At 39.0% G+C, this 56091-nt stretch carries 62 protein-coding genes (2 of these 62 running past the window's edge); 33 read left to right on the top strand and 29 right to left on the bottom strand.

Features of this window, described 5'->3' with window-relative positions; translation table 11 throughout:
- Positions 1-871 carry the 3' portion of a hypothetical protein gene (locus MMH89_RS00235; RefSeq protein WP_258568378.1) on the top strand. It extends 17 nt beyond the left edge of the window, so only the last 871 of its 888 coding nucleotides appear in the window; the start codon falls outside the window, past its left edge; its stop codon occupies positions 869-871.
- Positions 872-888: 17 nt separating this feature from the next.
- Positions 889-1725 (top strand): hypothetical protein, encoded by an 837-nt coding sequence (locus MMH89_RS00240; RefSeq protein ID WP_258568379.1) that lies wholly within the window; start codon positions 889-891, stop codon positions 1723-1725.
- An 85-nt stretch (positions 1726-1810) separates the two neighbouring features.
- On the opposite strand, the gene MMH89_RS00245 is transcribed toward MMH89_RS00240, so the two are convergent.
- From MMH89_RS00245 to MMH89_RS00255, 3 genes are all read right to left on the bottom strand, one after another.
- Positions 1811-2617, bottom strand: coding sequence for a hypothetical protein (locus MMH89_RS00245; RefSeq protein ID WP_258568380.1), 807 nt, complete (start codon positions 2615-2617; stop codon positions 1811-1813).
- A gap of 87 nt (positions 2618-2704) precedes the next feature.
- Positions 2705-3454, bottom strand: a complete 750-nt coding sequence (locus MMH89_RS00250; RefSeq protein WP_258568381.1) for a hypothetical protein — start codon at positions 3452-3454, stop codon at positions 2705-2707.
- A complete protein-coding gene (locus MMH89_RS00255; protein ID WP_258568382.1) occupies positions 3451-4350 on the bottom strand; it encodes a hypothetical protein in 900 nt (299 codons plus the stop codon). The genes MMH89_RS00250 and MMH89_RS00255 overlap by 4 nt, the downstream gene beginning before the upstream one ends.
- A gap of 332 nt (positions 4351-4682) precedes the next feature.
- Here MMH89_RS00255 and MMH89_RS00260 point away from each other — a divergent pair, with 332 nt between their 5' ends.
- Positions 4683-5273 carry a leucine-rich repeat protein gene (locus tag MMH89_RS00260; RefSeq protein WP_258568383.1) on the top strand — a complete coding sequence of 197 codons (591 nt, stop codon included), beginning with the start codon at positions 4683-4685 and terminating at the stop codon, positions 5271-5273.
- 81 nt (positions 5274-5354) lie between these two features.
- Here MMH89_RS00260 and MMH89_RS00265 read toward each other — a convergent pair whose 3' ends face one another.
- The 5 genes from MMH89_RS00265 to MMH89_RS00285 form a co-directional block, all read right to left on the bottom strand.
- Positions 5355-6005, bottom strand: a complete 651-nt coding sequence (locus MMH89_RS00265; protein ID WP_258568384.1) for a hypothetical protein — start codon at positions 6003-6005, stop codon at positions 5355-5357.
- 28 nt (positions 6006-6033) lie between these two features.
- Positions 6034-7281 carry a transcription termination factor Rho gene (gene rho, locus MMH89_RS00270; protein WP_425491990.1) on the bottom strand — a complete coding sequence of 416 codons (1248 nt, stop codon included), beginning with the start codon at positions 7279-7281 and terminating at the stop codon, positions 6034-6036.
- A 155-nt stretch (positions 7282-7436) separates the two neighbouring features.
- Complete coding sequence (gene trxA, locus MMH89_RS00275) at positions 7437-7775, bottom strand: thioredoxin (RefSeq protein ID WP_258568386.1); 339 nt, start codon at positions 7773-7775, stop codon at positions 7437-7439.
- 111 nt (positions 7776-7886) lie between these two features.
- Complete coding sequence (locus MMH89_RS00280; RefSeq protein ID WP_258568387.1) at positions 7887-8747, bottom strand: ParB/RepB/Spo0J family partition protein; 861 nt, start codon at positions 8745-8747, stop codon at positions 7887-7889.
- Positions 8740-9513 (bottom strand): ParA family protein, encoded by a 774-nt coding sequence (locus MMH89_RS00285; RefSeq protein WP_258568388.1) that lies wholly within the window; start codon positions 9511-9513, stop codon positions 8740-8742. Before MMH89_RS00285 ends, MMH89_RS00280 begins: the two co-directional genes overlap by 8 nt.
- A gap of 301 nt (positions 9514-9814) precedes the next feature.
- Here MMH89_RS00285 and ftsY point away from each other — a divergent pair, with 301 nt between their 5' ends.
- Positions 9815-10723, top strand: a complete 909-nt coding sequence (gene ftsY / locus MMH89_RS00290) for a signal recognition particle-docking protein FtsY (RefSeq protein ID WP_258568389.1) — start codon at positions 9815-9817, stop codon at positions 10721-10723.
- A gap of 55 nt (positions 10724-10778) precedes the next feature.
- Entirely contained in the window at positions 10779-11711 is a 933-nt protein-coding gene (locus MMH89_RS00295; protein ID WP_258568390.1) for an RNA polymerase factor sigma-32, read from the top strand.
- Here MMH89_RS00295 and MMH89_RS00300 read toward each other — a convergent pair.
- The 4 genes from MMH89_RS00300 to MMH89_RS00315 form a co-directional block, all read right to left on the bottom strand.
- A complete protein-coding gene (locus MMH89_RS00300; RefSeq protein WP_258568391.1) occupies positions 11708-13081 on the bottom strand; it encodes a glycine--tRNA ligase in 1374 nt (457 codons plus the stop codon). The genes MMH89_RS00295 and MMH89_RS00300 overlap by 4 nt on opposite strands.
- 221 nt (positions 13082-13302) lie before the next feature.
- Positions 13303-14280 (bottom strand): hypothetical protein, encoded by a 978-nt coding sequence (locus tag MMH89_RS00305; protein ID WP_258568392.1) that lies wholly within the window; start codon positions 14278-14280, stop codon positions 13303-13305.
- A 15-nt stretch (positions 14281-14295) separates the two neighbouring features.
- Positions 14296-15156 (bottom strand): hypothetical protein, encoded by an 861-nt coding sequence (locus MMH89_RS00310; RefSeq protein WP_258568393.1) that lies wholly within the window; start codon positions 15154-15156, stop codon positions 14296-14298.
- A 182-nt stretch (positions 15157-15338) separates the two neighbouring features.
- The gene (locus MMH89_RS00315; protein WP_258568394.1) at positions 15339-16289 is read right to left on the bottom strand and encodes a hypothetical protein; all 951 of its coding nucleotides are present in this window, start codon (positions 16287-16289) and stop codon (positions 15339-15341) included.
- Positions 16290-16484: 195 nt separating this feature from the next.
- Here MMH89_RS00315 and MMH89_RS00320 point away from each other — a divergent pair, with 195 nt between their 5' ends.
- Both MMH89_RS00320 and MMH89_RS00325 read left to right on the top strand, forming a co-directional pair.
- A complete protein-coding gene (locus MMH89_RS00320) occupies positions 16485-18269 on the top strand; it encodes a hypothetical protein (protein ID WP_258568395.1) in 1785 nt (594 codons plus the stop codon).
- Between the two features lie 107 nt (positions 18270-18376).
- Complete coding sequence (locus MMH89_RS00325; protein WP_258568396.1) at positions 18377-20479, top strand: hypothetical protein; 2103 nt, start codon at positions 18377-18379, stop codon at positions 20477-20479.
- A 35-nt stretch (positions 20480-20514) separates the two neighbouring features.
- Here the strand turns inward: MMH89_RS00325 and MMH89_RS00330 are convergent, their stop codons facing one another.
- On the bottom strand, positions 20515-20790 hold the full coding sequence (locus MMH89_RS00330; protein WP_258568397.1) for a hypothetical protein: 276 nt from the start codon (positions 20788-20790) through the stop codon (positions 20515-20517).
- 88 nt (positions 20791-20878) lie between these two features.
- On the opposite strand from MMH89_RS00330, the gene MMH89_RS00335 reads away from it, so the two are divergent.
- On the top strand, positions 20879-22594 hold the full coding sequence (locus MMH89_RS00335) for an ABC transporter permease (RefSeq protein ID WP_258568398.1): 1716 nt from the start codon (positions 20879-20881) through the stop codon (positions 22592-22594).
- Positions 22591-23889: an ABC transporter ATP-binding protein gene (locus tag MMH89_RS00340; protein ID WP_258568399.1), complete on the top strand. Its 1299-nt coding sequence runs from the start codon at positions 22591-22593 to the stop codon at positions 23887-23889. The genes MMH89_RS00335 and MMH89_RS00340 overlap by 4 nt, the downstream gene beginning before the upstream one ends.
- Here MMH89_RS00340 and MMH89_RS00345 read toward each other — a convergent pair.
- Both MMH89_RS00345 and MMH89_RS00350 read right to left on the bottom strand, forming a co-directional pair.
- Complete coding sequence (locus MMH89_RS00345) at positions 23870-24499, bottom strand: beta/alpha barrel domain-containing protein (RefSeq protein ID WP_258568400.1); 630 nt, start codon at positions 24497-24499, stop codon at positions 23870-23872. The two genes, MMH89_RS00340 and MMH89_RS00345, sit on opposite strands and share 20 nt — an antisense overlap.
- On the bottom strand, positions 24496-25260 hold the full coding sequence (locus MMH89_RS00350) for a DnaJ domain-containing protein (protein WP_258568401.1): 765 nt from the start codon (positions 25258-25260) through the stop codon (positions 24496-24498). Before MMH89_RS00350 ends, MMH89_RS00345 begins: the two co-directional genes overlap by 4 nt.
- Before the next feature lie 93 nt (positions 25261-25353).
- Between MMH89_RS00350 and MMH89_RS00355 the strand changes: the two genes are divergently transcribed.
- Complete coding sequence (locus tag MMH89_RS00355) at positions 25354-25527, top strand: rubredoxin (protein WP_258568402.1); 174 nt, start codon at positions 25354-25356, stop codon at positions 25525-25527.
- On the opposite strand, the gene MMH89_RS00360 is transcribed toward MMH89_RS00355, so the two are convergent.
- Positions 25519-25878, bottom strand: a complete 360-nt coding sequence (locus MMH89_RS00360) for a response regulator (protein WP_258568403.1) — start codon at positions 25876-25878, stop codon at positions 25519-25521. The two genes, MMH89_RS00355 and MMH89_RS00360, sit on opposite strands and share 9 nt — an antisense overlap.
- 169 nt (positions 25879-26047) lie before the next feature.
- Between MMH89_RS00360 and metK the strand changes: the two genes are divergently transcribed.
- The 4 genes from metK to MMH89_RS00380 are packed head-to-tail and all read left to right on the top strand — an operon-like array spanning position 26048 to position 28785.
- Complete coding sequence (metK, locus tag MMH89_RS00365; protein WP_258568404.1) at positions 26048-27169, top strand: methionine adenosyltransferase; 1122 nt, start codon at positions 26048-26050, stop codon at positions 27167-27169.
- The gene (locus MMH89_RS00370; RefSeq protein WP_258568405.1) at positions 27169-27381 is read left to right on the top strand and encodes a YfhL family 4Fe-4S dicluster ferredoxin; all 213 of its coding nucleotides are present in this window, start codon (positions 27169-27171) and stop codon (positions 27379-27381) included. The genes metK and MMH89_RS00370 overlap by 1 nt, the downstream gene beginning before the upstream one ends.
- A 43-nt stretch (positions 27382-27424) precedes the next feature.
- On the top strand, positions 27425-28585 hold the full coding sequence (locus MMH89_RS00375; RefSeq protein WP_258568406.1) for a DesA family fatty acid desaturase: 1161 nt from the start codon (positions 27425-27427) through the stop codon (positions 28583-28585).
- A complete protein-coding gene (locus tag MMH89_RS00380; RefSeq protein WP_258568407.1) occupies positions 28567-28785 on the top strand; it encodes a hypothetical protein in 219 nt (72 codons plus the stop codon). Before MMH89_RS00375 ends, MMH89_RS00380 begins: the two co-directional genes overlap by 19 nt.
- Here MMH89_RS00380 and MMH89_RS00385 read toward each other — a convergent pair.
- Positions 28765-29151, bottom strand: a complete 387-nt coding sequence (locus MMH89_RS00385; RefSeq protein WP_258568408.1) for a hypothetical protein — start codon at positions 29149-29151, stop codon at positions 28765-28767. The two genes, MMH89_RS00380 and MMH89_RS00385, sit on opposite strands and share 21 nt — an antisense overlap.
- A 327-nt stretch (positions 29152-29478) precedes the next feature.
- On the opposite strand from MMH89_RS00385, the gene MMH89_RS00390 reads away from it, so the two are divergent.
- Positions 29479-30798, top strand: coding sequence for a CPBP family intramembrane glutamic endopeptidase (locus MMH89_RS00390; protein WP_258568409.1), 1320 nt, complete (start codon positions 29479-29481; stop codon positions 30796-30798).
- 18 nt (positions 30799-30816) lie between these two features.
- Positions 30817-31494: an RsmE family RNA methyltransferase gene (locus tag MMH89_RS00395; protein WP_258568410.1), complete on the top strand. Its 678-nt coding sequence runs from the start codon at positions 30817-30819 to the stop codon at positions 31492-31494.
- On the opposite strand, the gene rpmG is transcribed toward MMH89_RS00395, so the two are convergent.
- The 3 genes from rpmG to MMH89_RS00410 form a co-directional block, all read right to left on the bottom strand.
- Positions 31491-31691 carry a 50S ribosomal protein L33 gene (rpmG, locus tag MMH89_RS00400; RefSeq protein ID WP_258568411.1) on the bottom strand — a complete coding sequence of 67 codons (201 nt, stop codon included), beginning with the start codon at positions 31689-31691 and terminating at the stop codon, positions 31491-31493. The genes MMH89_RS00395 and rpmG overlap by 4 nt on opposite strands.
- 13 nt (positions 31692-31704) lie before the next feature.
- Positions 31705-31926, bottom strand: a complete 222-nt coding sequence (gene rpmB / locus MMH89_RS00405; RefSeq protein ID WP_258568412.1) for a 50S ribosomal protein L28 — start codon at positions 31924-31926, stop codon at positions 31705-31707.
- Between the two features lie 166 nt (positions 31927-32092).
- Positions 32093-32962, bottom strand: a complete 870-nt coding sequence (locus MMH89_RS00410; RefSeq protein ID WP_258568413.1) for a DMT family transporter — start codon at positions 32960-32962, stop codon at positions 32093-32095.
- A gap of 320 nt (positions 32963-33282) precedes the next feature.
- Here MMH89_RS00410 and MMH89_RS00415 point away from each other — a divergent pair, with 320 nt between their 5' ends.
- The 3 genes from MMH89_RS00415 (at position 33283) to MMH89_RS00425 (ending at position 36298) form a co-directional block, all read left to right on the top strand.
- Positions 33283-33834 carry a DUF4116 domain-containing protein gene (locus MMH89_RS00415; RefSeq protein WP_258568414.1) on the top strand — a complete coding sequence of 184 codons (552 nt, stop codon included), beginning with the start codon at positions 33283-33285 and terminating at the stop codon, positions 33832-33834.
- 104 nt (positions 33835-33938) lie between these two features.
- Complete coding sequence (gene trpS / locus MMH89_RS00420) at positions 33939-34910, top strand: tryptophan--tRNA ligase (RefSeq protein ID WP_258568415.1); 972 nt, start codon at positions 33939-33941, stop codon at positions 34908-34910.
- A complete protein-coding gene (locus MMH89_RS00425; protein ID WP_258568416.1) occupies positions 34907-36298 on the top strand; it encodes an exonuclease domain-containing protein in 1392 nt (463 codons plus the stop codon). The genes trpS and MMH89_RS00425 overlap by 4 nt, the downstream gene beginning before the upstream one ends.
- Here MMH89_RS00425 and greA read toward each other — a convergent pair.
- On the bottom strand, positions 36276-36752 hold the full coding sequence (greA, locus tag MMH89_RS00430; RefSeq protein ID WP_258568417.1) for a transcription elongation factor GreA: 477 nt from the start codon (positions 36750-36752) through the stop codon (positions 36276-36278). The two genes, MMH89_RS00425 and greA, sit on opposite strands and share 23 nt — an antisense overlap.
- 125 nt (positions 36753-36877) lie before the next feature.
- Here greA and MMH89_RS00435 point away from each other — a divergent pair, with 125 nt between their 5' ends.
- The 9 genes from MMH89_RS00435 (at position 36878) to MMH89_RS00475 (ending at position 44895) form a co-directional block, all read left to right on the top strand.
- Complete coding sequence (locus tag MMH89_RS00435) at positions 36878-37153, top strand: SCP2 sterol-binding domain-containing protein (protein WP_258568418.1); 276 nt, start codon at positions 36878-36880, stop codon at positions 37151-37153.
- A gap of 522 nt (positions 37154-37675) precedes the next feature.
- Positions 37676-38107, top strand: a complete 432-nt coding sequence (locus MMH89_RS00440) for a hypothetical protein (protein ID WP_258568419.1) — start codon at positions 37676-37678, stop codon at positions 38105-38107.
- Positions 38097-38243: a hypothetical protein gene (locus MMH89_RS00445; RefSeq protein WP_258568420.1), complete on the top strand. Its 147-nt coding sequence runs from the start codon at positions 38097-38099 to the stop codon at positions 38241-38243. The genes MMH89_RS00440 and MMH89_RS00445 overlap by 11 nt, the downstream gene beginning before the upstream one ends.
- A gap of 3 nt (positions 38244-38246) precedes the next feature.
- A complete protein-coding gene (locus MMH89_RS00450; protein WP_258568421.1) occupies positions 38247-39086 on the top strand; it encodes an ATP-grasp domain-containing protein in 840 nt (279 codons plus the stop codon).
- On the top strand, positions 39079-39843 hold the full coding sequence (locus MMH89_RS00455; protein WP_258568422.1) for a hypothetical protein: 765 nt from the start codon (positions 39079-39081) through the stop codon (positions 39841-39843). The genes MMH89_RS00450 and MMH89_RS00455 overlap by 8 nt, the downstream gene beginning before the upstream one ends.
- Before the next feature lie 173 nt (positions 39844-40016).
- Positions 40017-41411 carry a hypothetical protein gene (locus MMH89_RS00460; RefSeq protein WP_258568423.1) on the top strand — a complete coding sequence of 465 codons (1395 nt, stop codon included), beginning with the start codon at positions 40017-40019 and terminating at the stop codon, positions 41409-41411.
- A 166-nt stretch (positions 41412-41577) separates the two neighbouring features.
- Positions 41578-43011, top strand: coding sequence for a hypothetical protein (locus MMH89_RS00465; protein WP_258568424.1), 1434 nt, complete (start codon positions 41578-41580; stop codon positions 43009-43011).
- Between the two features lie 58 nt (positions 43012-43069).
- Positions 43070-43870, top strand: coding sequence for a hypothetical protein (locus MMH89_RS00470; protein WP_258568425.1), 801 nt, complete (start codon positions 43070-43072; stop codon positions 43868-43870).
- A gap of 251 nt (positions 43871-44121) precedes the next feature.
- Complete coding sequence (locus MMH89_RS00475) at positions 44122-44895, top strand: hypothetical protein (RefSeq protein WP_258568426.1); 774 nt, start codon at positions 44122-44124, stop codon at positions 44893-44895.
- Positions 44896-44945: 50 nt separating this feature from the next.
- On the opposite strand, the gene eirA is transcribed toward MMH89_RS00475, so the two are convergent.
- Positions 44946-45500: a T4SS-associated protein EirA gene (gene eirA, locus MMH89_RS00480; protein WP_258568427.1), complete on the bottom strand. Its 555-nt coding sequence runs from the start codon at positions 45498-45500 to the stop codon at positions 44946-44948.
- A 260-nt stretch (positions 45501-45760) separates the two neighbouring features.
- Here eirA and MMH89_RS00485 point away from each other — a divergent pair, with 260 nt between their 5' ends.
- Entirely contained in the window at positions 45761-46480 is a 720-nt protein-coding gene (locus MMH89_RS00485) for a hypothetical protein (protein WP_258568428.1), read from the top strand.
- An 86-nt stretch (positions 46481-46566) separates the two neighbouring features.
- Here the strand turns inward: MMH89_RS00485 and MMH89_RS00490 are convergent, their stop codons facing one another.
- Genes MMH89_RS00490 through MMH89_RS00505 form a run of 4 tightly spaced genes read right to left on the bottom strand, consistent with a single transcriptional unit; the run spans position 46567 to position 49279 of the window.
- Positions 46567-47088 carry a spore maturation protein gene (locus tag MMH89_RS00490; protein ID WP_258568429.1) on the bottom strand — a complete coding sequence of 174 codons (522 nt, stop codon included), beginning with the start codon at positions 47086-47088 and terminating at the stop codon, positions 46567-46569.
- Positions 47085-47681, bottom strand: coding sequence for a nucleoside recognition domain-containing protein (locus MMH89_RS00495; RefSeq protein WP_258568430.1), 597 nt, complete (start codon positions 47679-47681; stop codon positions 47085-47087). The genes MMH89_RS00490 and MMH89_RS00495 overlap by 4 nt, the downstream gene beginning before the upstream one ends.
- An 18-nt stretch (positions 47682-47699) precedes the next feature.
- Positions 47700-48686, bottom strand: a complete 987-nt coding sequence (locus MMH89_RS00500) for a M23 family metallopeptidase (protein WP_258568431.1) — start codon at positions 48684-48686, stop codon at positions 47700-47702.
- Positions 48683-49279, bottom strand: coding sequence for a superoxide dismutase (locus tag MMH89_RS00505; protein ID WP_258568432.1), 597 nt, complete (start codon positions 49277-49279; stop codon positions 48683-48685). The genes MMH89_RS00500 and MMH89_RS00505 overlap by 4 nt, the downstream gene beginning before the upstream one ends.
- 125 nt (positions 49280-49404) lie before the next feature.
- Between MMH89_RS00505 and MMH89_RS00510 the strand changes: the two genes are divergently transcribed.
- The 4 genes from MMH89_RS00510 to MMH89_RS00525 are packed head-to-tail and all read left to right on the top strand — an operon-like array spanning position 49405 to position 53692.
- On the top strand, positions 49405-49998 hold the full coding sequence (locus tag MMH89_RS00510) for a peroxiredoxin (RefSeq protein ID WP_258568433.1): 594 nt from the start codon (positions 49405-49407) through the stop codon (positions 49996-49998).
- Entirely contained in the window at positions 49999-50613 is a 615-nt protein-coding gene (locus tag MMH89_RS00515) for an RlmE family RNA methyltransferase (RefSeq protein ID WP_258568434.1), read from the top strand.
- A gap of 27 nt (positions 50614-50640) precedes the next feature.
- Complete coding sequence (gene ftsH / locus MMH89_RS00520; protein ID WP_309477196.1) at positions 50641-52518, top strand: ATP-dependent zinc metalloprotease FtsH; 1878 nt, start codon at positions 50641-50643, stop codon at positions 52516-52518.
- On the top strand, positions 52481-53692 hold the full coding sequence (locus tag MMH89_RS00525) for a hypothetical protein (protein ID WP_258568435.1): 1212 nt from the start codon (positions 52481-52483) through the stop codon (positions 53690-53692). Before ftsH ends, MMH89_RS00525 begins: the two co-directional genes overlap by 38 nt.
- Here the strand turns inward: MMH89_RS00525 and MMH89_RS00530 are convergent.
- From MMH89_RS00530 to MMH89_RS00540, 3 genes are all read right to left on the bottom strand, one after another.
- Entirely contained in the window at positions 53652-54044 is a 393-nt protein-coding gene (locus MMH89_RS00530; protein WP_258568436.1) for a helix-turn-helix transcriptional regulator, read from the bottom strand. The genes MMH89_RS00525 and MMH89_RS00530 overlap by 41 nt on opposite strands.
- 99 nt (positions 54045-54143) lie before the next feature.
- Positions 54144-55211, bottom strand: coding sequence for an FAD-dependent monooxygenase (locus tag MMH89_RS00535; RefSeq protein ID WP_258568437.1), 1068 nt, complete (start codon positions 55209-55211; stop codon positions 54144-54146).
- A protein-coding gene (locus MMH89_RS00540; protein ID WP_258568438.1) for an FAD-dependent monooxygenase crosses the window boundary here: on the bottom strand, positions 55204-56091 show its 3' portion. 132 nt of this gene lie beyond the right edge of the window; 888 of the gene's 1020 nt are visible here — the last part of the coding sequence; its start codon lies beyond the right edge, outside the window — the gene reads right to left on this strand; its stop codon occupies positions 55204-55206. The genes MMH89_RS00535 and MMH89_RS00540 overlap by 8 nt, the downstream gene beginning before the upstream one ends.

Below are 56091 nucleotides of genomic sequence, written 5' to 3' on the forward strand. Positions count from 1 at the left end.
GTTTGTTGACTGTAGGGTTCTGTATAGAAATGGCCTCGCTAGTGATGGTGTTGATGGATTTGTCGGAATAGATTTAGATCTTTCGGGAGATGGAAGTGCGCTAGCTTTTTGGTTGGGGTTTTACAGCAATGATTTCTTAAATAGGGTATACGGAAATAGTAGAGACGCTGCTCTGACAATGAGCATGAATACTAGCATTAATGGTCTATTTTTTGGATCAGTAAAGAGAGAATCAATTCGATCTACTAGTTTGTTTTTAGTTTATTGTTTATTAGCCATGATATTTCGTTTATTGGTTGTTCCGATTTTTTATCTACTTAAAGCAATTCGATATCCAATTATGCTGATAGGCTCTTTATATTTCATTCCTAAGACTATGAGTTTTAGACAGATCGGGTTTTGGTTTGAAGAGCTGGCAGATATTGTGAGGGGGCTTGTAGACTCGCTGACTTATCTCCCTAGGCTATTAATAGGTGCTGCCTATATAGAATCCAAGCTTAAGGGAAGTATTTCTACTAAGATGATCAATGATTCAAATGATGAAACAGTGAGCTCATGGTGGTATCTGTTGTCTCCAGTATTGTTATTGAGTGCGCTACCACAAATTGTTCTTTCCCCATTACATGTACTGGCTCTGCTCTTTTATAATCACCGAGCAGTTCCTAGGTTTTTACTTCAAACGCTTCATTTATTGTTCTCTGTGGTATGTGGACCTTTTCAAGTGCTCTTTAACATTCATCCATTATCTTATAATAACGATTTTGGGCCACCTCCGTATGCTGATAGGCCACCTCCTTATGCCCCTTCTGCAGAAGATGCTGGTAATCTAGAAGATCGTGCAGAGCCAACAGCTAGAATCTTCGCAATTTAAGCGATAGGTAAAATACTATGAATGATTTATTAAAAATGTTTTACGGGCTCTTGCCCGGAAAAAGTGATGAAAGGGTGAGCCGTTTAAATGTATGGGGCTTATATACAAACAGTAGTTTAAAAAGACTCTACTGTGATTATGCTTTTTCTGCATATGCAATGTATTCTAATATTGCATATATTTTACCGTTCTTGATCCATAAGCGTGGTTGGGCACCATTTATAGCTGCATTCTTTATGATGCAGGTTTTATTTGTCCCGTATTTATTGAAGATACTTCGTTACCCTATAATGGTTATCGCTTCTTTGTTTTACATGCCTATAACTGGAAACTTCAGAATGCTTGGGTTGTGGTTTGAAGATATTGCTGAGATAATTGTTGTTCAAGTAGAATATGTAACAATTATTCCAAGGTTACTAACAGGTATTTACTTTTTAGAGGGAGTCGTGGATAGATACGCATCATCGATGAATAGAAACCAATCCTTTCAGTTAGAGTATGTGTGGTTGCTTTTATCCCCATTAACACTGATTAAAAGTGGCGTTCAACTAGCAGTTAGTCCACTCTATATGTTGGCACTGTTGTTTTATAACTATTCTGCTATACCGTTTTTCTTACAGCTAACTATTAAAAATGTTTATGTATCCTTGTTTGGACCTGTTCTTTTCTTATTAGAAGGCCTAAAGGCGTTATTTGAGGGTAAGCAAACAGTTCCTGTCTATTCCTCTAAACCTTACCGAATAGATGAGCTCGTGAGGATTGCTCAGCATACCATCAACCAGCTAAGTGGCTTGATCTCATTTGATCATCTTAGTTCTGAGATGAGTGTAGGCAAATCAGGGCCTGTTGCTTGATCTAGTTATTAGGTTTCAATAGAGGTGAGGTAGCAGCATAAAAAAAAGCAGCCTAGATGGCTGCTTCTTTCAAAGATGTTCGTAATTAAAATTTGAAATTGACACCCGCTGAAAAAATGGTACCGTCTTGATCTAAAGAATTTCCGTTTGATGAAACATCTGGCTCTGCAGTATAATTAAAGACTTTTGTAAGTGAAGTCTTAAATGAGTAATGGTCTGATAAACTTACGCTTGATGATAATCCAAAATAAACCCCAGCGCCATTTTCTTTATAGGTTACCCCGTCTGCCTTTATCGTGTCTTGGTTGTTTGCATAACCCACAACTAATCCCATCGTAGCTTCTTCGGAATTCAAGGCATAGTATGTAAATTCAGCACCGTATCCTAGACCATCAGTTACCTCAGTTTTATCAGCAAAAGCAGAAGTAATTGTAATGTCAGCATTACCACCGGCATCTTTGACATTAATTTTATTTCCACTGCCTGCAGCTGCTGTATAGCCTACACTTAGCGTTTGGTCAGCTACTGCTGCTCCTGATGAAACCTCGTCATTTGTTCCTACTGTGTAGTTTGTAATATTCGTATCACCTTTCACAGGCGTATCAACCAACAAGTTTGCCTTTCCTTTACACAATACGTAGTCATTCGTTGATCCTGAATTTACGTAAGCTGTTACTGCAAATTTCTCTCCTACATTAGTTGATACCCCGAATGTAAGGTAATCATTAGCGTTTCTAGAGTGGTTTCCTACGATAGTTGTAATGCTCTTAGTTTCTGACTTGCTTGAGTTTCCTAAATCGTATTTTGTGATTCCTCCAAAAACACTTATCTCCGCATTTGCAAATGGCATTGCAGCAGTTAATGCTAATAATCCTAATCTTAATGTCTTCATCACTCTCTCCATGTGTATAAAATCCTATTTCCAAATTAACATTAAAAAAATGCGTTGTCACTACTAGATTTCAGTTTTTTTTAAAATTTAGAACATTATGCTAATAAGTGCATAATATGCCTGCTCAATATTTACAGTAGCCGTATCTTTTCTAGAGAGTGAACCTAGCACTGATGCGCCAGCTTCAACTGCAGCTTTTATGCCGTAAGGTGTATTGCTTATGGTGGCCCTAGAGTATAAAAACAATAGATGTGCATCATAAGTCTTGAGAGTAGAACAACTGGTTTCAATAAGCTCTGTTTCACTAAATCGGTACATAGCGCCGAGACTGACTTCATTATTGTCTTGTTGAGCGATACTATATTCAACCCCTAAACCATAATTTAGGGTTTCTTTGGTCTCTATTTTTCGACTATCTGTTTTTAAGTTGATAGTTAGTTCAGGGTTTACGTTAGAGATTTCAATATCATAACCATCAGCACACTCAATATGTTTCGTTGGTGTATTATTCACAATATTCAGCGCTGGGTCAGTATTATTTGTAGATGTTTCAATTTTGGCGGTGCCATAGTTATGCCCATAAGTAATTTTATCACCTATATTTGTCTCTACCAGGCCTCTGAGTTTGAATTTAGAGGATGCCTTGAATTGCAGCTCTACCCCCGCATTTTGAAAATATAGGTCAGGGTAAGCATCGAGTTTTGTGATTAAAGTCCCATTACGAAGGTATCCACCAGCATTAAAGTGAGTGATGTCAAAGCGCTTGGCCTGCGGTAACGTGCACAGGCTGGTGAGGAAGATAATGCCTAGAAGGGTGCGTTTGTTCCAATAAATCATAACTTTTGATGGTTGATGTTGTACATAGCACTGAGCTTGGTGCTCATGCTCCATTGAATATCGTGTTCAGTATTTTCTTTCTTTACAGTGCCCTGGATTGGGTAGCCTATGCTTGCTTCTATAGCAAGACCGCCTGATGTTTTAAAAAGTGCTGAAGCTGTTGCTTCTATTCCTCTATGTAGATAAATGTTTTCTGTTGCACAGGACCCTTCTTCAGTTGTTGTTTCATCATATGCATAGTGAACCCCGAGTGATGCAGTGCCATATTGGTTGTTGATCACGGCTAAATCAATGCCGCAATGCGCATACGTTGCATGTTTGATTGTGAGGTGCTTGTCACTAGACGTCACCTTTAGTTGTAGGTTATTATTGGTATTGCCTCCACTGGGTGTAATGGCTAGAATCTTTCCATCACAATCTGAATTGACTGTTTGCGTTGTATATGTAGTAGTAGATAGTAAGTCCTTGCCGTCTATGGTTACGGATCCAGTGCCTGCGGTGTCACCATTGGTGTCCCAGCTAGTAGTAGCAGGGGCTGTAACTTTGTAGGTTATGTTACCAGCACTTTGATTGTACTTTAGGTCATTAATCGATGCTCCTACCCCTAACGATATTCGAATGATACTGATGGGGCTGACGTTAATTTGTAAGCCAGCGGTATTGGTATTTAATCGTGGGAACTGATCTAACTCAACCAAGGTGGATTTTCCCATAGCAAAACCGCCTAAAAAGACTTCTGGTTTGGGTTTTGGGGGTGGCTCTCTAAAAGCATGGCTGTTAAATGTTAAAAAGAGTAGGGCAACATAAGGTAAATGACTCATGACCTGCTGAATTGCAGTATGATTGAAGTTGTTGTGATGACAACTCGTATTTAGCGGGTTAGCTTCCATGGTCATGTTAAGGCTCCTTGCACTTATAAGATACTATAGCGTTTTGCTACAATTAAGTCATTAGTAATTTACGTCAGCATTAAACTTAATTAAATTATTTTAAGAGAGATTCAGCAGAATAAAGGCTTTAGTCTTATATGGCTTTGTAAGAAAAGTGATGTAAGTTTAATCATGCTACCATGCCTAGCGCTTGGGGGGGGTAAGGTTATACTTGACATGTTAGGAGAATTGTACTATCTTGCTGATAATAATAACAATATTTAGGTGAAGTTATGATGAGTAATAATATATAAGTAAGTGGCTTTCTGGACGAATATGTTGCTACACAAGTAGAAATGATGAGGCAAGAAAGTCCTCAGTTGAATACTCTTGTATTGCAGCGCAGTGCTTACTTGGAGGATGCTTCTTTTTCTGATTTAGAGGGGTTTGACTATTTACAGTCTCAATCGCGAGTGAGAATTGGACATGGTACCTTTGAGGCTAGTTCCTTTAGATCGGTGACGATTGGTCCGCGCTCATTTGTAGGCCAGAAAGCTTTTGCGGGTTTACAGAACCTATCCTTATTAACCCTAAATGCAAATGTTGGTTTGAGCACTGAGGCTTTTCATGGATGTTCGCGGTTGCGTATGTTGGTGTTAAAGGGTGCTATTGGTCGTATTGCTATAAGTGCTTTTTCAGGGTGTGATAACCTACGTTTGGTAGCACTGAGTTATGAATGCTTTACTTGGCTGAGGGCGTCTTCAGTGAATGTTAGGAGATTGATTAGGCTTCGGATAATGTTGCCAAGATGCCGCTTTGTGTTGGTGCCCCCGAGGCCTTCTAGATGTATAGATCTTAAAGCCTTTCGACGATTTGGTGGACAGGGAGCAATTGGTTTAAAGGTTGTGCAGGGTCAGTCATCGCGTCCTCTTGCTTCGCTGAGTATATAGTGAGTGATTGAGTTTGTTTAACATCAATAAAAAAAGCCACCTAGTAGTAAACAGGGTGGCTTTTCTTTGTTAGTCTGGATGTTAAATACTCCGGCCAGCACTAACTTTGACGATGCCTCCTGAGCGAGGGCTTGAGCCCGTGGTCGTTCCGCTTTCAGTGGCTGCTAGATCATTATTAAGGGTTGTACCGACTGTGGCGCTCACTGTGAAACCCCTTCCAGATTCACTATCTGCTGAGTGATTGTCTGTTGCAACTGTTATGCCAACAAAAAGTCCATTTACTTCCTTTTTGTATGCGCCCGCTGTGTCTTCTGCTGCTACGTTGTAGTGCCCTGCTGTAAGACCAGCTTTTACGCATTCCTGTTCAAGGAAAGCGGGGAATACTGATGCTGAAATTAAGTACTGGATCCCGTCAGGTTCCGTATGAGTGCCGTCAACGTAGTCCCCTAAATGGTCGATATTAGTGATTATGCTTCCATCAAGACTAACAGCCAGGTCTTCAGAAAGTTGATAGTTAGCATTTAGAGCAGGGCCTGCGCCTATTACTGTAACAGCGCCTGTGTCAGTTGCACCAGCATTAATAATTACAGTCTCAATTGATGCGGTAAGGTCTATATTACTTAAGCCCTTAGCCGCTGAGACTGTTAATAGTGACGATAATCCAAGAAGTGCGATGTGTGATTTATTTATAAGAGTGTGCTCCATGCTCATTTGCTCTATAGAAGTTAGCATTTTTTTAAAATAAAGTCACCTTTAAAGTTTAGCTGTCTTTCATCGCATCAAAGAATTTGCTGTTGGTTTTGGTCGCTCTAATTCGTTTGATTAGGAACTCAGTAGCTTGCCCATCTTCCATTGTGTGCAGGTACTTTCTCAAAATCCAGCAATAATTAAGCTCTTCAGGGCTGAGTAGTAGCTCTTCTTTACGGGTTCCAGACAGTTTTACATTAATGGCTGGATAAACACGTTTCTGTGCGAGATTTCTATCTAAGTGGATTTCGTGGTTTCCAGTTCCTTTGAACTCTTCGTAAATCACTTCATCTGCTTTAGATCCAGTATCAATAAGCGTGGTTGCAATAATGGTTAAACTACCACCTTCCATAATATTACGTGCTGCACCAAAGAATCGCTTTGGGCGCTGCAGGGCTGCTGCAGAAACACCACCTGATAATATTTTACTATCAGAGGCTGCAACATGGTTGTATGCTCTTGCTAGTCGTGTGATTGAGTCTAGAACAATCACGACGTCTTCACCGTTTTCAGCTAATCGTTTAGCCTTTGCTAGCACCATTTCAGCAACTTGGATATGACGCTGAGGTGGGTTATCAAAAGGACTGGCAATGATTTCAGCAGGGATGTCCCTAGCGTTGTCAGTGACCTCTTCAGGCCGCTCATCAATTAATAGTACAAATAGCTTACAATCGGGTTTTTTCTTTAAAATGCTGTTTGCAATGCCTTTGAGTAATACGGTCTTACCTGCTTTTGGAGGTGCTACAATTAAACAACGACTTCCTTCACCGATGGGTGCAACAATATCAATAATTCTGTTCATGGCATCATTACTGCTGCCTGAGCCATCCTCAAGCGTAATACGCTTGGTCGGGAATTCAGCTTTTCTATCACCAAATGGGACAATGTGTGCTTGTTCTTTTGAAGGTCGCATATTAATTTCAGTGACATCTTCCACTGCAAAATAACGCTCACGCGGCTTTGGCACTCTGATCTTTGCTTTTGAGAAGATAGCACCTGTTTTTAAACGATACTGTTTAATGAGTTGGGGTGATACATACAAATCATCTGGCCCAGCAAGGTAGCTGGTTTGTGGTGATCTTAAGAAACCGTAGCCATCTTGTACAATCTCTAAAACACCTGCATCGTTACCTTCCATAATCAGTTGAAAGCCTTTCTTTACCAACAGTTTTTGTATGCTAAATAAAAGCTCTTGTCTGGATTGTCGATGATACTCAAGTCCAATTTCTTTTGCTTTCTTATAGAGCTCTTTAATATCCATGTTGCGTAATTCAATGATATTAAATTTAGGTCTGGGCTGGGGTGTGTGTTGTGCATCAGGCTTGGGATGAGCATTAGGCTTCTGGGCTAAAGGTGCGCCAGGTTTTGTATTTTGTGGTGCATTTGGGTTGCTTTTTGTATTGCTTTCTGTGCTCATTATTCGCTCTGTTGAGATTGTGTGGTGGATTGTGTGATAAAGTCTAGTATTTGTGCTTTCGATAACGCGCCAACTTTTCTGCCAACGATAGAACCGTTAACAAAGAATAGCAGCGTTGGGAGTCCTTTTACGTCATAAGTGCGCATGCACTCAGGGTTGGCAACAATATCTATTTTACAGACGGATATATCCGTGATCTCGTTAGCAATTTCATCAAGAATAGGAGATATTCGTTTACATGGAGGACACCAGTCTGCCCAAAAGTCAACCAAAACTGGTTTTGATGCTTCTAGAACATCTTTTTGAAAAGATTGATCAGTCGTATGGATTGTATTCATAGTATAATTACCTGTTAATCAGGGAGGGTAAATTACAATAGCAGAAGCGCTATTTTTACAAGTCTATGCCATGATTTACGTGCTGTCAACAATTTTGGTAATATTTATTGTTTATGCTTCTGTAAATACTTTGGTGTCGCTGAGTTGCTCAATCATTGATTGTAATTCGGATTGGCTCTTGTAGGACAAGATGAGTTTACCCTTGTGCTCTGACCCTGTAACTTTTGCGGTTATGGGGAGCGTAGTGAGCAAGGGTTGCGCCCAGTCGTTGTTTGTTGCGGGTGTGCTTTTAGGTTTATTCATTCGCATGATCAATGCTTCTACCTGTCTGACGGATAGTGATTGGGCAACTGCTTTTTGCGCAAACTCAGGTTGACGCTCTGAGGGAATGGCTAAAATAGCTCTAGCATGACCCATAGATAAAGATTGGTTTCTGACCAAGGCTTTTACTTCTGGGTGGAGCTGGTTAAGCCTGAGTATATTTGTGACACTTGACCTTGATTTTGATACTTGCTCTGCTAGTGCCTCATGAGACATATTATGTGTATCAATTAAACGTGCAAATGCTTCTGCTTGATCAATCACGTTGAGTGACTCGCGCTGGATGTTTTCAATCAGAGCAATAGCTTCATACTCGAGTTCAGATGCTTGTTTAATAATGGCTGGGATATGGGTAAGACCAATCATTTTTGCAGCTCTATACCGTCGCTCTCCAGCAATAATTTGGTATTGGTTGTTTTTTTCTTGAACGACTAAGGGCTGGATAATGCCATGTATTTTAATCGATGCGGCCAGTTCTTCGATAGAAGCTTGAGAAAATGTTTTTCGAGGTTGATCATTATTAGGGCTGACCTCAGAAAGCGCTAAGCTTTGGATCTGGAGTGCTTGGTCAGATTGTTTAATATCGCTGAGCAGTTCATTTAGCCCCATGTCACTTAAAGCGCGACCAAGTCTTCTGTTTTTACTAGGCATCTTGCTGCTCCAATTGTTTAGTTAATCGGTTCAATTCTCCTGCTAAGGCTAGATATGCAATGGCACCTTGAGAACTTTTATCATAAGTGAATATACTTTCACCAAAACTAGGGGCTTCAGCAAGCCTGATATTTCGGGGGATAACCGTTTGTAGGAGTTGACCCGTAAAGTGTTTACTCAACTCATTGGATACGTCAACCGCAAGTCGGTTTCTCCCATCATACATCGTTCTTAATAGGTAAAGCTTATGTGAGACTTGTAACTGCTTAGAAACGGAGTCAATGGTTTGTAGTAACTTGGCTAACCCCTCTAGTGCATAATACTCACATTGTATTGGGATAAGTATGTTTTGTGCGCTGACTAATGCATTGATGGTTAGAATGTTCAAGCTAGGAGAGCAATCAATCAGAATAAAGTCATAGGATCGATTCAGTGTAGCCAGTGCTTGTTTAAGCTTGGACTCTTTGTCTTGTGTTTTAAGTAATTTTAGCTCAGTTGACGTTAAGTGATAGTCTGCTGGTAGCACATCAAACCCCTCTGGGCTTTGGTAAATGGCATCATTAATGGGGATGTTGCCTTCAAGAACAGAACCGACAGAATGAGACCACTGGTCCAGCGTTGCTGTAGATGCATTGGTTTGGGGGTCAAAGTCAATGAGTAAAACAGAGCGTTTCATTCTCGCATATGCTGCTGCTAGGGATACTGCAGTTGTTGTTTTTCCAACGCCCCCTTTTTGGTTGATGATTGCAAAGATTTTTTGACTCATGGTTCCTCGAATTCATAACTTTTTTTATCTTAGCATAATCATGAGGAGTAATGGAGCAGTTGCTACAATCAAATACAGAACTGTATGGTTTTCAGCATATTTAATGCCGGCATTAAAAAGTTACTAACATTATGTAGGCTAAATCAAGGTCGGGGCGGCAATTAATCTTTTATCCACAGTATACTTATATGTTATATATAGCTTATTACAGTTGATTATCACTCGTTTTTTAGGGGGTGTTTTGGGCAAGGCCTTGATAAAAAGTGTTGAGTCGGTAGATTGTAAGTAAAGGAGAGTTTAAATGATACGTTCAATAACACAGCGCGTACAGCGTGCACTGGGCAACACACAGCGGTCTCTTTCTAGGGCTGTTGGTGTGTTACGTGGCTTGAAAGCGTTAGATGAAGACAGTTTAGCGCTGTTTAAGAAAAAAATGATTGAAGCGGATATGGGGGGAGCATTAACAGATCAGTTGATTGCTCATCTAAGAAAAAACTTTGCTCAGGGCATAGAAAATGATGCTGCGGTTGTAAATTGTTTAAAGACTTTTTTAGTCAATCTCTTTGTGCCAGGGCAGGCATTGTTTGAGGATAAGACGAATGTCGTCATGATGCTAGGTGTGAATGGTGTAGGAAAAACAACAACGATCGGAAAGTTATCTGCATACTATAAGAAAAAAGGCATGTTGGTTGGGGTGGCTCCAGGGGATACATACAGAGCAGCGGCTTTTGAGCAGCTACAACATTGGGCGAATGCTACCGAGGCGGTGATGTTTCATCAGCCTGGTGTGAGCGATCCTGCTGCAGTCATGTATGATGCGCTGCAGTGTGCACAGGATAAGGTAGATGTGTTGCTTGCGGATACAGCGGGCAGAATGCATGGTGCGCATAATTTAATGGATCAGCTGAATAAAATGAAGCGTGTAATGGGTAAAATTGATGCACATGCACCACATCATGTATGGTTGGTAGTCGATGGCAGTTTAGGGCAAAACAGTATCATACAGGCGCAAACCTTTCATGAAAAGGTAGGGTTGACGGGGGTTGTTATTACTAAGTTAGATGGTTCAGCAAAGGGTGGTGCGTTATTTTCGATTGCGCAATCGCTGAAAGTACCCGTTTATTTTGTTGGGCTGGGTGAGCAGGTTGAGGACTTACAGCCATTTGATCCAGAGGCATTTGTTTCAAGCGTATTGGATCTGGCTGAGTGAAGGGTGTACATTTTATTAAAAAAGTGTTATAATTCAGTATAAATTACGAGTTTTTATGAGCAAAGATAAGCAAAATAATACGACAATAAAAAGCACTTACCCCGCGAGCACTTCAGGTCTTGTGGTATCTTCTCAGTTGGCTTATGGCTCATATGAGGATAGTTTAGATGCTTATTTGCATAGAATTGCACAAATTCCATTATTAAGTGCTGAAGAAGAGTATGCTTATGCAAAGCAGTATCAAGAGACAGGGGATGTTGATGCGGCGCAGTATTTAGTGATGTCTAATTTACGTTTTGTGGTATATATTGCAAAAGGGTTTAAAGGCTATGGGTTGCCATTAGCCGATATTATTCAAGAAGGTAATCTAGGGTTAATGAAAGCGGTTAAACGTTTCGATCCAGATAAAAGTGTGCGCTTTTTGTCCTATGCTGTGTATTGGATTCGTTGTGATATTAATGAGTATATTATTAAAAATATGCGCATGGTTAAAGCCGTTACCAGTAAAAACAAGCGTAAAATATTATTTAATTTAGGGAAGCACTTAAGAGAAAAGCAAGGTGTTTTAAGTGCGAGTGATAGAGCTGATATTGCTCAAGAGTATGGTGTGAAGGTCACGGATATAGAAGCAGTAGAGTCTGCGCTTACTGCAGCGGATGCATCGATTGATGCGCGTAATGAGCAGGGGGTCAGTATGTCAGAGCAGCTTCCTGATCACAGTCAAAGCCCAGCTGCATTAATTGAGTCAAAAAACACACAGGATTTTCAGGATAAGGCGATTGCCTCTGTGCTGGGGCAACTGAATGATCGACAAAGAGAAATCATAGAGCGGCGATGGTTGGCTGAGAAAAAGTGCTCATTAGAATCTTTAGCGGAAGAGTATGGTATTTCAATGCAGCGTGTTAGCCAAATTGAAAAGCAAGCGCTAGCTAAGTGCTATCAGTTACTACAAGGACAAGGATCACTATTGCTTGCGGAAGAGGCTTAGTTGTTTAGGCCAATCAATTGACCAAACTGATTGATTAAGTCTTCAATTAATATACGCTTTTGTTCCCGAGAGTCACGGTAACGAATGGTGACGCTAGGCTCTGAGGATTCAATAGACTCAAAGTCGACAGTGATACAAATAGGCGTACCAATTTCATCATGACGTCGGTATGCTTTCCCAATGTTCCCGGTATCTTCATATTTAATACGTCCCAGCCCTATTTTTTGTAATTTTTGTTTAATTGACTGAGCCAACTCCACAATTTCAGCTTTGTTTTTAGCGAGTGGAATAACCGCTGCTTTAATCGGAGCTAGAGCTGGTTTGATTTTTAAAAATACACGTTTTTGACCGTCATCGAGTGTCTCTTCCTGGTATGCATCAACAAGTATAGCAAGGACACCACGTTCGAGTCCTGCAGAGGGTTCAATAACATAGGGTACTAAAGGTTGCGGGTCCTGTGGTGATTTAATCGCCAATCTTTGTGTACTGGCTGCATTCTCTTTTACGTTTGCAGTAATATTAAGTTCTGATTGTTGCTTAGTATGAGACCCTAAGTCATAATCTGTACGGTTTGCAATACCCTCTAGTTCTTCAAACCCGTGTGGGAACTCATAGAGAATGTCAGTGGTCGCTTTGGAGTAATGTGATAGTTCATCACCTTTTTGCTCTTCAAGTTTTAGATGGTCAGGGTGGATTCCTTGGTTAACCCACCAATCTAGACGGTTTTTAACCCAGTATTGGTGCCAGTTGTCATCTTGTGACGGGTGAACAAAGAACTCAAGCTCCATTTGCTCAAACTCTCTAACTCTAAAAATAAAGTTTCTGGGTGTGATTTCATTTCTGAATGCTTTACCGATTTGAGCAATCCCAAAGGGAAGCTTTCTAGAGGTTGCATCCATTACATTTTTAAAATTAGTAAAGATCCCTTGTGCGGTTTCAGGTCTAAGGTAGGCTACATGTTCATCAGATTGAATAGGGCCATAATGGGTTTCAAACATCAAATTAAAATCACGGGGCTCTGTAAGGTCAGTTGAGCCACAAAACATACATTTTTTATCTTTGATATGATCAGCACGCATTCTTTGTTTACAAGATCGGCAGTCAACCATAGGGTCAGAGAAGGTGTCAACGTGACCAGACTGTTTTAGGGTTTGTTTGTGGGTTAAAATAGAGCTGTCTAATCCTTCTACGTCATCCCTGGCATGAACGATGTCTCTCCACCAAGCTTGTTTTAAGTTGTTTTTTAACTCAACGCCAAGAGGTCCAAAATCATAGATGCCCTGTAAGCCACCATAAAGTTCAGAGCCTTGAAAAATAAATCCTCTGCGCTTACACAAACTAATGATGGTTTCCATTGATATCTTGGACATTTTATACTCTATAAAAATTCACTAAATATAGTATACAAACTCTAGCATCACTGCAAGTTAATCCTAGGATTGGCTAAAAGACTACTTATTTATAATAAACGATTAGGATGGTATCGAATATCCTTAATGAACATATTGGGGCTACACACGTATGCGACGTAAGGTTTCTGGGTAAAACATACTGGCTATAGTATTGTTTTTAATTCATTAGCAATGTTCTATTAAGCCTTTGGATTAGGAGGTGGGAATAGGTTTCTAAATGCGTGCTGGTGTTTTTTAGTTTCAGTATTTTTGCCGTAAATTTTTTTGTGGTTTTTTTCCAATATTTTAGCTGCACTCACTGGATTCTTCTGTATTTGCAAGGCAACTTTTACTCGAGCATAAGATTTTCCTCCAAATATGCTTTTTACTCTCATCCAAAGTAATTTTATAAGATTTGGGTTTGAGCCATCAATATTTTTATATGCTAGGTAAGAACGTGCTTGTAGTATTTGGGCTGTGATATTTAATATTCCTACTTTAAACGCTTCCTGTTTCTCAATGCATTGTTGTAGGTTCTGGAGGTAAAACCCTTTTACATCCCCTTCTATTATCTTACGCCCGTCTTCGCTTAATGCTTGATTGATATTTAAGAGCTCTTGAGTAGACATGTTGCTTAGATAGGGCTCTATTTCCTCTTCAATACCCGTAAATAAATTAGCGTCTTGTATAAAGTATTGATCCATAGTATTACGCTCTATTTTTTTGTACGTATAACCCAGTGAGCAAATACTTTTTTCTGATACATTGCATGCTAGTAAGAGATTGACTACATGAAAAGGAGAAGACGGTTCATCTGTAATAAATCGTTTTATTACTAGATCAGTAGTCGGCAGTTTAAATTCACTAGGGTCAACAGTTACACAAATTTTTCCCGACACCTCATCTTTTTTAGGTCTGCTTAAACAGTTTGTAATGGCTAAATGCATGGATGTTAGAATTTTATCCGGATCATCGTAATAAGGGCTTATTTCATTCAATGTAAGATTGGTCATTAACTCAATACTTTTAGTATCGACAATAATACCGGCTTGGTCATACGCCTCCATCAGTGTCTGTTTAATTTCAGATGGATCTACTCCATCGTCATAGACAATTTCTTTTGTTTCACGGAGTGGGCCTTTGCCAAGTTGATCCTTCCAAGTAACTTTTTTAGTCATTCTAAATTCTATCAATTAAGGACGCGGACGCGGGAATAAATCCCTGAATGATCCTTCCTTTGCAGGTTTTCTATGATCTTTGCCATAGAGCTTATCACTTTTAAGGATGGTGTCTGATTTTTCAGGATGTTGTAATATGTTTAAAGCAGCAAGACGTCTCGCATAAGCTTTTCCACCAAATAAGCTTTTGACACGCATATATAGCGTTTGGAAGAAACCAATTTTTCCAGAATATCCCTTATAGTTGAGATAAACTTTTGCTTTCATTGCGGGTAATATTTGAGACTCAAACATCTGTTTCAGTGGGTTACCTTCATTTAAGTTGTTGACTTGGTCTTGCAATGTGCGATATTTCTTTGAGTCAACTGGATCCTTTTTAATTTGAGTTAACATCTCATCAGAGAGCTCTTTAAAAGATGTGGACTGTGTAGCATTGTTAAAGTCTGTATTAATAGTCGTTAGTAGCTCTGTTAAATGTTTCACTTGTAACTCATTATTTGGGTCAATAGTGCAAACAGCTGCATGTGCGAGTGACTCGTTTATACCTGGACTAACCTTCAGTTCTCCTGCTGCTTCATCTAAAGCTAGGTATTTTGTGGTAATGTTAGGATGGCTATTATAATCTGCGACTGTTATTCCTGTTAATAAACCTTGTTGTATTGCATTTATATGTTTTGAAGTGAGCGTCCCAACCTCACTTTCAGTTAAAAATCGCTCATCTTTATCCAGTGTTTCGCCACTATTCAAGACTACAGCTAAACCGGTGTACAGTTCTGCCGTGAAGATGACCTTTGGATATTCGTTACTTTCCTTTAGAGTTTTTCCAGCTTGGGTCACTGCTTCTCTAATTTCGTATAGGGTCATTGCTTTTTTCATAATATTTCTCTCTTTATTTTGTTGTGGTTATAAATAAAAGATTAGCGTTGTCAGGTTTAATTTTAACTAAAAACAAAAATGGCTAGAGTATTAGCAAAGAGAAAATTGATTTTAATGTAATAAAAAAGCGCATGTTAAAGTGTGACTAACATGCGCTTTGATGGTTCATTAACGGTATATTATTATCTAGTAGAAGTTGTTGCTGCTGCACCGCCTTGAGTACTCGGTTTAACATCAAAAGCTGTTACAGATTGTCCTTTAAATAGGGTTATACTTGGCTCACGAATTGTTTGCTCAACAAGTGTATTTATATCGTGATTAAACTGAGTGTGATGAATCTTAGATTCATTTAACTGAGTTACAGATACAGCTACTTTTCTAGCATCTAGTGCAATCTCATAGGCAGCTACCTGACCATCTTTTAAACCAACACATCCAAACCCAGGGTTTGATCCACCTGCCGTTCTATAGAATTGCTTGATGTCTGCAACTAGACCTTGAAGTTCACTTGTGATTCGCTCAAAGCAAAGGTCTGCAAGAACAGTTTGTAGTCCCATGCTGAATAGCTTTGGGTTACAGGTTTTATCTTTCGTGCTTTTAGTAAATAATGCTCTGAGTAACCTTCTGTAAGATTTAGAGCCAATGCTGGTAATGGGTTCTACAAACTCATTTTTGTAACGTGCAGCACCACCACCAAGAACTAAGATACCCTCACTGTATCCAAAACTTGGGTTGACGGTTCTTTCTTGAGCAACGCGGTTTGCAGCATCACAGTTTTCAGTTTGAATAGCAACAATGCCTGCGCATACCTGAGCAAAGAGAGTGGTGTGTTTTTCGAACATGGAGCCAAGTTGAAGTGTAGAGATCACGACACCATTAGCTTTTGCATTTTTATTCAAGTGATCTAACAGCGCCTTAATTGCTTCAGCAAGACTTGGATCATTTGCTGGGCTTGTGTGAAAGCGCTCAATCAGCGCATTATATACAGGATCAGTACTGGCTTTTATTTCTATTTTTTTACCGCTTGCATTTAAAAATTTGAATGATGAGCTTCCTAGATCAACTAGATTGGGTCTTAAGCCGTGTAAAGTTTCTTTTGGGTGTATGTAAGATAGCATAGTTGTTTTCTCCATGTTTGTTTTTTATGTTATTAATTAACATATGTTTTTTTGTTTTTCGTCAATACTTTTTGGTTGGGTTTGTGATATAGATAATTTAATTCTGACAGGCTCTTAATAATGATTATAACCACTCTGAAACTTTGATGTGAATCATTAAGAGTTATGAAACGTATAAGCTAACTGAGCTATTAATTGGGAGAAGAACTGATGATGAATGGGATAAAAAATCTGTTGCGGAAAAGAAAAGCAAAGACTTTTGAATTTACAGCTGTGAATATTCCAGCGCCACACACAAAAAATATGCCTGGGATACCTATAGAGAATTTGCATGCTACTGCTGAGGAGTGTAAGGGACAGTTAAAAGATTTATTACCAGAAGGATTAACAGGACTTTTGTTAGACATTGATTATACGTTGCTTACGGTACATACTGATGGGTATTTTAATCGGGTTGCCGAGTCGCTGCTTGAACTACCAGCTATTAAGGAAGCCATTATAAATAGTGGAATAACTGGTGACGAGATTAATAAGTTTACAGATGTAGATCCCGGAAAAAGAAAAACTATGTTAAATGCCTTGAAACAGATTTCCTCAAGCGATAGAAAAAAACTTGCTAAGCAGTTTAAGGCGCGTTTGAAAGGCAAGTGTTCTAAAGAATTCAAAGATATAGATCTATCATTTAAACAAGCATTACAAATACTGTTACAAGATCCTGAAGGTAGTGGAATCTCCGAGGATTTTGGAGATAAACTACACAAGAATGCAACATGTATTACACAATTTAAAAAATTTATTTCACCAAACATGAAAACATTAGTCAAAAGTGCTGTCGATCAAGGTACAAAGTGTATTGCGGTCTCACATACCAAGGGGGGAACATTTATGAAATACCTGTTTGATGATATGGGTATAGAGGTTACAAAGGACACTGCGAATAGTAAGAGCATGGGTGTTAATAAGAAAACTCATCTTACTGCTGCTATTAGTCTTCTCCAAGGCGAAGGAGGTGATGTGTTGTATATAGATGATGGAAAACATCCATTTACTAATGCTGTTACGGACTTTGACATGCAACTAGTGGTAATCAAGCCCGGTGAGACGGTAAATCAAGATCGTGTAGCGGCAGTCAATGGTCTGGCAGACTTTGCAAGAGAATATGCTAAAAAACCAGGTCTTATCGCTGCTCTGAAAAAGACTTCAGTAAATGTGTATGAAACTTTCCATGATAATGGTCATATAAATCACTTGATGAGAATGGGGCTATCAAGCGAAGGACTTAGTCAACTTAATGTTATGTTGGCACAGATTGCAGATCCTGAGTATTTAAACCGGATTCAACAATCCATGACTCCTGATCAGAAGTTTATTGTACAAAAATATGTAGAAATGGCAGCAAATGGGTTGGAGAAAGTGCGCGCAGATGACAGCGATTTCAAAGCTACATTAGCTGTGCGCGCTAAACTATATGGGGCTGAGCATATCTTAACGGCTATTAATAGTAAGGATATGCTAGGTGCTTTAAAAACAGTGTGCAGAGACTTTAATTATGAGAATACGCGCTCTCCTGAGGAGAAATTAGCGTCGTTTGTTAAAAATTTAGGTAAGATAGAAGATGCGAGCTTACAAGAGTATAACAGCGCAGCGCCGGAGGATAAATACGGTAAGCTAGCAGCGATTGCTGAATTAGCATCACTACCTTTTAAAAACATGAGTAGAGCATTCGGAGGTGAGATTTGGCGCACCTTTAATCAGGCTGAACTTGTTTATTGTTTAAAAGCGTCTGGAATTAATACAGAGCAAGATGTTGACACTCGTCTATTAAGCGGTGTGGAGAATGATGATACGAAAAAGTTTGTAAAGACCTATATAAAAGGTGCAGTAGACTTTATTAAGAAAGAGTTGAAGGAGAAAACGGGTAAAGATAAAGTAAAAGAACACTTTCTCCTGGAGGATAAGGCGGCGGAAGCAAGGAAGCAAGGAAGGAAGAGCTGAAGGCTTTTTGTAGCGCTTATGATACAACGCAGGCTAAAAAGAATCAATATGAATCTACATTAGGTCATTTTGCGAATACGGTGCTAAGTTCTACTGATGCAGATGTAATGACTAATTTTGTGGCTGCGGAGCCAAAGGGTAGGCTTAATGCATTGTATCAATCAACGGATCCAAAAATAAAAGCGTTATCTAATAGAGCAGGCGGAAGTACGCTTCGCAGTATGAATCAGCTAGAGCTATATTATTGCTATATTAAAAATGGTAAGAAATTCCCTGACTCTTGTGCCGATTATCAGGATTTTTTAACGGGTTATATGAAGATGGCTGAGGTAGGTTTATCAAAGATGACTCCAGTTGAGTGGGATAATGCGGTGTTTGATCACTTTTTTGATGATGCAGATGCAAATCCACGAGTAAATAATGAGGACAAGCGATCTGAGATTGATGCGATAGTAAGTGAGATAAAAGCGGCCCTTCCAAAACCGTATGTGGGACCACCTGCATCAAGAAGAAGGGTAGGATCAAAGCCCCGGCCATTAAAACGACCACGGATCAAGCTGGCGGAGGTTGCTCTATCAGGACCTCGGTATAATATTGTCTGCTCGCCTGTCACTAAGGAAAAGGCTGAACTCTATCTAAATAAGTTAAAAAGTGGGGGAAAAACAATGGGTGCTAACCTCCAACGTGTATTGGGACTCCAGGGTATTGAGGTTCAAAACTTAACAGTAGACAAGTTAATTCAGGCATTATCTGCTACAAAAAAACCTCGTTTATTTGCAGAGAGTGCCTCTCCCGCTATAGTTAGCGGTTGGAATCCAGATGAAGTAGCAATATTAGATGGCATCATATCAGCGGGGACATCACCGGATAAGGTAGTCGGTAATGGATCAAGGGGGTCAGCTAGAAAGTGGTTTGAGCCTAATGATGAAGAGCATGTTAAAGAAATCACACCAGTATTTATTAGTGGCGCATTAGGTCATGGGCCATTATTTGATAATGAGGATTATAGAACAGCGCTAGGTCTTGGAGAGGAAAAAAATATTAGTGAAAATTTGCGACCTAAGCTAGAAGCCGCACTATTGCATATTAATGCCACAGCGCCACCAGCAGAGGGTGCTTTTGTGATGATGCCTGGGATAGGTTGTGGTGAGTTTGCAGGTAAATTTATGGACGTCATGCCTACAATATTTGCACAAACACTTAACAAGATATTAAACGACCATCCAGAGCGGTTTTCAAATATTAAAGCGGTTTGTTATGATGCTTATACAAAAAGTGAGAATGAAGCGGCAAAACTGGCGCTCACAGGTAGTGTAAGACAGAATTCTAAGCTTCATGTTGTTAATGGAGAGGAAAGGGCTGTTTTACATATGAAGCCATTAGCAATTTCTCAGCTAAATAGTTTACTAGGCCTAGCAAAGTTGGATAATTGTAAAATGTATCGTGGTATCGCTGCAGACTTACTTGCACAAAGAGGCAATGATGTACATGATGGTGGAGAGAAGGCTAATGCTACCGATGAAGGCTCTTATCATGGGTCTACGCCAGACGCTGTGGTTGGAGATCTTGTTGAAATGTATAGGAACAAACATGAGGGCAATGAAGATGCTAGAAAGTTCTTGAACGATTGGACCTATAATCCAAATGACCATCGGTTTTACTATCGCAAAAATTTACGAGGATACAGCTTTGGTGAACTTTGCGATAGTTGGGAGTTACTGCCAGTAGAAAACGGAAAGGTAATGAAATATGATTCAAACCAGGCTCAGGCTTTAGAGATAAATACTGTGAAATCTGCTGGATCGGCAGCAGATAGTGTACACAATGCTCTCCAACAAGGAACAGCTGAAAATTTTATTGATAAAATAGTGAGTTTGTACACACAGTTAGGCGGTCGTACTGTTGATGATTTGAAGGCTCAGGCCGAGAATCTTCCCTCTGATTATAATCCACAGATGAGCTCACTTGCAATGCGGAAGTTTAAATCTATTGTAGAAGTGATGAAGCCTGGAGTAAATAAAAGGGAGTTAAGAGAAGCGTTTAAAGCAGAGTTTAAAGAGCATGTGAAGATGATTGAAAAGAGTGACGTGTATGAGAATAAAGATGCTATTAAGAAGTCGAAGTCGGGAGACTTTTTCTCAGAAACAGCTAAGGATGCTGTTGAGAAAGCGGGTCGGCCTCCGTTGCCACCCAAGGATTATCGTCCCTAAAAATCGTAGTGCCTGTTTTTTGTTTGTGTCACCATTCACGGTGTTTTTTGAGTAAGTGATACATACTCTGTTCCTGCGTTAGCTTCCTTAGATCTATTTCTTGGACATTCATAACAACAGGGTTCTCCTTGTGCCCATTTTTTATAGTTAGGTAGTATCATGCATAGAGCATCAGATCCCAAGATATCACTACTTGTAGTCACTAAATCCATATATTCAGAGCATTGGCAGCAATCGATGGTTGAGTCCTCTCCTTGGAATAGTTGATATAGCCAGTTAATACATCCTCTGGCAATTGTATAAGGCCTCATAAGTCATTTCTATTTGTTATCAGTAGTTGTGTGATAAACGGTTGAAGGATATCGCTAAAAAGTCTACACTCGAACAGGAGGTTTGTAAATGCCATTAATCAATTTTTTCTCAACACGTGATATTAAATATACGACACGGTCTGTGTGGTGGGATATAACTGTTTTTATAATGGTCATGCTGTTTTTATATTTGTTGTCTCAAACAGCAAGTGACATACTAATTCCTTATGAGGTTGGTGATCCAATTAATATTGATTTAGATCCCTGGGGACTGCCTTACTATGCGTTTAGAACCATACTACGGATGTTTGTTGCACTTGCAGTATCACTGTTTGTGGCCTTTATTTTTGGGAGCATGGCAGCAAAAAGTGCGACAGCTGAACGAATTATTCTACCCGCTGTTGATGTGTTGCAGTCTATTCCAGTCATTGGATTTTTAGAGCTGGCTTTTATATGGTTTTTATACGCATTTCCAGGTAGCTTTTTAGGGCCAGAGATCGCTTCTATATTTGCAGTGTTTGTCTCACAAGTCTGGAATTTGATTTTAGCCTTTTATCAAAGCTTGAAAACCATTCCGGTTAATTATCAAGAAATGGCGTTTATTTACCGATTCTCTCCCTGGCAAAAGTTTTGTAAGTTAGAACTTCCGTTTGCAGCCCCTAGTTTGATTTGGAACTCTATGCTTTCTTTGTCGGCAGGGTGGTTTTTTGTGGTTGCTGGTGAGGCGATTACCATTGCAAATCATGATGTAGCACTGCCTGGAATAGGCGCATACATTGCTCAAGCTACAAAAGAGGGTAATGTAGCGGCTATTTATTATGCAATTGCATGTTTGTTTGTGGTTATTTTAATCTATGATCAAATGATTTTCCGTCCACTTAACTATTGGCTAAGAGCCAGAAAGGGTGAGGGTGGAAAGCCTAATTGGGTATGGAAAATGGCTAAGCATTCAGTATTGCTATCGGTCATACAACTTGGGTTCACACGAGTATGGCTTTGGATTTCAGCCAGAAAGAAGAAACATAGCTCTAGATTCAATATCAGAGTATTTCGTGTTCGGGATTGGCATGCTTATTTAGGATATATGCTAACTGCATCAGTGTCTGCATTGCTTGTTTATTATGCTGTATTTTCACTACCTGATATTACCCTTGATATGTTAACAGAGGTATTTGTACTGGGTTTTTACACAGCAATGCGCGTGATGTTGCTGGTGATCCTCTGCGCATTAATTTGGACTCCAGTTGGGATTTACCTGGGGCTAAATGAGCGGGTTGCAGATATATTACAACCTGTGGTTCAGTTCTTAGCATCCTTCCCGCCTAATATGCTTTATCCTTTGATTGGCTCGGTTATTATTTATAGAGGTTATAATCCAGATATTTGGTTGTCACCGTTGATTGTGCTCGGTACCCAATGGTATGTATTATTCAATGTGATTGCAGGTGTTAGAGCTATGCCTGAGGATGCATTAATGCTGTCTGATGCATTACAAATGAGTCGGTGGTTGATGTTTAAACGGGTCTTGATGCCAGGTATACTGCCCTCAATGGTTACTGGAATGCTGACCGCTGCAGGGGGCGCATGGAACACCAGTATTGTAGCTGAGGCTGTAGATTGGAATGGGCAGAGAATCTATGCACAGGGCTTGGGTGCATACATCATGCAGGCTTCACAAGAGGGTTTGAGTCAAAATGTGTACCTGGGTGTGCTGGTCATGTGTGTGTATGTATTAGTGATTAATCGATTTGTGTGGATGCCGCTGTATCGATTCGTTGCGCAACGCTATGGGGGGAATCTATGAAAAAAATGAAACCAATTATAGAAGTAACAGATATTAAAAAGGCTTTTAGTAAGGGACCTAAAAATGAGATTTTAGTGCTAGATGATGTATCACTACACATCAATCCGGGTGAAATTATCTGTTTGTTAGGGACTTCTGGGTCGGGAAAATCTACTTTATTGCGGATTATTGCGGGTTTAATCAAACCCACACAAGGGCTTAGGTATTATAATCAGCAACCAGTTGTTGGATCTATTCCAAAGCTGAGTATGGTATTCCAGCAGTTTGCATTGCTGCCTTGGATGACGGTATTGCAGAATGTAGAGTTAGCGATTGAGGGCGTTGAGTTTGACCCAGCGGTTAGAAGAGAAAAGGCATTAAAAGCAATTGATGTTGTCGGTTTGGATGGTTTCGAATCTGCATACCCAAGAGAATTATCAGGAGGAATCTCCCAAAGGGTAGGGTTAGCAAGAGCTTTAGTGGTTGATCCAGAAGTAATTCTATTGGATGAGCCTTTTTCAGCACTGGATGTGCTGACAGCAGAAAACTTACGTGGTGATCTAATTAACCTGTGGATAAGTAAGAAAACAAATTTAAAATCAATGCTTATGGTAACGCATAACATTGAAGAAGCCGTTTATATGGCTGACCGTATTTTAATCTTTGGTTCAGACCCAGGAAATGTGCGTTCTGAAATGGTTGTGGATCTACCACATCCAAGAGATGACCATGAAGAAAAAATGAGTGCGTATATTGATGAGGTTTACCGAAGGATCTCAGATATTAATTTCCAGTCTAAGCGGGCTGGTATGCGGTTTAGAACAGTTAGGGTAGACTACCGTTTACCGAGCGTTGCTGTTTCAAACTTGACCGGTTTATTAGAGTTCCTGGCCTCACTGGAGGGGGGAGAAGGTTCAGATTTATCAGATGTTGCTGATGAGATGCATTTAGATATTGATGAGCTGCTCCCAGTAGCAGAGGCGGTTGAGATTCTACGTTTTGCATCGGTTGTGAATGGCAAGTTCAATTTAACAGAGGCTGGTAAATCCTTTGCAGAGGCCAGTATCCTCGATAAAAAGAAAATCTTTGCAAGACAGATTTTAGATTATATCCCACTGGCTTTAAATGTTCGAGAGCGTTTAGAACGTGCTGCTGCACACAGTATGCATAAGGATTTATTCTTAGATGTGCTTAAGAGTAACTTAAGTGAAGCAGCCTCTCATGCCGTACTAAGGACCATGATTGATTGGGGTCGTTATGCAGAGTTATTTGCTTATAATGATAACTCAGGAATGCTCAGCCTCGAAGATCCTTAATCTTAGAGAGGATGCTTTTTTGTTGTTCGGGGCTGTGTTTTAATAGCCCGCCGCCCATAACAATATGATCAGGGTTCACTTTAAGAACTTTTTCTATATTGTCCAGATTGATGCCACCATCAAGCATAACATCAAATCCTTGCTGTTTGGCTTGTTTGGCTTTTTCTAACATAGAAACCTGCAGGGCTTGATGTGAGAACCCAGGGTTGACACAGAGTATGAGTAAGCGTTGAGTTGGGCAGTTAGAGGGGATGCTTTCATCGGGTGAAAGAGCAATTCTCAAGTCAATGGGTTGTTTTATGAGCCATTGTTGGGTAGCTGTATCAAGGGTGTTCCAGTGTACGCTAATGTTTTTAATGCCTATCTCAATTAGCTGATTCAGAAGTGCTTTTGAGGTGGGCTTAGTCATTAGGTGAACATCTAAAGTGCACTCTGGATAGCGTGATCTTATATCTTTCATGTTTTGGATATTCAACCCAAAATTGTGGGTGTATTGAAAGTCCATACAATCAATGTGTAGATCCTTAAGGCCTAATTGCATAAGCTGAGTAATACAGTCAGCTAAATTGAGTGAAGGTGCTGCTAGTAAAGAGGGGAGTATAAAGTTCATATGCGTTGTTTGTCAGCGTGTTGTTTACGAATGGTATCCCAAGCACTGTGGAACTCTTTTACTTTCTCTTCTGCTATTTTCTTTTTTTTCGGGTCAGGGTGACGGTCTGGATGATATTTGCTTAATAAGCGTCTATAGGCTTTTTTGACATCAGCCAGTGAAGTATTGGCACTAACGCCTAAGGTTTGATATGCGTTTTGTATGCCGTTAAACGCTCTAAAAGGTTGGTGGTTGGTTTGTTGGCGGTACTGATGCTGGTTCTGATTTTGTCTTTGGGTATAAAACTTGATTTGATTCAGTATATTAATTTGATTTCTAGAGGGGGCACCGTCAACATGGCAGATCCCTTCACAAACAAGTAAGAATTGCTCAACTAAAGTAGGGTTTTGCATGCTTATAATTTGCATGTAGGTACATACTTTATTTAGATTGAGCCCCATTGATCCTTCTTTGAATGAGTTCTTTGCACTGGATGTTTGATGGAAATTAAGACCTATTTTTTGCATATGTTGCTTAGCATAGCTAATTTCTGCCTGTGAAATAACGCCATCGGCTTTTGCTAAAAGACCTAAACTTGAAAATAAGTGGTGGTGATAAGATGCTACAGAAAAAGTATGGAAATGGTTTGACCATTGAAAGGTAGGTATCGGATCACCAAATTTGTATGCTAGATAAATGCCTAGGATAATACCTACGTACAGGGGTGCTCTAAACATTGTTGTAATTAAGATCCCAAAAAAGAACCAAGCTGTTTTGCTCATGCTATTTACCTCGAAGGCATGATACCATAAATAGGTAATGTTTGTAAATTATACCAAATTAAGATATTTTGTGTATATTTTGATGGGTAGTCGATGGAGTATAAGCGTTACTGGTGTTTAATTTGTGGTCTTGTATATGACGAGGCGATCGGTTGGCCTGAGGATGGAATAAAGCCAGGAACATTATGGGAAGATGTCCCTGAAGATTGGTTGTGCCCTGATTGTGGTGCAATGAAAGCTGATTTTGAAATGATGTCCTTAACCTGAGTAAGCTGTATAACGGGTGAGTATTTCTTTGAGTTTAGCAATGGTCATCGGTTTTTCAACCACTTGATCGACTAGAGGTGAACTCATATCAGAGTCAATATGTGCACTGGTTAATATCATGGGCACGGTTAGCTCATGTTGTGACTTTAAGCAGTCAGCGATCTTTAATCCACTAATGTCGGGCAGGCTTAGATCGAGTAAGATTAAGTCATACTGATGACTTTTTAAATGCTCAATAGCTTCATACCCGGAAGTGCATACCTTTAGAGAGGTGTTTGGAATCATCTCAAACATTTTAGTGCATATTTGTCCGGTAAGGATATCATCTTCTATATATAGTACTTTCGTCATTGCAAGAGTTAGTTTATAAAATATACACTATACTACGTTATTTTATTATTGGATGTCATGTTGATTCATATGTAAGAAATCTCTTACTTCTGGTTGTATTTAAGATTAATGCGTGTAATAGAGGGTGATTTATGTTATTTATTAATTTTATTATATACTTAGAATTGTTATGAGTTATAGATTAGTGACATCAGAATCTGTTTCTGATGGCCATCCGGATAAAATAGCAGACCAAATTTCTGATGCGGTACTTGATCAAGCGTTGATGCTTGATAAACATGCGCGAGTAGCCTGTGAAACGATTATTAAAGGTAAGTGGATTGGTTTAGCTGGAGAGTTAACAGCATCTTCGGATATTAATTATGCAGATGCAGTATGCAGTGTGTTATCTGAGGTTTATAACCGAAAAGTATGTGCATCTGAGTTAGAGCTTCTAATCCATATGGGGTTGCAGTCTAAAGAAATTGCGCATGGTGTTGATCATTATCGTGATGCCCGCATCGGTGCGGGTGATCAGGGCGTTATGTTTGGTTATGCTTGTAATGAGAATAATTTGTTTATGCCTTATTCAGTAGTTTTATCACATCAGCTGATGCAGCAGCAAAAAAGAGTGCGTCAATCCAATCCTATGCTTGGGGCTGATGCTAAAGCACAGGTTACAATGGCCTATACTGGAAATCAACCGAGTTATGTGGATACGGTGCTGATTTCGACACAGCACGTGGCTGAGTTCTCATTATCTGATCTTAGGGCTTTAGTGCAAAATGAAATTCTGGACCCAATTATTCCTAAGGACTTAATCACTGAGGAGACTCGGTTTGTTATTAATCCTGCGGGTAGTTTTATTGAGGGAGGGCCGGATGCAGATTGTGGTTTGACAGGGCGTAAGATTATTGTGGATACCTATGGCGGTGTTGGTCATCATGGAGGCGGTGCTTTTTCAGGAAAAGATGCAACTAAGGTTGATCGGACGGGTGCTTATATGGCTCGGTATGTTGCTAAACATATTGTAGCTGCGGATTTAGCAGAACGCTGTGAGGTACAGTTAGCTTATGCGATTGGTAAAAGCAGACCGGTTGCCGTATCAATCAATACCTTTGGAACCTTTAAAATACCGGAGTCAATGATATTAAGTAAAGTTGAGTCTATATTTGATTTTTCAACAGAAGCTATGATTGTAGCATTGGAGTTAAATCAACCTATATTTAGACAAGTTGCAGCCTTTGGTCATTTTGGGCGTAGTGATTTAGATTTGCCTTGGGAACGCTTGGATAGGATGGAGCGCTTTTAATGTCTTTAAAGATTAATCACGATTGTATTAATTGTGATGTATGTGAAGATAAGTGCCCGAATCAAGCAATCAGTCAAGGTGTTGACATCTATGAGATAGATCCCGATTTATGTACGGAGTGTCAAGGGCATTATGATGAGCCTCAGTGTATTGTGTTTTGTCCTGTAGATTGCATTGAGTTATTAAAAGAGCATGAGGCAAGTAAGGTTTAATGCTATAGTGTAATATGGAAGTGTTTTTAGGGAGTGGGTTGTTGTGCAGGGTCTTTTTCAATTAAGTCATTGGCAGGTAGTGTTGTGCATACTGGGACTTACCCATGTGACGATGATTGCGGTAACTTTATATCTACATCGATCTATGTCGCATAAGGCATGTACACTACACCCAGTGGTTGCACATTTTTTTAGATTTTGGTTATGGCTCACAACAGGGATGACGACAAAAGAGTGGGTTGCTGTGCATCGAAAACACCATGCGCATGTTGAGACATCAGAAGATCCACATAGCCCACAGGTTTATGGAATTTGGGCTGTGTTATTGTCTGGGGTTTGGTTATATCGTCGTAGCGCACAAAGTCAAGAGGTATTGTCGCGGTATGGGCATGATTGTCCAGATGATTGGATTGAGCGTCATGTTTATCGAATCAAAGGGTCTGGAGTTATATTAACGTTGTGTATTGATTTGTATTTATGGGGCACACAGGGGCTTATTATTTGGGTTGCGCAAATGCTATGGGTGCCACTAACAGCTGCGGGTATTATTAATGGGGTTGGGCATTATCTAGGTTATCGAAATTTTGAGTCTAAGGATGCATCTTGTAATATTATACCGTGGGGTGTTTTTATTGCGGGAGAAGAGCTGCACAATAATCACCATGCATATCCTCGATCCGCAAAACTATCCAGTCGTCCTTTTGAATTTGATCTAGGTTACGTTTATTTAAAGATACTGGTTTATTTAGGGTTGGCTAAGGTTTGTTATGTAATGCCAGCAAGGGATCGGGTTAAGGCTGGTTTAGCATCCATTTTGAATGAGCGGATGTTGATATGCCGTGAATATAGTATTCAGGTTTTGAGTCATGCATTAAAAGAGAGCTACTTGGTAAACAATAATAGTGGTTTGATGCGTATTAAGCGTTTAAAGCGATTATTATTTACACACCCTCAGTTATTAAAAGAACAAGAGAAGCATGTATTGACGTGTGCACTTTCTTTTGATGATAAGTTAGCCCAAGTTTATAAGTTTAGAGCGAAGTTGTACGCAATTTTTTACCACAGTGGCTATCCAGATAGAATGGCCTCTATTAAAGATTGGTGCAAGCAAGCTCGTGATACCCAAATTGAGTTGTTGATTGTATTTGCAAGCTGGGTGGAGTCACGTTACTTAGAGGGGGTGGTATGCAAGACCCAAAATTAGAAGACTTTGATGAGTATTACTCATTATTTCCAAGGCCGATACGTGCTTTAATGCGTTGCTTTAAGCAAGAGTGTAATTTTGCGATACGCTCAATGATTCTGCGCCTAGGTCTTGTTTCTAAGCAGGAGTATCAAGTTACACAAGATCTTTTAATTCAAGCTCAAGAAAAAATCAAAAAACTAGAAGAACAATTGTCTTAAAATACGCTTAAATTTACTACGCTCTAAGGGTGGGAGTTTCTTAAGAATGTCGTTAAGCGTGTGGGTGCTATTTTTGTAAGGATGGTATATGACTAATTGAGCTTTGATGGAGAGATAGATGCTCCCATCAGGATGACAGAATAAAATTTTATTTATATACATAGTTTTTTGTTTTGTTTCTATGGGTATTATTCTATCAATAGTATCCAATGCCAATGGGTATAATGCGCCATTGTTTGTGAGACATTTCTTACCTTGTGTGTACTGAAAAAAGTCTGTTTGAACCTTAGTCTGGTAATAAATTATCTTAAAATAGGGTATTTGCTTATATTTCAGTGCTAACGTTAGCGCCATTGATGTTTGCAACGAGTACGTTAGCAAAAGTGTAATATTTCCAGGTTTTACTTCTTACCTGTCAATATTGTTATTGGGCTTATTGCAGTTTATTTATTTTACACTTTCATGTTTTTGTGCTGGTTTTGTGCATAAGAACCCTGGTTAAGGCTCTGGTCACTAGGGCTTTGTTTCTGTATTCAATTATGGGGATGAATTTATTTTCTCACAATGCTAGAATATGCTGGTTTCGAAAAAATGATAATATGTGATAAAAATCAATCTCTTGTAAGTTTTCCCGCTATTGACTTTTACATTGTTTATGCTATTATATGTTTAAGATAAAAAATATAAATAATTATGAATATGAAGTCCGTCAATATAAATTCAAACTGGTTTAAATTCTTTGGTGCGCTAGGTGCGTTATTGTTTACAAGCGGCTTTGGTTTGTTTGCAGCAGCATCAACAACAGCTTTTATATTTTACGTAGAAGTCTTTGCTGTTATGTTTACTTTGCTGACGTTGGTTAAGGTCACTAATGCATGGATGAAGGGTGAAAAAGTATCATGGCGTGATTTTGCAGATTCTTTCTGGCTTTCATTATCATTTATGGCGGCATGTAGTTGGGACGGTATTATTTATGTAGTAACCCTATTTGCATCACAGCATATTTATGCAAGGGATAAAGAGAAGGGAGATAAGGTTCCTTTCTATAAGGATCCAATGGTCATGTTTGCTGCATATTATTTATTAGTAACTGTATTATTCCAGTTAACACCATATATCGTCGTTTATGGCGCGGCTTTGTCACTGGTCTCTCAAATTGTATTCTGGACGTTGAGTTTATTATACCTTTTTGCTTTGGCCAACAGGTGTGGATATAAGCTACATGCTATATTTCAAAATAAGAAAGGTGTTGGCCGTGCGCTCATGCTAACTTTTGGCGCTATTTTGATTTTCGTGCTGACATCTCCTGCTATATATTATGCTTCTAACTATGCAGCGTTTGCCTCATTTGCAGCATTAGGGTTGCCTGCAGTAATTGCTATGGTATTGAATGCAGTCATGTATGCTATCCAACCCTTGGTAGAAGAAATTATTTACAGGTCTGGTTTAATGGCGTTGCTTGAAAAAATGGGGTTCACGAACCGTAAAGGTAAAAAGACAACTTTTGCTAAGGTTGTTCATACCTTGATGCTAGGCTTGTTTATGGGCTTTATCTTTGGCTTTGCTCATGCTTCTGTTCTAGGTGCTGCTAGTATTGGAATTGGTGCACTTGTTTATCATAGCTTGATGGGTATTTTATTCTCTTTTGTAACATTACGGTCTGGGGGTATTGAGATTGCATCTGTATTCCACTCACTACATAATTACTCGGTATTTACTTTTAGAGCAGTATCATCAGCAGCAAGAGTAAGTGTTCGTGCTTTCTTATCTAAGCTATATATCCCAATTATTGCACTAAGACTTGTTTTATCTGAATTACTGGTCTTGATCGTAAAATGGATTTGGAAGCCTAAGGATAAAGATGATTCATCAATGAAGCGCTCAGATAGTGTGTCATCAGACACGGTTGAAAAAGGCAGTGGTCTGCTCGCAATTGAGCCGAAGGGTGATTTAAACTCTAATGAAAATGGTGCCCCTGTTGCTAGACAGTTTGCTTTAGAGTATCCTGCCTAATATATCTTTGTTTTATGTATGAACTATTTATGGATACAGTCGATTCAAGCTCGGGAAGAGCTTGTTCTGCCTCCTGAGGCTCATCAGCATGTACGGGCACTCCGTTTGCGATTAAATGATCCCTTAGTATTGTTTGATGGGCTAGGAAATCAATGTGCAGCTCAGATAGCCTACCATGATAGAAAGCAAACAAAACTGAATGTTGATCCATCATCATATATTTTTAAAAAGCCACTTCATGGATTGAGGCTTGTACTGGGGGTTCCTAAGTTTTCTACACTTGAGTTTATTATTCAAAAGGCGACAGAGTTAGGGGTGAGTGCGATTGTGCTATTACCCATGGAGCATACACCGGTTGCGATTAATCAGTCAGTTTGGGAAAAAAAGAAGGTACGTTGGGAAAAAATTATGATTGCTGCTTGTGAACAGTCCCAGCAGGTTCATATCCCTAAACTGTTGTTTCAGACAGTAGATGATTATCTAAAGGAAGATGTGGTGCGCTATGTGTTTACACAGCATGCTGAGAAAAGAGTCGGTCAACTATTAGCTCCTTGTGATGTCATTGTAGGCCCAGAAGGAGGCTTTAGTGACTTTGAGCTGAGTAACTTTGGACAGCAATTTAAGCTGTGTGAAGGGACGCTAAGAACAGATACAGCAGCTATAGCTGCTGTTCTTGCTTTCAATATTGGCTGTTAAACTTTATCTTGAGTAAACAAAACGTGCTTTCTAGCTCTCTTAGAAAACTTTCTAAGCTTGAGTTTTCCAGTGCCTTCCATTTTTTGCTTCTGCGTGTTAACTTCCGTAGCATAGCTTTTCTCTACTACTCCGTCTTCATGCTTATGAATCAATAAGATAGCTTGTCTTCCTTTTTTGGATGGTTTTTTTCTGGCCATAGATATTTCCGGTTTAAGAGTTAGGCTCTAGAAGCTCAGCTAAATGCTCAACACCTTTTTTGTCAATTGTTTTAATACCCTGCGTGGATATGTTTACACGTACACGCTTGCCATTTGGAAGGATGTACGTTTTCTTTTGTATATTGACGTTGAAGGTGCGCTTTGTCGCATTTCTCGCGTGTGATCGGTTGTTCCCGACTTGACTGACTTTCTTTGTCACAATACATATGCTCATTATTATACCTCGCTGTTGAGATCTTAAATACGATAGATCATATACTATTTTTAACCCTGATGCTAGTAAAAAGTGATTTTTTATTGATAAATGAGTTGCTTGTTGCTTTTTTTGAGGGGGGATAGTTAAAGGTAAATTAAATTTGTGTGGAATTCTGGCCTGTGCATTAGCCTGCTATGCTTGTTCTTGGGCGTTGAATAACTTTGATGGCGCCAATGAGGCAGGTAATAGCGATATAAAATCCAGTAGATGCTTGGGCGTGTCCAAAGTAGATAAGACCCAGTGTAGATAAGATGGGGGCTGCATAGGTAAGTATAGAAATAAATCCGGTATTACCAAACTTTACAGCATAGTCCCACATAATATAAGCTAGACAATGGCCGCCACTGCCAATAATAAACATAAATACAGTCTCAGATAGTGTTGGTGTAACAAAATCTTCAAATAGACAATGGGTGATAAAGAAGCAGAGTGTTGCGCAGAAAGTAATTACTGCAAATAGCTCATGAATGGCTTTACCATATTTTTTCGATTGGTATAAATAACCGATCCAAAAGGCAACTGATAAAAAAGACATGCTATAGCCAATTAAATAGGTTGGGCTATAATTAGTTTTATTATCATATAATAGCATTATTGCTATTCCTAAGAAGGCAATCAGCACAGCGGCAAGCTCTTGGTAATTGATTTTTTTATTTGCAAACCACTGGGTGATTAAGAATGCAATAGGCCATAGAAAACAAATAAGGTCAACATGAAGGGGTGGGGCATAACGGAAAGAGAGTAGGTAGAAGCAGTCATTCCCTATTATTCCGATGACGGTTGCAATGATGATAAACTTAGAATGATCCCATATTTTTTTCCAATTATTTTGATAGCTATTCATCAAAAAGCAGGTAATAAAACCAAAGGTGCTAATAATAGCTAAAGCTTCAAATGCAGGGATGCGATTTAATGAGACAGCGAGTATTGCAGTCATAGACCACAATAAAATGCTTGTTGCACCATAGGTGTTGGCTAATTGTGGTATAAACATATTAAATTTTCATATTATGTTAATTATCCCACAAATAGTTGTAATTTGCAAACTTTTTAATGGATATTTCTTTTAAGAGTATGAAAAGTGGGGGTTGTTTTTTGTTTATCTGTTTGTGGCATCTACTCATCTTGAGGTAGCTGGTTAAAACAAGTGAGTTGATACTAAGCGTTTGATTAATATTTATCTGGGCGTAGACATTAGGTATAGACATATAGTAACTTCAGTTAGATTAATTGAATGGGTGAACAATCATTATCAAAGATATCAAAATAACAGAATTTCCTGTTGAAATACTTTCATACTTTATTTTTAGCCGCATGGGGATCAATGACCTGTGCTCAATACGTGAGACCTGTCGATACTTCAGAGATGCTTCTGGCATGTATTTTAATGTTTTTTTAAATATTAAGCAGCAGTTTGAAAAAGATAAGCGGGCAGCAGATAGTGAGTATGCTCTCTTGTTAGGGCAACCCATGTTGTACATTCAGCAGCTTGCGCTAGCTAAATTTATGGATTGTGTTTTACAGAGAGTTAGTGAGAATCATTCTGATATGAAGTGTTATTGGAATGATCATTATGAAATTGTATGGGAATCTATAAAGAATAATAATGCTTGGTCCTTTCATTATGCATCGGATCGTTTAAAGGCTTGTCAGGAAATAGCAGTGGCTGCAGTTAAAATTAATTCTCGAATGATTGAAGATGTTGACTTCTCTATTCAGGGCGCTGTATGGTCAGAGGTAAGGCCTAAAGGGGTTGATTGCCTTTACATAGTGAGTAATTGTTGCTGGAGCGCTTCTAAAGCTATGGGAGCCTGTTTTACCCCGGTTGTTTATGCCTTATGTAGTCAGGGTGCTTGCTTTAGATAAATTGATTGCGCTAAGCACTTAGGTTTGAAGTGTTTTGTATCAACGATTAATATGCTAGATTACTGATAGATTATTAGGAGCCAGAAGTGTCAGTAGTGTTTAGTATGATTCAGCCATCAGGTGACTTAGGCATTGGTCATTATTTGGGAGCGATTATTCATTGGTTAAAGCTACAAGAGCAAGGAGATTCCGGTCTATTTGCAATTGCTGATTTGCATGCAATTACGGTGCCTCAGTCACCAGAGGTGCTTAAGAAGCGAACACTTGACCTGGTTGCATTTTATTTGGCGTGCGGAATTGACCCGGATAAAAGTATCATTTTTACTCAGTCACATGTGCCTCAGCATGCAGAGTTAGCTTGGATTTTAAGTTGCTTAACTAGTATTGGTGAATTAAATCGGATGACACAGTTTAAGGATAAGACTCAGCATGCTAAACGAGAAAGAATAGGGGTCGGATTGCATGTATATCCAGTCTTAATGGCAGCTGATATTTTAGCCTATCAAGCAGATAAAGTCCCTGTGGGAGCAGATCAAAAGCAGCATTTGGAGCTGGCAAGAGACTTAGCGATTCGCTTTAATGATAAGTTTGGGCAGGCATTTAATGTGCCAGAACCGGTGATTGCCTCATATGGTGCTCGAATTAAATCATTGACTAATCCGTTGAAGAAAATGTCTAAGTCAGATCAAGATGTAAACAGTTATATCGCATTATCTGATACGCCTAAATTAATTGAGAAAAAGATCATGCGGGCTGTTACGGATTCGTTGAATAACTTTGCTTATGATGTTGAGAGTCAACCAGGATTAGCCAGTTTGATTGAAATGTATTCCGTCCTAAATGATAGCACACCTATGGAGGTAGTAGCTGAGTTTTCAGGGCAGGGCTATGGTGGCTTTAAAAAAGCATTGGCCCAAGATTTAATTGTACGCGTGGGTGAGATTATGGATCGCTTTAGTCAGTTTAGACATGATGAGCAGCTTTTATTGGATGTCCTGTCTAAAGGTGCAGAGCAAGCAAAGATAAGAGCACAAAAAACGTTAAACAAAGTATATGAAGCACAAGGTTTGTTATGAGTAAGACGCTTTTATTTTATGATTTAGAAACAAATGGGTTAACATCACTAGATCAAATTTTATCTTATGCTTCCATACGCGTTGATTTAAATACACTTGAACTCATTGAACAAACGGATATTAAGGTACAGTGGCGTAGAGATGCTTTTCCAAGTTTAGACGCTTATCATGTTCATGGGATTAGTATTGACCATCATAAAGAAGGTGTGTCTGAGTGTGCTGCGATTCAAACAATACATAACCAAGTGAATCAAGGAGCAACCTTAAGCGGGGGTTATAATACCCTTGGTTTTGATGATGGAATGCTAAGGTTTGCGTTTTTTAGAAACTTATTGCCGGTATACACCCATCAATACCAGAATAACTGTGGGCGGTTTGATGTACTTCCGTTGGTTGTTTTTTATTATTTATATTCACCCGATAGCTTGAAATGGCCTAAACATCCAGATGGGCGAACAAGCTTTAAATTAGAAGATTTGAACCATGAAAATAAATGGTTAGAAGGGAATGCACATGAAGCTTTGCATGATGTCCAGGTTACGGTTGCTTTGGCAAAGCAATTGCGGTTAAATAAGCCAATGTGGGATTACCTATTGGGGTACTTTGATAAACATATAGATTACCAACGGATTAGCGATTTATCTCACCAAGAAGATGGGCCCCAAAATGTTGGTGTGCTTGTAGACCTCAGGCTGGGTTCTGCTAATGATTATCACGTGCCAGTATATTATCTTGGACCCCACCATCAAATGAAAAATCAGAGTGTATTTTTACGATTGGATCAACCCTTAGATCTTAAGGATACTTCGGCTATTGATCACCTTGTGGTACGTAAGAAACATGGAGAGCCTGGTTTTATATTGCCTTATAAAGCTAAATATTTAAAACGAAAGCCTGAGTCTCTCGCAAAACTGGTGGCAGATAATGTCACGAAGCTGGGGGCATGTAGCCATTTTGATGACTTGTCTAATCATTTTAGACATTTGGCAACCCATTTCCCTGATCAAGTTGATGTGGATGCCAGCTTGTATTCAGAAGGATTTTTATCGGTAGAAGAGCAAAGTTGGTGCCAAAAGTTTCTATCAAGTGGGCAAAATGGGCGAGTGAGTTTACTCAGTGATATTAAAAACGAGTTTGTTTATAAACGTGCTCTGCGATTCATGTGGCGTCATTTTCCTGAGCAAATACCTGCAGAGCGGTTGTTTGATGCAAGGAGCACTATGAATGATTATGTCTATCATGGTGTCGATCACCGAGGTAAGGATAGAGCGACTCTGAGTGAAATTTATCAGTCACTATCTAATGATGACAGTCCTGAAGCGCTAAAAATGATGGCTCATTTTAAAAAGCTAGAGACTTCTTTGACTACACCAGATCAATCGACTTGATTTCGTACTCTATGATTCCTTTAGGGGTTTCTACACTGATGATGTCTGCTGCCTGATTGCCAATACACGCTCTAGCAATAGGGGAGGTAAATGAGATGAGTCCTTGATCAATGTCTGACTCTACTTCTCCTACAATTTGATAGGTCACCAATTCATCAGTTTCAATATTCTCGAGTACAACAGTAGCGCCAAATACAACTTTTCCATGATTGGGTAAATGGGCTACATCAATGACTGTTGAAGCCTGTAGTTGCTGTTCTAAGTAACTAATCTTTGCCTCCATGATACCTTGAGCCTCTTTTGCAGCATGATACTCTGCATTTTCTTTTAAGTCCCCATGTGCTCGAGCTTCTTCCAGTGCTTGCCTGATTTTTTGTCGTTCATGCGACTTTAAATGCGTCAGCTGCTCTCGTATTCTTATTTCACCTTTTAGTGTTAACGGTACACGGTTCATCTGTATGATCCTTTAGTAAAAATGTTGATTATAATTGCCAAATGAACTGATTTCAATAAAAAGTAATTTATTATGACTTTTTCTGGATATGTGCTATAAACTAACAAATTTAAAAAGAGAAGATAATGAATACAGTAGAACTATTAAAAAGACTACCATTAGATCAAATTGGTGCTCGTGTACTGATTCAGTTGGAAGACAAAGCTATTTTAATTGATGAAAAAGGTAGTGTTCATGAAGGGGAAAATGATAATCCGGTTGTAACCTTAAGGTTATCCGAATCAGATTTGCAGGGAGCCTTAACGGGTGATGAAAGCGTGGTCTCATTATTTGTCACAGGACGTATTGCGGTAGAAGGTGATATGGATATAGCTCTGAAACTCAAAAATATTATGGGGTAGTCAAGCTGCTGTAGCAACCTACTTTGGATGAGTTGAATCTTTATATCAGTACACTAATTGTAATTTAACGATACCTTTTTAGCTGCTATCTTGAGACTCTATGCTATTGCTATTTAATGCAATAATGGGCCCACTTGGATTGGGGCGCTTGCAAAAGCGCGGCCGTTGGCCAATTTGTTATTAAATAGTAACTTTGTGGGAAAATAATGAATAGAGTATCAATTTTTTTTTTATAATAGGTATGTCCTTATTGTTCAGGATTGATGGAGAATCTGAGTTTCTACTTTTAGCATTTATACCAATGGTCACCTTAATTCTTTTGGTTACTTATAATGCTGTAAAGAACTTATTCCTTCCTTTCGTAGAGAACAGTTCAACAGCAAAAGTTAATTTGTTTTGTTTGCTCTATTTTTCTTTGGGTTGTCATTGATGTCGTAGATTACCCAATGTGTAACTAAAAACCCCGTATTGGTATTTAGAGGATGAGTTGCTAAGGTTGTTCCAGTTAAATAAGGAGCGCTTATGCGAAAACTTTTCTCAGTCTTGCCACTCTTATCTGTAGGGTTTCCTGTCAGTGTCGGGGCACAAACAATGTTTGGCTTGGTAGATTTAAATCAAACAACCATTGAAAAACCGATTCAAGTGTATGGCAAAGCTAAGTTTAAAAATAGTCAACTTAATCAGATAGCGGAAATTAAAGGAGTATTGCTTTCAGAGAACACACACTTTGAAGATGACATCAAAATCAATGGGTCAGGATCAGTATTAGATCATTCTGAGGTTTCTGGTGATGTGCATGTGACGCATTATTTTGGCCCGCCTAAAATAGAGCTCAAACATTCCACAGTAAATGGTCAAATTATCTTTCATAGCTTACAAGAGGGGTCAGTCATTATGGATCCAGAAAGTAATGTTAAGCAAGGGATTAAAAATGGAGTTAAACATGATCAGTGAGCAAGAGATTCAAATATTAAACCCAATTGTGATTGGACCAGGAGACTTTAGAAAGCCAATTGCTAAGGATGGTAAAGATGGGAAGGAAGGGAAGGATGATATTAGTGCTGTACCGCATGGAGGGGTTTGGGAGTAACTAATGTATACGCTGGTTATTGGTAATCAATCCGACGTGGTGATTCGACATTTTTTTAGTTGTATTGATGCTAAAAAGCACCGCTCTGTTGTTTTCATTGATGTGAATGAAATTGGGGTAAGTATCCAAATTAAACAAAATGGCTGGGTGTTTTTGAGTGGGGGAGAAATCCCCCATAACCAGGTTAAGTCAGTCTATAATAGATTGTTAGATGCACCCTCTGAAGGTGTTAACCATCATCAATATTATTTCTTGTCATGGTTATTAGATTCTTTTTACCCAAACGTGATTAACCGTCCACGTGATACGCTGTGTAATTTTTCTAAGACATGGCAATTAATGGTGGCAAAGAAGATTGGCTTTACGATTCCAGATAGCTATGTGTTAGCTAATGAGCAATATTATGTGCCAACACTGCATAAAGAAATCTATAAATCAATTAGCTCACATCGGTCTATTGTGGATCATACGGACAGAAATTATCGCAAGCAGGTTCATGAACCGGTTTTGTTTCAAAAAGACTGTGGCCGATTTAATGTTCGAGTACATGTCGTAGGGCAGCAAATATTTGCCACACAACTAAATTCTAAAAGCGTGGATTATCGTTATGATCAGGCCACACAGTTTCAATCTATTTGGTTACCAAAGTGGGTTTCTGACCAATGTATTATGTTGAATTCGGCTTTTAATTTATATTTTTCAGGGATTGATTTTATCGTCAGCGGCCAAGATTACTTTTTTCTAGAGATTAACCCATCTCCTGGGTATGCCTATTTTGAGTCTGGCATGAATGATAATGGGATAACCATAGCACTGTTTGATTTACTGGGTATCAATGATTAACGGAATTATATTACATAGAGACACGCTCTTTTCTCGTATTTTGCAAGTTCATCATCCTAAAAAGATAGTGGCAATTTCAGTAACTGATCTGATTAATGAAGTCAAAATAAGGTATTGTTTGCATACTGGACATCTCTGGGCATACAGGGGTAAAGAGTTCAATATTTCAGATATGTTTTTATATCAAGAAGTATTTTTTTCATTAGGTATAGGTTTAGCGCATTATGCCATTGCAGACCAGGATTATGTTGAATGTGCATGGCAATCCTATTTGTTGAGTGTCCAAGCTAGCTGTCAAACCATAAATCCAATTACTCCGGCACAAATGAGTGTCTCTACTTATCAGACACCTAACTTACTTATGTTAGCAAAGAAAGCAGGGCTGCAGGTTCCTAGGTATTCGTTGTTTGAACAACCTAATTACCTTGCACAAGGGTATAATAAATTATGGTTCCAGCCACATACACGTTGGGGTAAGGTTTTATATTTAGAGCAAATGAATGGTGTATGGTACTATGTTCCTTTTTCATATCATCCAGATTATGGGTTGCGCTTAACAATGGAGTTGCCTGATAAATTGGTGCGTCAGTTAACAAGCTTAGTTTTATCATTATCTGTTTATTTTGGTGAGTTTTATTTTAAGTATAATTCTGGGCTATATACATTTTATGGTTTGAGCCCTGTACTCAGTGAGTCAAAATATCGATATCATGAGCTCAATCATTTTGCAAAAACCATTATGGAGGATGTTGTGTGAGACGATGTTATATACCACGAAAGTATCGACCTAAAGTGATGTAATCATGCGGACTATATACATTAACGAGTGTTAAAGTGAGTAGGGCGTTGTAGTTGTTATAATTCTTCTCGGATTTTTTTTAATTATTTATTATAATATAATATAGTATATTAAGGCAATAGAGAAAAATTATGCCAACAACCAAAGAAATACAAAAAGCTGAGAAAATAGAAATCCTCGAACATTTTGACACGTTTAAAATTCATGGAGCTCAGAAGTCGGTTCACCATTTAAGTTTTTTAAAGGATAGAGCCTCTCTTATTAAAAAATATTTTGGGATATTCGGTGGTACAGGTCTGAAGTTAACCTATAGCTTTGGGGAAAAAGGTGCATCAGTTGGTGAGTATTTGAGTGAAAGCGTGCTCAAAGATTGCTTAACTACGGTACTTAACTGCATGAATGCATATAATTTTGGTGGTAATGCAGCATCGCTTAGATTGGAGGGTACGCAGGAAGAGGCTTTATTGGCGTATTTGCCTACTTATGCACAACAGCCTTTTGAAGGTTCCCTTAAAAGTTTTGCAAGGCGTGGCGTTAAACTTGATATGCCTGAGGGTAAGTTTCAGGGCGGATTTTTTCATGGGAAAAATGTTCTGGATGCTAAAGGCATTACTCCTTTTTTGGCGGCTCCAGCATCACTCATTGGCCCAATGCTTTGGGAGCAAGAGGGTAAGCCAAGCTTGCAAATAATAGCCATACATGCGCCAGATTTCCGAGATCATACAGCTGGTAACGCTAACAAAGATGCGACAAACGATCATACTAAGGTGCAGCAAATGACGCAGATGGTAAGATATCAGTTGGCCGCAGTGATTGAAGCACATTTAGTTAAGTTAGATAAGTGTAAGGAGGCTGCTGTTAGAAATAAGCTTGTGCTTCCTATCTTAGGTTGTGGCGCATTCCTAGGAAATGAGAAGTGGTATGCACAACAGTATTACTTAGTGCTCAAGAGTTATGAGAAACCTCTTAATGATTTAAAGACAGAGGTATTTTTTCCATGGGCGCAAGGCACCAGTTTTAAAACTCATTTTGAAGCGATAGTAAAAGACGCTACTAAAATAGATAATTACTACCTTCCATATAGGGCATCAGTAGAGAAAGGAGCGGTGGATACTCATAGTGTGTCAGATGATAGTAGGAGAGCTTTAGTGGATCATTTTACAAAGTTGCTTACAGATAGGCCAGATTTGAAGTATCCATATATAGACCCTAATTGCGGTCATGCAGAAGCGCTTGACAAAATGAAGGCCAAGGTCGTAACGCCAATAAAAAAAGCAGCAAATCCTATAGCGGTAGATTCTTCACCCAGGGATAATCGTTCATGGCTTCTGAGAGTATGGCATGCAATTGTATTTGGAATTAAGCGTTTGTTTGGCGGTGGATCAGTAAAAGAGCAAACACAGCAGTGGTTGAAAGAACATCAGCCTAGACCGTCAGGATCTTTAAGTAAGCGTCAGGCTAAGCCAGTTGCTGTTTCACACAGTACATCATCCACCTCAAAAGGTCATAAGCTTGCCATCAAGTGAGCCAAAATCAGAGTGAAAGAGAAAGTATTGTTGAAAATAAATATAAAAAATCTGACAAATATAATTTATGTTATAATCTAATAGATAAGATAGGGGTTGAAAGTGTCTTATTTTTATTATGTAGTAAGTTATTTTCAAGTAAACAATATTAGTTTAGAGGAAGGTTATGATAAAAGAAATACAAGATTGTACAAAGATAGAAGAAGGGTTATTTAATGTCTTTGAAGTAAGTGGAGCACAAGACACGGTTCACCATCTTGGTTTCTTAGCCGATGCTAAACGTCGAACATTATTGGAAACGAATTACCATAAGGATGCTAATGGATTAGACTCTATAAAATTTTCTTTTGGTAGAGAAAAGGCGCCTGTTACAGAATATTTAGATGATAAATGTGTGATGACAGTGATTAACTGTATGAATGCTTACCACCCTGGAGGGGCTAGGGCTCATCTGGATCCAAAGGGTGGGACTCAAGAAGAAGAGTTATACAATAAGTTAGAACTAGCTTATCTTCCATTCCATGGGTCTGTACGGAGCTTCATGAAGCGAGGACTACCTGCATTCACCCCAGACAACAGAGTGTACATAGGTGGTTATTTCTATGGTAGAGGCGAATATATTCACCAACATCATTCACCGTTTGTTAATGCCCCTGCATCTTTTCTTGGTCCAATGGTTTGGGCTCAAGGAAGAGGAGGCAAGGTGTTTGCTGATAGGCCTAACTTACAGGTAGTTTATATTCATGCGCCTGATTTTAGGGAGAACAATTCTCGTGGTAGGATTAATAGAGCAAATCTAGCGAGTAAACATAGTGCTACTCATTTAGCAGAGATGACGCAGATGGTTAGATATCAGCTAGCATCAGTAATTGAGGCACATATACGTAAGTGTGGTAAAGGCGTCCGGAATAAGCTAGTGATGCCTATTTTAGGTTGTGGCGCATTTCAAGGGAACAGCGCATGGTACGCACAGCAGTATGCAGTAGTACTCAACCATTATTCTAAATCCTTAACGGATCTTGGTACAGAGGTGTTTTTCCCATGGACTATAAGGACAGACGGTAGCGCTGGAATTTTTAAAAAACATTTTGAGAAGCTTGTACGCGGTGAATCTTTAGGGTCACAATACCCATTTTACCAAAAATCAATGCCTGTAGTACCTGGGTTAGACCCTAGTTATATTGCACCTCAGGGGGCTATTTTAGCAGATTATTTTGCTGATACACTAGACGCTAAAGGTTTTAGATATCCAGTATTAGATACCGAGTGCGGTCATGCAAATGAGCTATATAAACAACAGAGAGCGGCAGGTGTAGTGGGTGAATTAAGGGATAATCACATTGATTATGGAGCTACAAGTAAGCCAGACTCAAAAATAGTAGATGATCGTTCATGGCTTTTGCGATTATGGCATGCAATTAAGTTTTTCATTAAGAGCTTATTCGGTGGTGGGTCTATGAGTTCACAAACGAGAGCATGGTTAAGTAAGCATAAAAAATCAGGTAGTTTAGGTTCGGGCTCAGCAGTTGCTGCGTCTTATAAGGTAGAGGGGAAGGATTCTGATTACTCAGGTACTCCTAAGCCGGGCGTAAAACGGTAATCTGACAAATAGAATTTTTTTGATATAACCAGCTAAACATAAATTTGAAAGGTATAAAATGAAAGAAATTGGTAGATATAAAATGAAAGTCTCACTATACAGAGAGTTTTGCGATTTAAATGGAAAGGGTCGTGAAAAATTGCATGGTGACGACCTACTTCAAGCTTTAAAGGGTAGGGTATATTCTGACAATAGGAATAAAAGCCCTTATCTGATGTTATTAATCCGGTACTATTTTGATGTTGAGCAGAAAACATATGAAGTGTTTAGCAAAGATGATATAGCAATAGGCAGTGACGATCAGTATATAGAAAGCATTTTACTGGGATTAAGTTCTATACCTGGTCAGTATTTAGCAAAGCGTGACGTTGATAAAGCTTTAACTTATATCTATGAGAAATATCCGATCTTTGCGCCTTATGTTACTGATGTTTATCAAAACAAAATATGGGGGGATCATCTATTTATTGAGATGTATCAAAAAGAAGCAATTGAACTGAATAAGCCCTATATAGTAAGGTTGAAAGATGGATTGTATCATTTTGGAACTTACCAGGAGCATCTGTTAGAAACAGGGTATTCATGTCCGGCTGGGCGTGATCCTAAAAACGTTTTTAAAGATCTACTTACTCAAAGACCTTGGTATGTAGTACTTTACCATAAAATAGTGTTCGGTATTAAATCACTTTTCTCAAGTATGTCCTTGAAGAAGCTAGAAACAGAATGGGCGCGGTCTAAATGTAAACGTTATATGAAAAGTGGCGCGTTTGTTACAAGGTATCCAAGTGCTTCTGTTCCCAGTAATCTGAAAGCCACCGAGTATCCCAGTACAATTAAAAACCCTGGCAAGTCTAATTAATGACAGTCAATGTTGGGCTTATTTTTCATTTTGAATAGCTAATTTTGATCTCATATCTAGCGATTCTGCGTCTCAATAATACAAGTATATTTCAGTATAATATGAGAGCATAGACTGCTTCAGAGTTTCTATAATCCACTTATTTAATTGATTTTTGTCTCTTTTTTGGGGTATTTTTTAAAAGATAAAAAAATCTGACAATTGTTATTGTTGCATTACAAATAAAGCAAGTTAGAAAAAGGTAATTTATTATGACAAATGAAGAAATTTTACAAAAGCTAAAAATAGAAGCAGAATTGGAGACTAAAGACCATGTAGTCCATTTAAAAGACGGAAGGCTTGCATTAGGGTGCCCAAATTTATTTGTAGTGCTCAGATATCGGTATCAAAAGGATAAGAGTTATGTAGATTCATCGGAATTTGCTGATGCTATTGCAGAGAGTGAGACCGGGCTTGGTAATAGAAGCGATCACAAAATCTTAGAATCGACCTTAGAGATGTTGATCGAAAGTATCAAGACTGGTTTGAGCCTGAAGCGTATAGATGAAGCGACTATTGGTAAGATTTATGATAGTGAAGATTTTATGAAGGAACTGAATAATGACCTTTATGATAAGTCAAGAATAACTATTGACCGAGGAGTGAAGGTAGAAAATCCATCTGAGAAAGCTGCTGCAGAGGAGAAGGCTGATAGCAAATTATTGAGGGAGGCTTCTGAGAAGGAGCAACAAGCAATAAGAGAGGGAAGTAAAGTCATTATCCCTGATAGAGGTACTGATTTTTATGAAATGATATCTAAAAGAATGCCGTTCCTTACTAAAGTAATCCATTTTATTAAATCACTGTTTACAAAAGAGACAATGAAGGATTTAGAAGAGCATTGGGTTAATGGATATGTTCATGCCAATCAACTAACCAAGGATGCGCTGAAAGATCAGCTGAAGGATAGCGGAAAGGGTGCCTCTTCAATAGGAGCAGAAGTAAAGGAAAGTCTAGAAGAAAAGGAAAGTCCAAAGGGTCCATGAGCCTAGTCGTTTATGATAACTAAAGAGTCAGCAACTTTGCTGGCTCTTTTTTATCGGGTCTTTTTTAGATTCTCAATGATGGTATCTATATCTTCGGGTTCTTCTTCCTCATAGTAGCTAAACTGGCAGTCACAGGTATTATTAGTACTGGTCAAACAATTAATCAAGCTAGATCTTGGATTGTTTTCCCATTTTGGGTAATCAGGGCGCTGGACCAGCTTTTGACCAACCAGTTCTATGGGGAAATCACTAGGATTATCACTCTCATAAACACAAATTACATTACCAACCCCAACCCCTTTCCATTGTGCACCTAAGAATCGACTGATCGTATCTGTAAATGAATTTTGGAAGCTTTTCCATGTCTTTCCAGACTCCCACCTCAGTCCTACTTTCTTTAGCTCAGTAGGCTTAGGGCAAGTGTATCGGTTTTGATTATACTGCTCATACTTTGATAAGCACTCTGGCGTAGGGCCACTAAAGGGTTCAATTTTTTCAGGCGCTCTAGCTCTGGGCTTGGGCGTATCTGAAGAAAAGAAATTCCAAGCGTGGGTGGTGCTAACTAGCAATACCATGGAAATTTTAAGCATTTGGTTGAAAAACATAGGGCGCTCCTTCTATGAAATAAATTATAGGCAATATTTTTTTAAATGGGTAGTTTAATTTATGAAAATAAAATTTACCTATAACTTGTAAGTGCGTAATTACAGCTATGTTAGTTATTATTAGCTTAAGAATTTATTAATGCTATAGTTCTTAATATCTACAGATTTATATATAGTTTTTTTGACATAAGTTGCTCAGGTAATTGACATTTATCTTTAATTAGTTATATTTAGAACAAATAATTAATATGAGAAAAATAATGTTAGATGCCTTAAAAAATGAAATTAGTTTTTTTTCTTCAGAAGATGCGTTGATGGGCTTAAAGGATAAAGGCTTGGCACTCTCTGCCCTAAATTTATTTGTTGTGCTGAGATACCAATATGAACAGTCTAAAAGTAGTAAAGTTTCATCGACAGGTAGTGATGTTTTTTCAGAATTTGATTTGATGCTAGGTAGTAGAAAGGATCATATGATTTCTGAGAACACTCTAGAATGTATGATTGTAGGTATTAAAACTGATTTAGTAATGAGCAGAATCACAGAACAAGATATGGTTAAAATATATGGCAATAAGGATTTCATGATCGCATTGAATAATGATATCCACGATCGTCACGGTGTAACTATTGTGCAAGGAAAGAATACAAACAATCCTTCTGAGAAAGCTAAGTTGGAGAAAGCTAAACAAGTAAAAAAAGAGCAGCTGCGTAAGAAATCTATGAGGACAAAACCATTAGGTGTGATTAAACAAGGAACGATTTTTTATAAAATAATCTTCAAACAAATGTCGTTTTTTATTAAAGTATGTCATTTTATTAAATCACTCTTCACTGCAAAGACAGTGCGTGCTTTGAACGAAGCCTGGGTTAATCGATATGTTAAAAGTAAAAATATTACCAGAGGGCAATTAGATGATATGGCTCAAGAATTTAAGGGAAACAATGTATGTAATACAAAAGTAGAGGCTAAGATGACCTAAATCATATTGGTATTTGATAATCAAGGAGCCAGTATTTATACTGGCTCTTTTTTTACTGTTTTTTTTACTCTTAGGGATCAATCAATCTATAAAAATAAGTACTTACATACAACAATTGCAGAGATAATGCCGGCTAGGTCTGCCAATAGGCCAATAGCTACAGAGTATCGGTAGTGTTTGACACCCACTGCGCCAAAATAAACAGAAACTACATAGAAGGTGGTCTCAGTAGAACCAAGAATTGTAGCAGCTGTAATGGCTTCGATGGAGTCAGGACCAAAGTATTGAATAGTTTCAGCTAACAATGCGATAGAGCCAGACCCAGATAATGGACGCATAATAATAAGCGGTACAATAGCTGCTGGAATATTAAATAAGCTTAAGAAGGGGTCAAGTTGAATTTCTAAGAAGTCAAAGAAGCCTGATGCACGTAACATACCTATGGCAACATACATGCCAACAATAGTAGGAATAATATTAACAACGACTTGGAAGCTGTTGCGCCCCCCATTTAAGAAACTATTATAAATATCAAGCCGGTTACTTAAACCATGTAGCGGTATGAATAAAATGATTGATGCGAAGATAAGCGATGAAAAAGCTATCATAAGGGGGCCTTGGTAATAGGGTAAAGTTTAGCAAGCGTAAGGGCAAGCGTTACAGCAACAATGGTTGATGCGGAGGTCGCAATAAGAGAGGTAGAGATAATAATGCTTGGGTTGGCAGATCCTGCTGCAGCTAGAAGACCTAATGCTGTAGAGGGTATTAATTGTACTGATGAGGTGTTTATTGCTAGCAGAGTACACATAGCATTGGTTGCTACCCCTGGATATGGATTAAGTGTTTCAAGCTGCTCCATAGCTTTAATGCCTATAGGTGTAGCAGCATTGCCAATGCCCAGCATATTGGCACATATATTCATAGAGATGGTGCCTAATGCAGCGTGATTCTTGGGTATATCTGGAAATAGTTTGCTAAGAACAGGTGCTGAGTATTCTGCAAGTTTGTTCACAAGGCCAGAGTCTTGCGCAATTTGAGTGATCCCTAGCCAAAAGCTCATAATGCCACCTAGACTAAGAGCAATTTCAAAGGCTCTAGAAGCAGAGGTTGCAATTTCATTTAATACAAGGTCAAGAGTGCCGTTATAAGCACCAAAGGTAATGGAGGTGGCAATCATTGTGAACCAAATAATACTAAGCATAATTTTTTGAACTCGAGTTTAAAAGAATTTTTTGGGTATGGTAGCATTCCCGTTGTTTGGTAATTTTGCATCTAATGGATCGATGGGCTTGTCATTGATGCGTAGCTCAAAGTGTAGGTGTGGACCGGTAGACCGACCCGTAGACCCGACGTATCCAATCGTTTCAAATGCACGTACCTTTTGCCCAACTTGAATGTTTTGATAAAACTTATTTAAATGCGCATAATAAGTTTCAATGCCGGATTGGTGTTTAATAATTAACATGTTCCCATATCCCGTATCTGTACTTTTATGCACTACTTCTCCATCAAGTGCTGACCACACAGGTGTATTGATAGGGGCAGCGAGATCAATGCCATGATGAGGTTTAACCTCATGTGTGATCGGGTGTTTTCGGTTTAAGTCAAAAGGGGAGGAAATACGTTTGTAGTTAGTCGGTAGGCGCGATATTAACTGACGAGCATGCTTTTCACTGTCAATTTGGTAGTGGCCATCTTTGATAAACGCAAACTCAGTGTTGTTGCGGTGATAAGCTTTGATAGCTGTTATTTTTTGGTTATCAAGGAGTACGTCTGCTATGCCTTCAAATTTAGGGAATATTGTTTTTAGCATGCGTTGGTAAATTGCTAGCTCAGAAGATATAGCATACTTTTGTTGGCTTGATATTTGCTGTGTTCTGAGATGAGGTTGTGCATGGTCAGTATTGATCTGATAGCCGGATGCCAGCTTATTAACAGTTATTTTTTTATCGGGTTTGTGGATGGAGCAGGTTAGCAGGGTCGCATTTTGATCATTAATAATTAAGGTAATCTCATCCCCGGGTTTGATTGAATTAAACTCAGGATATTGCTTTTGGTTTAGGGTGTAGATTGACTCGTTAGCAACGCTCTGCTTTCTAAAGATTTGATTGATGGTATCGCCAGGTTGAACCAGTGTATCAACACGTTTGACACCTGCACTAGACAGGTGGCTTAACATTAATAAACTAATTAAAACATATTTCATAAAGTGGTTGCCGCTTCAAGCCGCTCAGTAACTTTCTTCCAGTTCAAAACTTGCCAAAAGTTTTTTAAATACTCAGGACGTGAGTTTTGCGTGTCTAGGTAGTATGCATGCTCCCAAACATCACAAGTAAATAAAGCTTGCTGATGAGGCTCAGTTAAAGGTGTTTGCGCATTATTAGTTTGGGTGATAGCCAGTTGTTGGGTTTCAGTATTATAGATTAACCAGACCCATCCGGATCCAAATAAATTCAGTGCTGCATTATTAAATAATGCCACAAACTCGTCGAATGACCCAAATGATTGGCTAATTAAATTGTTGACCTGGTCACCGGGTTTTTGATGGTGTTGGTCGGATAAACTTTCCCAGTAGAATGTATGATTCCATACTTGAGCTGCATTATTAAACAAAGGACCTGAACTTTTTTGGATGATTGTTTCTAAAGATTCATTATTTAGTTCATGTCCGTTTAGTAGCATGTTGAGTTTATCAACATAAGTTTGATGGTGTTTTCCATAATGAAAAGATAAGGTTTTTTCAGATATGAATGGCTCTAAGGCATTTTTCTTGTAGGGTAAATTAGGTAATGAGAACATGTAATGTAGAGTTATGATCTTATATAGATGTTATATGAAAGCAATATTCGCTGTCAATTGTTGATAAATTTGAAAGAGAATAATTGCTGTGCTAGATTAGAGGTAGTGAATAAATTGAGTGCGAAATGAGTAGACTAATAGGGCAAAAAGCTCCAGAATTTTCAGTATGTGGTGTAGACGAAAAAGGTGAGTTTCAAACCTACACGTTAGATATGTTTAAAGGGAAATATGTTGTCTTATTCTTTTATCCGATGGACTTTACGTTTGTTTGTCCTTTAGAGCTAGTCAAAATGAGCCAAATGGCGAAAGAATTTGCAGCAGTTAATACACAGGTTCTTGGTGTATCACTGGACTCTGAGCATACACATCTTGCTTGGCGGTCACTGCCTGTCAATCAAGGTGGGGTTGGTGCATTAAATTATCCATTGCTTGCAGACATCACACGCAAGATGACCACGGATTATGAAGCACTACACACTGGAACACCACCGGTTCCATTGCGGGCAACTGTAATCATTGACCCTAATGGAATTGTACGTGTGAGTCAGTCAAATGACTTGCCGATCGGTCGGAACCCACAAGAGCTACTGCGCTTGATCAAGGCAGTCCAGTTTCATGATATACATGGTGATGTATGTCCACCTAATTGGTCTGATGGTGAAGCAAGTTTAGAGGCATCAAAAGAAGGATTACAAAGTTATCTAGACCAGCAGTCTTAAATGAGTCAATCAAAAAAGCGCCAATGGCATAAAGCGCATTCAAAAGACCCTTTTGTGCGTGCAGCTAAGGATCAGGGGTATCGATCTCGAGCAGCATTTAAGTTAAAACAGGTCCAGGAATGTCACAAAATATTACAGCCCGGAATGTCTGTTGTTGAGTTAGGATCTGCTCCTGGTGCATGGACTCAGTATATAGCTACAGTTTTGAATAAGCGAGGACAGCTCATTGCTTGTGATTTACTACCGATGGATCCTGTCTCAGATGTCACTTTTATACAAGGAGACTTTTTAGAGGGTAAAACACAGCAAGCAATTCGAGATTCATTGAAAGGGCAGTGCACATTGATCGTGTCAGATATGGCTCCAAACTTAACGGGCAATCATGTTACTGATCAAGCAAGAATGAGTGAGTTAGCAGAGTCTGTCCTTACTTTTTGCGACACGAATCTAGCTCTAGAAGGTAGCTTGTTAATCAAGGTGTTTAATGGTGTAGATTTTGAGTCTATACGTAACCAGATGAGAGTGTTATTTTCGCAAGTTAAGGTAATAAAGCCTGAAGCATCTAAGCGTGCATCAAGAGAAGTCTATTTGCTTGGGCAAAAATATCGGGTATAGTATTAAAACGTATGAGGAGTTTACGGAGTGAATGAGCGTAATAAAAACACAGTAATGTGGGCAGTATTTGTTGCTGTATTCTTTCTATTATTGACGAACTATACACCAGAAAGAGTTGTTCAAGAGCAAGTTTCATATTCTGAATTTGTGGATAAAGTTGAATCAGATCAAGTTGCGAGTGTCATGATTGTTGGTGATCGGACTATCATGGGTCAATACAAGAGTGGTGCATCGTTTACGACTTATATCCCATTTATTGCTGATCCACAGCTAGCACGACGTTTGACGGATCGTAATGTGATTGTGTCAGGTAAGCCTGCCGAAGGACCCAGTTTATTACTCCAAATGTTAATTAGTTGGTTACCGTTCTTCATTCTTATTGGTCTATGGGTTTGGATTATGCGGCAAGCACAAGGCGGTGGTGGAATGGGCAAGGGCGGTCCTTTATCATTTGGCCGTAGTCGTGCTAAAATGACTTCAGGAGGCAATAATAAAGTTACATTTAAGGATGTAGCAGGTATTGATGAGTGTCTCGACCAAGTAAAAGAGTTTGTTGATTTCTTAAAGAACCCAAAGAAGTTCCAACAGCTGGGTGGAACAATTCCTAAAGGTGCGTTATTAATGGGCTCTCCGGGTACCGGTAAAACACTGCTAGCTAAAGCTGTTGCCGGTGAAGCTGATGTCCCATTCTTCTCAATTTCAGGTTCTGACTTTGTAGAAATGTTTGTAGGTGTTGGAGCTGCTCGTGTTCGAGATATGTTTGAACAGGCTAAAAAGCATGCGCCAAGTATTATATTTATTGATGAAATTGACGCAGTAGGTCGGCATCGAGGTGCCGGAGTTGGTGGGGGTAATGATGAGCGCGAGCAAACATTAAACCAATTGTTAGTAGAGATGGATGGTTTTGAGGGCAATGAAGGTGTGATTGTACTCGCCGCAAGTAACCGAATTGACGTTTTAGATCCAGCTCTGCTTCGCCCAGGTCGTTTCGATCGTCGAGTAGAGGTTCCACTCCCAGATATTAGAGGTCGTGAGAAGATTTTAAAAGTTCATATGAAGAAGCTAACATTAGCAAAAGATGTAGACGCTATGATTCTAGCAAGAGGAACTCCTGGTTTTTCAGGTGCTGATTTAGCTAACCTTGCTAATGAAGCAGCCTTGTTTGCTGCCAAAGGCAATAAGCGAAAGGTGTCAATGTCGCATTTCAATAGTGCTAAAGATAAAATATTGATGGGGGCTGAACGCTCGATGGCAATGAGTGAAGATGAGAAAAAGCTCACTGCATATCACGAAGCGGGTCATGCTGTAGTGGGCCGCTTGGTTCCAGAGCACGATCCTGTCTATAAGGTTAGTATTATTCCGAGAGGGCGAGCGCTTGGGGTAACGATGTTCTTACCAGAGAAAGATCACTACAGTGTATCCATTCGTAAATTAGAAAGTCAGTTGTCAGGTTTATACGGTGGACGTGTTGCCGAAGAGCTTATTTTTGGGAAGGATGCTGTTACAACGGGTGCTTCAAATGATATTGAGAAGGCGACAGAGCTTGCTCGAAATATTGTTTCAATATGGGGTCTTTCAGATAAGATGGGTCCAATTAATTACTCAACTGAAGAAGGTGAGGTTTTCTTAGGTAAGTCAGTGGCTAAGCACCGTGATATGTCTGATTCAACGGCGCAAAGCATTGATAAAGAAATCCATACCATTGTGGATAGAAACTATCAGCGGGCGCTTAAAATACTTAAAGATAATATTAAGATACTTCATTTGATGGCTGATTGCTTGATCAAGTACGAAACAATTGAGCAAGACCAGATTGATTTGATTATGGAAGGTAAAGAGCCCAACCCACCAGAAGGCTGGAATGATGATGAAAAAAAGGAGCCTACTGAAGTCTCTGGAGATTAGAGGGCGCTATGGTGTTGATGTTACAGAACAGCTGGCTGTAAATTTAGCATCCTTTTTAGCTGCTCAAAGGTTGAATAAAGTTTGTGTAGCAATGGACCCAAGACCTTCTTCGGGGTCGCTCTATTCTTGTTTTATAGAATCAGCTGTTTCACGAGGAGTTGATGTTTATTGTTTAGGTATCGTACCAACCCCTATGTTGGTTAAATATGCTGAAACTATAGGGGTTGCTTTGTGTGTGATGGTTACGGCCTCTCATAATCCCGTGCAGGATAATGGTTTTAAAGTTTTTTCTTTGAACTCTATTGCTAAGCAAGCATGGCTTCAACATAAATGCTCAAAACAAGGGTTAATTAAAGGGCGTAGGTTTGAGCGTTCGAATCATTCGCGTTCGCTATACTTAGAGGCGTTGCCTAAGCAATCATATAATCTGCGTAGGAGCTGTTTAGTAGATGCTGCCCGTGGTGTGTGGCACTATGTTCCAGAGGTATTTGATGCATTAAATATTAATGCAACATTTGTTCATGAAAAAAATCCAAATTTAATTAATGAGCATGCAGCAATACTGAAACCTAATGCTTTTAGATCGATGCCAAATGCTGATCAGTATGATTTATGTATTTGTGTAGATGGTGATGCCGATCGTTTGCAGCTATATAAGCACGGGATACATCTTGATGGTGATGATCTTCTGTATACGTTATTTCGCTCGGATCCACAGTCTATGGTGGGCACTGTTTTAACTAATGAGGCGTTGGTTTCATTAATGGCGGATGAGGGGCACCACCTATATCGGGCTTCTGTAGGCGATCATCATGTGTATCAGTTGATGAATGCACATAACATTGAAGTTGGAGGTGAGCCTTGCGGACATTTGATTCACTCTAATTGGTTATCAAGCTCTGATCCTGTATTCTTACTGTCACAATTATTGAAGCTGGAGTCAATTCAGGCTTTACCAAATAAACTGGATTCAATGATGCTCAACCTGGATGGTTCGCTTAATGTTTCTGAATTAACGGAGTTATGTGCAGCATTTGCAGTTCGTCAAGTGGTTAGAAAGTCAAATACAGAGAATAAAGTAAGGGTTTATTTAGAAGGTTGCCAGAGTGAGATAAGCGCTTGTCAATCAGCACTTAGATCTCATCTTCAAACTCTTGAGCCATCTCATGCATGAATTTTTGGAAATAAGCATATTGAGCTAAATGATTTAATAACTCTTTTTTATTCTTTTTTTGAAACTTTTCTTTAATGCGTTGTAAATAAAACTCAACAGTTCTTGGGGATAGAAGTAGCTCAATCGCTGTATTTTTAATAGTGTGTCCTTTAGCTAAGAAATAAATACAGTCAGCCTCCCTTTGTGTGAGATATAGTTTTTTATGTGAGCAAAAAGTATAGCTTTTTTTTATGACGGCAGGGGTGTTTGTTTTTTCCTCATCTCTGTAATACTTAACATCGGTAAATGAAAATGGATACTCCCGTGCATATCGGTTCACAAATTCATTTCTAACAGCTGTCCAGTAGTGCATAGTCTCTCCATCGTTGTTTTTTCGATTATCGCAGGTTATCGTATATGATCAATACAGAGATCTCTTACTTGTTTGCGAGCAATTGATTAAATTGTCTTTCTAACAAAAAAGCTGAGTAGCTTTTAGAATCATGGATTTGGCTGCAGGGTGTCGTGTATGATGCATTACTTTAAAGAGTGACTTAAGCAGGCTAGGGTTTTTAGTACTTAGATAGCCCATATGTGTTAGATGTTGAGCAAAAGTATGTGGTGGTATGCGTTTGGTTTTATATCTAATTAAGGGTTTGTGATTGATGATAAGGTCTTTGAGTGTGTCTAGATCATTTATTCCTAGATTCAGTCCTAACCCTGCAAGTGGGTGAACTGTGTGTAGGCTGCTGCCGGCAAATGCGATGTTTTGGTGAGTAAATGAGGGGGTAAGGCTAGACTGAATAGGGAGGTACTGATGATGTTGTATGCATGTTAGGGTTAAACCTAATATAGATAATATTTTTGAGATTTCATGCTTGATTCCATTGGATAAAATACGTTTATGCTGCTCGGGGTTGCAGCTCCAAATTAAGCTGGAATTATGCTTGGAGATGGGAAGTATTGCAAAGGTGCCTTCGTTACTGAAAATCTGTTGCACAGCCTTGTTGGATTCATAGTGTGTTAAGATAGCAATATGTGCATGGTGTTCATATTGAGTATGCTTTTGTTGTGCTTTAATGAGTCGCCTGATTGGTGATTTAGGCCCATCTACAGCTATGATATAGGGTGTTTTGATTGCATGACTGTTGATTATAAGGGTGTTATTTTTATAGTCCTGGTTTTGGATGGGTATAGCATTAATATCAAGTTCGCTTAAGTTTTGGTATAATGCGTGTGTTAACTGGTTGTGTTGTGTAATGCTGCATAAATATGGGTTTTCTGAATGCTTAGCATGCAAGTCATAACTAATACAGTCATGATGTAGTATCATTTCCTCGATATGATTAAATGTGGGGAAAATTTGATGTTGGTTTAAAAAGCAGATGCTTTTGTGGTGCAGGGCGTAGCACATCGCGTCATTATTTTGAGGCATAGATCCATACCAATCAAAGGTTATGCCATTGCGTTTAAATGCTATTGCGCAAATAGAAGCAAGAATACCGCTACCTATTATTGTTGTTTGCGTGTTTTTATGCATAACGATTCCCAAATATAAATAGTTGCCGTGTTAGAAACTGACTGTGCTGAGCAAGGTTTAGGAACTGGTTTCGTAAGAAGGGGTGGTTAGATATAATTGCCATCTCCTGCCATAGCTGTTGGTTCATTTGGGCGAGATAAGTTGATTTCTTGCGAATACTTTCTGGTGTTAGGATATCTAATTCTGCAAGATGGTTGATTTGCGCAAGCGTGTGATTGAACCCTTGTGCAGCAATTGGAGGGATGCTAAGTGCAGATTCACCTAGTAGCAAGCAGTTGTGTGCATAGTTGCTGTGGGTGATAGCCCGTTGATATGAAATATAAATAGGGGTTCCAATTGAAACAAGGTCAATATATTCAGGGAAAAACTGCTTCAGTTCCTGCAGGGTGGGAGTGAATTGTCTGAGCGCGCTTGTTCCAGATAAAATAATTTGTCCGTTTTCCCCTGGTAAAATTGCGCCTGTGACTTTTTGGCTGAACTGTATGTGAAGTGTTTTTGAATTTATATGGGCTGGGATAATAATAGATACACCAGAGGCTCCTTTGTTTTGTTTTATGCCAAGTTGGGATCTTATTGTAGATCGAGCGCCATCACATGCTATAACATGCTGGTATTTTTTGGAGGCATTGGACATGTTTAGCACCGGGCGTTGCTGGCTGTAATCAAGCCTATGCACGTGTGCTTGTGTATAGGTAATTTTTTTGGAGAATAGTTCTGAGAGTCTATTGTATGAAACGGCGTAGGCAATGCCAGGAAGATCATAGTCAGATGCACTAAAGTTAATCTCACAAGGCTTGTTTTTGATATTGATGGTCAGTGAGTCATAGATATGATCAGGTGTAACATCAGGGCAGATTTCTTTAAGTAATGTTAAGCTTTG

Origin of the sequence: Candidatus Comchoanobacter bicostacola, from assembly GCF_024172705.1 — a bacterium.
Classification (GTDB): Bacteria; Pseudomonadota; Gammaproteobacteria; order Comchoanobacterales; family Comchoanobacteraceae; genus Comchoanobacter; species Comchoanobacter bicostacola.

Coding starts and splice junctions, on each gene's coding strand:
- rpmG (WP_258568411.1), bottom strand. CDS start 31,691: ATGGCCAGAAAAAAACCATCCAAAAAAGGAAGACAAGCTATCTTATTG.
- MMH89_RS00450 (WP_258568421.1), top strand. CDS start 38,247: ATGTATACGCTGGTTATTGGTAATCAATCCGACGTGGTGATTCGACAT.
- MMH89_RS00335 (WP_258568398.1), top strand. CDS start 20,879: ATGCCATTAATCAATTTTTTCTCAACACGTGATATTAAATATACGACA.
- MMH89_RS00470 (WP_258568425.1), top strand. CDS start 43,070: ATGAAAGAAATTGGTAGATATAAAATGAAAGTCTCACTATACAGAGAG.
- MMH89_RS00305 (WP_258568392.1), bottom strand. CDS start 14,280: ATGACTAAAAAAGTTACTTGGAAGGATCAACTTGGCAAAGGCCCACTC.
- eirA (WP_258568427.1), bottom strand. CDS start 45,500: ATGTTTTTCAACCAAATGCTTAAAATTTCCATGGTATTGCTAGTTAGC.
- MMH89_RS00295 (WP_258568390.1), top strand. CDS start 10,779: ATGAGCAAAGATAAGCAAAATAATACGACAATAAAAAGCACTTACCCC.
- rho (WP_425491990.1), bottom strand. CDS start 7,281: ATGGATATTAAAGAGCTCTATAAGAAAGCAAAAGAAATTGGACTTGAG.
- MMH89_RS00525 (WP_258568435.1), top strand. CDS start 52,481: ATGAAAAAAAGGAGCCTACTGAAGTCTCTGGAGATTAGAGGGCGCTAT.
- MMH89_RS00490 (WP_258568429.1), bottom strand. CDS start 47,088: ATGATAGCTTTTTCATCGCTTATCTTCGCATCAATCATTTTATTCATA.
- MMH89_RS00370 (WP_258568405.1), top strand. CDS start 27,169: ATGTCTTTAAAGATTAATCACGATTGTATTAATTGTGATGTATGTGAA.
- MMH89_RS00500 (WP_258568431.1), bottom strand. CDS start 48,686: ATGAAATATGTTTTAATTAGTTTATTAATGTTAAGCCACCTGTCTAGT.
- MMH89_RS00285 (WP_258568388.1), bottom strand. CDS start 9,513: ATGAGTCAAAAAATCTTTGCAATCATCAACCAAAAAGGGGGCGTTGGA.
- MMH89_RS00320 (WP_258568395.1), top strand. CDS start 16,485: ATGATGAATGGGATAAAAAATCTGTTGCGGAAAAGAAAAGCAAAGACT.
- MMH89_RS00395 (WP_258568410.1), top strand. CDS start 30,817: ATGAACTATTTATGGATACAGTCGATTCAAGCTCGGGAAGAGCTTGTT.
- MMH89_RS00250 (WP_258568381.1), bottom strand. CDS start 3,454: ATGATTTATTGGAACAAACGCACCCTTCTAGGCATTATCTTCCTCACC.
- MMH89_RS00260 (WP_258568383.1), top strand. CDS start 4,683: ATGAGGCAAGAAAGTCCTCAGTTGAATACTCTTGTATTGCAGCGCAGT.
- MMH89_RS00505 (WP_258568432.1), bottom strand. CDS start 49,279: ATGTTCTCATTACCTAATTTACCCTACAAGAAAAATGCCTTAGAGCCA.
- MMH89_RS00410 (WP_258568413.1), bottom strand. CDS start 32,962: ATGTTTATACCACAATTAGCCAACACCTATGGTGCAACAAGCATTTTA.
- MMH89_RS00425 (WP_258568416.1), top strand. CDS start 34,907: ATGAGTAAGACGCTTTTATTTTATGATTTAGAAACAAATGGGTTAACA.
- MMH89_RS00485 (WP_258568428.1), top strand. CDS start 45,761: ATGTTAGATGCCTTAAAAAATGAAATTAGTTTTTTTTCTTCAGAAGAT.
- MMH89_RS00475 (WP_258568426.1), top strand. CDS start 44,122: ATGACAAATGAAGAAATTTTACAAAAGCTAAAAATAGAAGCAGAATTG.
- greA (WP_258568417.1), bottom strand. CDS start 36,752: ATGAACCGTGTACCGTTAACACTAAAAGGTGAAATAAGAATACGAGAG.
- metK (WP_258568404.1), top strand. CDS start 26,048: ATGAGTTATAGATTAGTGACATCAGAATCTGTTTCTGATGGCCATCCG.
- MMH89_RS00325 (WP_258568396.1), top strand. CDS start 18,377: ATGACTAATTTTGTGGCTGCGGAGCCAAAGGGTAGGCTTAATGCATTG.
- MMH89_RS00360 (WP_258568403.1), bottom strand. CDS start 25,878: ATGACGAAAGTACTATATATAGAAGATGATATCCTTACCGGACAAATA.
- MMH89_RS00350 (WP_258568401.1), bottom strand. CDS start 25,260: ATGAGCAAAACAGCTTGGTTCTTTTTTGGGATCTTAATTACAACAATG.
- MMH89_RS00530 (WP_258568436.1), bottom strand. CDS start 54,044: ATGCACTACTGGACAGCTGTTAGAAATGAATTTGTGAACCGATATGCA.
- MMH89_RS00435 (WP_258568418.1), top strand. CDS start 36,878: ATGAATACAGTAGAACTATTAAAAAGACTACCATTAGATCAAATTGGT.
- MMH89_RS00310 (WP_258568393.1), bottom strand. CDS start 15,156: ATGAAAAAAGCAATGACCCTATACGAAATTAGAGAAGCAGTGACCCAA.
- trpS (WP_258568415.1), top strand. CDS start 33,939: ATGATTCAGCCATCAGGTGACTTAGGCATTGGTCATTATTTGGGAGCG.
- MMH89_RS00330 (WP_258568397.1), bottom strand. CDS start 20,790: ATGAGGCCTTATACAATTGCCAGAGGATGTATTAACTGGCTATATCAA.
- rpmB (WP_258568412.1), bottom strand. CDS start 31,926: ATGAGCATATGTATTGTGACAAAGAAAGTCAGTCAAGTCGGGAACAAC.
- MMH89_RS00440 (WP_258568419.1), top strand. CDS start 37,676: ATGCGAAAACTTTTCTCAGTCTTGCCACTCTTATCTGTAGGGTTTCCT.
- MMH89_RS00455 (WP_258568422.1), top strand. CDS start 39,079: ATGATTAACGGAATTATATTACATAGAGACACGCTCTTTTCTCGTATT.
- MMH89_RS00515 (WP_258568434.1), top strand. CDS start 49,999: ATGAGTCAATCAAAAAAGCGCCAATGGCATAAAGCGCATTCAAAAGAC.
- MMH89_RS00465 (WP_258568424.1), top strand. CDS start 41,578: ATGATAAAAGAAATACAAGATTGTACAAAGATAGAAGAAGGGTTATTT.
- MMH89_RS00445 (WP_258568420.1), top strand. CDS start 38,097: ATGATCAGTGAGCAAGAGATTCAAATATTAAACCCAATTGTGATTGGA.
- MMH89_RS00390 (WP_258568409.1), top strand. CDS start 29,479: ATGAATATGAAGTCCGTCAATATAAATTCAAACTGGTTTAAATTCTTT.
- ftsY (WP_258568389.1), top strand. CDS start 9,815: ATGATACGTTCAATAACACAGCGCGTACAGCGTGCACTGGGCAACACA.
- MMH89_RS00280 (WP_258568387.1), bottom strand. CDS start 8,747: ATGCCTAGTAAAAACAGAAGACTTGGTCGCGCTTTAAGTGACATGGGG.
- trxA (WP_258568386.1), bottom strand. CDS start 7,775: ATGAATACAATCCATACGACTGATCAATCTTTTCAAAAAGATGTTCTA.
- MMH89_RS00345 (WP_258568400.1), bottom strand. CDS start 24,499: ATGAACTTTATACTCCCCTCTTTACTAGCAGCACCTTCACTCAATTTA.
- MMH89_RS00415 (WP_258568414.1), top strand. CDS start 33,283: ATGGGGATCAATGACCTGTGCTCAATACGTGAGACCTGTCGATACTTC.
- MMH89_RS00510 (WP_258568433.1), top strand. CDS start 49,405: ATGAGTAGACTAATAGGGCAAAAAGCTCCAGAATTTTCAGTATGTGGT.
- MMH89_RS00380 (WP_258568407.1), top strand. CDS start 28,567: ATGCAAGACCCAAAATTAGAAGACTTTGATGAGTATTACTCATTATTT.
- MMH89_RS00340 (WP_258568399.1), top strand. CDS start 22,591: ATGAAAAAAATGAAACCAATTATAGAAGTAACAGATATTAAAAAGGCT.
- MMH89_RS00315 (WP_258568394.1), bottom strand. CDS start 16,289: ATGGAGAAAACAACTATGCTATCTTACATACACCCAAAAGAAACTTTA.
- MMH89_RS00460 (WP_258568423.1), top strand. CDS start 40,017: ATGCCAACAACCAAAGAAATACAAAAAGCTGAGAAAATAGAAATCCTC.
- MMH89_RS00265 (WP_258568384.1), bottom strand. CDS start 6,005: ATGCTAACTTCTATAGAGCAAATGAGCATGGAGCACACTCTTATAAAT.
- MMH89_RS00255 (WP_258568382.1), bottom strand. CDS start 4,350: ATGACCATGGAAGCTAACCCGCTAAATACGAGTTGTCATCACAACAAC.
- MMH89_RS00355 (WP_258568402.1), top strand. CDS start 25,354: ATGGAGTATAAGCGTTACTGGTGTTTAATTTGTGGTCTTGTATATGAC.
- MMH89_RS00535 (WP_258568437.1), bottom strand. CDS start 55,211: ATGCATAAAAACACGCAAACAACAATAATAGGTAGCGGTATTCTTGCT.
- MMH89_RS00245 (WP_258568380.1), bottom strand. CDS start 2,617: ATGAAGACATTAAGATTAGGATTATTAGCATTAACTGCTGCAATGCCA.
- MMH89_RS00240 (WP_258568379.1), top strand. CDS start 889: ATGAATGATTTATTAAAAATGTTTTACGGGCTCTTGCCCGGAAAAAGT.
- MMH89_RS00495 (WP_258568430.1), bottom strand. CDS start 47,681: ATGCTTAGTATTATTTGGTTCACAATGATTGCCACCTCCATTACCTTT.
- MMH89_RS00300 (WP_258568391.1), bottom strand. CDS start 13,081: ATGTCCAAGATATCAATGGAAACCATCATTAGTTTGTGTAAGCGCAGA.